The organism is Pandoraea sp. PE-S2R-1 (assembly GCF_002179865.1).
Lineage (GTDB): Bacteria > Pseudomonadota > Gammaproteobacteria > Burkholderiales > Burkholderiaceae > Pandoraea.
In genome coordinates this window covers 228,284-284,323 of sequence record NZ_NGUR01000017.1, presented here as the reverse complement: position 1 = coordinate 284,323, position 56,040 = coordinate 228,284, and the positions used below count along the sequence as shown (strand labels likewise).

Sequence of the window (56,040 nt, the reverse complement as noted above, 5' to 3'; positions counted from 1 at the left end):
CCCGTGCGTGAAGTGCAGGAAAAGGCGCGCGCCTACGCCGCCGAGCAGATCGAGCGTCAGAAGCCCAACTTCAAGCGTCTGGGCGTGCTGGGCGACTGGGACAACCCGTACAAGACCATGAACTTCACGAACGAAGCCGATGAGCTTCGTGCGCTCGCGAAGATCATGGAGAACGGCTACGTCTACCGGGGTCTGAAGCCGGTGAACTGGTGCTTCGACTGCGGCTCGGCACTGGCCGAAGCGGAAGTCGAGTACAAGGACAAGACCGATCTGGCCATCGACGTCGGCTTCGCCTTCGCCGAACCGGAGAAGGTCGCCAAGGCGTTCGGTCTGGCCAAGCTGCCGACGGACACGGGCTACATCGTCATCTGGACGACCACGCCGTGGACCATCCCGTCGAACCAGGCGCTGAACGTGCACCCGGAAGTCGAGTACGCACTGGTGTCGACCGAGCGCGGCCTGCTGATCCTCGCCACCGACCGTGTCGAAGACTGCCTGAAGACCTACGGCCTGCATGGCGAAATCATCGCGAAGACGAAGGGTGAAGCCCTTTCGCTGATCCGTTTCCGTCACCCGCTGGCAACGGCCGACGCCGGCTACGAACGCACCTCGCCGATCTACCTCGGCGACTACGTGACGACCGACACGGGTACCGGCATCGTGCACTCGGCCCCGGCCTACGGTGTGGAAGACTTTTTGTCGTGCAAGGCGCACGACATGCCCGATTCGGAAATCCGCATGCCGGTGCTCGGCGACGGCCGCTATCAGGACAGCCTGCCGCTGTTTGGCGGTCAGTCGATCTGGGACGCGAACCCGCACATCGTCGACGCGCTGCGCGAAGCCGGCACCCTGTTCCACTCGTTCAAGTACACGCACAGCTACATGCACTGCTGGCGCCACAAGACGCCGATCATCTACCGCGCGACGAACCAATGGTTCGCCGGCATGGATGTAACGCCGGTCGAAGGCGCGCCGGGTGACGGCAAGACGCTGCGCGAGATCGCGCTCGCCGGTATCGAAGCGACCGAGTTCTTCCCGGCGTGGGGCAAGCAGCGCCTGCACAACATGATCGCGCACCGCCCGGACTGGACGCTCTCGCGCCAGCGCCAATGGGGTGTGCCGATGGCCTTCTTCGTGCACAAGGAAACCGGCGCGCTGCATCCGCGCACGCCCGAGTTGCTCGAAGCCATCGCCAAGCGCGTGGAAATCGAAGGCATCGAAGCCTGGCAGACGCTCGACCCGGTGGAACTGCTGGGCGATGAAGCCAAGGATTACGTGAAGAACCGCGACACGCTCGACGTGTGGTTCGACTCGGGCACGACGCACTGGCACGTGCTGCGCGGCTCGCACGCGCATGAACTGGGCTTCCCGGCTGATCTGTATCTGGAAGGCTCGGACCAGCACCGTGGCTGGTTCCATTCGTCGCTGCTGACCGCCTCGATGCTCGACGGCCGCCCGCCGTACAAGGCGCTGCTCACGCACGGCTTCACCGTCGACGGTCAGGGCCGCAAGATGTCGAAGTCGATCGGCAACACGATCCTGCCGCAGGACGTCGCCGACAAGCTGGGCGCGGAAATCATCCGCCTGTGGGTGGCGTCGACCGATTACTCGGGCGAGCTGTCGATCTCGGACGAAATTCTCAAGCGCGTGACCGAAGGGTATCGCCGCATTCGCAACACGCTGCGCTTCCTGCTCGCGAATCTGGCCGACTACGACCACGCGAAGCATGCGATGCCGGCCGATCAGTGGCTGGAGATCGACCGCTACGCCGTCGCGCTCGCGAATTCGCTGCAAACCGAAGTGCTCGGCCACTACGACCGCTATGAATTTCACCCGGTCGTGTCCAAGCTCCAGACGTTCTGCTCGGAAGACCTCGGCGGCTTCTACCTCGACATCCTGAAGGACCGCCTCTATACGAGCGCCCCGGATGCCCCGGCCCGCCGTGCCGCGCAAAACGCGCTGTATCACATCACGCACGGCCTGCTCAAGCAGATGGCCCCGTTCCTGTCGTTCACGGCGGAAGAAGCGTGGCAGGTGTTCCAGCCGGGCAACGACACGATCTTCACTGAAACGTATTACCAGTATCCGGAAGTGGCCGAGAGCACCCGACTGCTCGAAAAGTGGTTCCTGCTGCGCAACGTGCGCGGCGACGTCACGAAGGCACTCGAAGAAGCCCGCGCCGCCGAGCAGATCGGTTCGTCGTTGCAGGCCGAAGTGGAAGTGCGCGTGGCGGGCCGCAAGTTCGACGTGCTGGCCAGCCTCGGCGACGATCTGCGCTTCGTGCTGATCACGTCGGCAGCCACCGTCAAACAAGTGGCCGGCGACGCCGATGAAGGCGTGGTCGTCACACCTTCGACGCATCAGAAGTGCGAGCGTTGCTGGCACTATCGTTTCGACGTGGGTTCGGACGCAGAACATCCGACCTTGTGCGGCCGCTGCGTGTCGAATCTGTTCGGCAGCGGCGAACACCGGAGCGCGGCATAATGGCTGGCAAAGCAGGCGCTCGTTCGGGCGCAAGACGTAACAACGGTAGCAATGGCAATGGCGGCGGTGCCCGCATCGGCACCACGCTGGGTCTGGCCCCGTGGCTCGGGATTGCGGTCATCGCGATTCTGCTCGATCAGGTCACCAAGCTCACCATTCTGAAGACGTTCCAGTACGGCGAATTCCACCCGCTGACCTCGTTCTTCAATCTGGTGCTGGTGTACAACAAGGGCGCAGCGTTCAGCTTTCTGGCCGCTGCGGGCGGGTGGCAACGCTGGTTCTTCACGTTGCTCGGCGTGGTCGCGGCGGTGGTCATCATGTGGCTGCTCAAGCGTCACAACGGCCAGAAGATGTTCTGCCTGTCGCTCTCGCTGATTCTGGGCGGCGCGCTCGGGAACGTGATCGACCGTGTGATCTATGGCCATGTGATCGACTTTCTCGACTTTCACGTCGGTGGCTGGCATTGGCCGGCGTTCAACGTGGCCGACTCGGCCATTTGTGTGGGCGCCGTGCTGCTGGTGATCGACGAGTTGCGACGCGTGCGGCGCGGCAAGTAGCCACGCCACAGCAGCATCTGCGGCACGGTTCGCGGGGGGGTAGCGTAAAACAGCATCACACCCCGTCGAACCGATGCCACCACCGTCGCGGCGCCCAGGAGGCGCCGCGCGGCACTTTGGAGGAGGCATTTTCAAATGGAACTTGCGGGCAAGACCATCGTCCTCGGACTCACCGGCGGCATCGCCTGCTACAAGTCTGCCGAACTCACGCGACTGTTCATCAAGGCAGGCGCGACCGTGCAGGTCGTCATGACCGACGCCGCCACGCAGTTCATCACCCCGCTCACGATGCAGGCGCTCTCCGGGCGGCCGGTGTTTACCAGCCAGTGGGATAACCGCGTCGACAACAACATGGCGCACATCGACCTCTCACGCGAGGCCGACGCCATTCTCATCGCCCCCGCCTCCACCGACTTTCTCGCCAAGCTCGCGCACGGCATGGCCGACGATCTGCTCTCCACGCTGTGCGTGGCACGCGACTGTCCGCTGCTGGTAGCGCCCGCGATGAACCGGCAGATGTGGGGCAACCCGGCGACGCAACGCAACGCGGCGACCCTGCGCGGCGACGGGGTGACAATTCTCGGCCCCGACAGCGGCGATCAGGCGTGCGGCGAAGTCGGCGATGGCCGCATGCTCGAGCCGGAAGACATCTTTGAAGCCGTCGTCGGCTTCTTTAGCCCCAAACGGCTGGCAGGCCGGCGCGTGCTGATTACTGCCGGACCGACCTTCGAGCCGATCGACCCGGTGCGCGGCCTGACCAATCTGTCGAGCGGCAAAATGGGGTTCGCCATCGCACGGGCCGCGGCGCAAGCCGGTGCCGATGTGCATCTGGTGGCAGGCCCAACCGCACTCGCGACGCCGTACGGCGTGACGCGCAGCAACGTGCAGACGGCGCAGCAGATGTACGACCGCGTGCTCGCCGACGCGTCGCATAGCGACATCTTCATCGCCGTGGCGGCCGTGGCCGACTGGCGTGTGCGCGAGGTTGCGCACGACAAGATCAAGAAGACGGGCGATGCCGACGTGCCCACGCTCGAATTCGTGCAGAACCCGGACATTCTCGCGGCCGTGGCACAACTGCCCAAACCGCCGTATTGCGTTGGGTTCGCGGCCGAATCGGGTGATCTGGAAAAGCATGGTGCCGAGAAGCGCCGTCGCAAACAGGTGCCGCTGCTCGTGGGCAACCTGGGCCCGGCCACGTTCGGACAGGACGACAACGAAGTCATCCTCTTCGACGACGCCGGTCAGAAGCGCCTGCCGCGCGCCGACAAGCAATCGCTGGCCCGCAGCCTGATCGTCGAGATCGCCGCACGACTGCCTTCGCGCGCGCCCGGCTGAGCGCCCGCACGCGCCTGAGTACCTGAGCATGCCCCTACTGGCCTCGCGGCTGTCATCGTCGTTGTCCGGCGACGGTGACACACTGGCAACTCGCCACGGTTGCCCCGCGATGTTGGCCACGTTTCTATCGCATTTTTCGCTTTAATCGCATCACTGCCCCCATCGACTCCCGGGGGCCGCACACGATAACAATCAAAATGACGCAACCCGCTCCAACGTCGCGGCCAGTCGTCAGTGTCTACGGGACACTGAGCATGCTGGCCGCCATCATGTTCTTCGGCTTCATGACCATCGGCATGCCGCTGCCCGTGCTGCCGGTGTATGTCCACGAAACACTCGGCTACGGCTCGTTCGTCGTCGGCGTGACTATCGGTATCCAGTCGGTCGTGACGCTGCTGCTGCGCTCGTACGCCGGACGCACCGTCGACACCCGTGGCCCGCGCCGTGCCGTGCTGACGGGGTTGTGCGGCTGTGCCGCCGCCGGGGTGTTGTATTTGATCGCCTCAATGATCCCGAATCCCACGCTCGCGCTGGGCGTGTTGTTTGCCGGACGCGTCGTGCTCGGCTTCGGCGAAAGTCTGCTGCTCACCGGCGGCATGTCGTGGGGCATCGGCCTGCTTGGCGCGGCCCACGCCAGCAAGGCCATCTCATGGCAAGGCGTGTCGATGTACACGGCGATTGCCGTGGGGGCACCGTTCGGCGCCTATCTGCTCGAATCGGCCGGGTTCACCGTCGTGGCGCTGGTCAGCATTGTCGTGCCTGCGATCTCCTTCACCATTGCGCTGCGCCTGCCCGCTGCCGCGCCGGTCGGCGGCACCCGTTTGCCGTTCCTGCGGGTGGTTGGCCTCGTGTGGCGTCCGGGGCTGGCGATGACGCTCGGCAGCATCGGCTACGCCGTGATCGCGGCCTTCATCACGCTGTATTACGCCAGCCACGGCTGGACCGGTGCCGCCTACGCGCTCACGCTGTACAGCGGCTGCTTCATCGGCATGCGCGTTCTGTTTGCCCATGCGGTCGACCGCTTCGGTGGACGCCGCGTCGCAATGTGCTCGCTCGTGTTCAGCGCCCTCGGCCAGTTTCTGCTGTGGGGTGCCGTCCATCCGAACATGGCGCTGATCGGCGCCGGGTTGACCGGTCTCGGCTTCTCGCTGGTGTTTCCGGCGCTCGGCGTGGAAGCGCTGCGTTCGGTGCCGCCGCAAAATCGGGGCGCAGCACTGGCAGCCTATTCGGCCTTCTTCGATCTGGCGTTGGGTCTGATTGGACCGATGGCCGGGCTGGTCGCGAATTATTTCGGTTATGCCTCGATCTTTTTCTGCGGCGCGCTCGGCGGCATCGTCGCCATTCTGATGATCGCGCGCTTGCCCCACGCCAACGCGGACCACGCGCCGGTGGGTCCGGCTGGCGGCGGTCATTGAGCTGTTCGGAGAATTGTCGAGTTGCCGGTGCGTGCGAGCCTGCGGGAATTCCTGAACGCTCGCGACAGCACCAGATGATGCAAGGAGCATCGATTCCATGACGCAAACCCGCAATCGCATCAAACTCTCGGTGCTCGATCAGACACCGGTGATTCACGGCCATAGCGCCGCAGATGCCATCGCCGCCACGGTCGAGTTGGCCCAAGCCGCCGACGATCTCGGCTACACGCGCTACTGGTGCGCGGAACACCACGGCCTGCGTGGCGTGGCCAACCCTGCCCCCGAAGTCATGATCGCGCGGCTGGCCAGCGTGACCAAACGTCTGCGCGTCGGGTCCGGCGGCGTGATGCTGCCGTATTACAGCCCGTTCAAGCTTGCTGAGCAATTTCTGATGCTCGAAGCGCTGTTTCCGAATCGCATCGACCTCGGCGTCGGGCGAGCACCCGGTGGCGACATGCGCACCGCACGCGCCGTCGCCAAAGGGCCCTACGATGCAGGCGAGCACTTTCCGCAGCAAGTGGAGGAACTGGCCCGTCTCTTCGACGGCACCCTGCCCGACGATCACCCGTATCGCGGCGTGCTGCTGCAACCGGCCGTCGAAACGCGTCCGGAGCTATGGGTGCTGGGGTCGAGTGAATTCGGTGGATTGCTCGCCGCACAACTCGGGTTGCGCTACTGCTTTGCGCACTTCATCAATGCGCACTACGGCCATCGCGTGACCGAGGCGTATCGTGAGCGCTTTACGCCGGGACAGCTCGACAAGCCCTACTGCTCGGTGGCGCTCTTCGTGATCTGCGCGGATACCGATGCCGAAGCCGAAGCCCTTGAAGCGGGTGTCGACCTGCGCCGCGTGCAGATGGCTTACGGCATGAACGAGCCGATTCCGAGCCTTGAGCAAGGCGCGGATGCCAAGCCGCAATATCGTGACCGCGAGTTGTCGGTGATCGCGCGCGAGAAGCCCCGTAGTATCATCGGCACCCCGGAACGCGTGACCGCTCGCGTGCTCGAGTTGCAGGAGCAGTTCGACGCCGACGAGATCATCGTGCTGACGGTGGCCGGCAGTTACCGCGCCCGTCTGCGCTCGCATGAATTGCTGGCGCAAGCGTTCTCGCTATCGGCATCCGACGGTGCCTCCGACTGATTTTTTTCTGAATTACGCCAAGCCTACGCCATGAAACTCGACGTCAAGATCCTCGACGAACGCCTTCGCTCGCAGCTCCCCGCCTACGCCACGCCGGGTAGCGCCGGGCTCGATCTGCGCGCGTGCCTCGACGCACCGCTCACCATCGCCCCGGGCCAGACCGTGCTCGTGCCGACGGGTCTGGCGATCCATCTGGCCGATTCGGGCTATGCCGCGCTGATTCTGCCGCGCTCGGGCCTCGGCCATAAGCACGGCATCGTGCTCGGCAATCTGGTCGGGCTGATCGACTCGGATTATCAGGGCCAGTTGATGGTCTCGACGTGGAACCGCGGCAACGAGCCGTTCGTGCTGAACCCGTTCGAGCGTCTGGCGCAACTGGTGATCGTGCCGGTCGTGCAGGCCGAGTTCAACCTCGTGGACGAATTCCCCGAGAGCGATCGCGGTGCCGGTGGCTTCGGCAGCACGGGCAAGCATTAAGTATGTGACGCCACACCGCGTGGTTTGCGGCTGACGCGCCCATGAAAAAACGCCGCATATCGCGGCGTTTTTTCTTTCCAGCAGGTTCGTCGGCGCATCGCTGACCGGCTTGCTCGGCTTACTCGGCTTACTCGACTTCGGCAGCTTCCGGTTCCGAGCGGGCGTTGCCGTCCTCGGGGAACGACAGTTGCACCTGATCGTGCTCGTCGAGATCGACGGTCACACGGCCGCCGGTCGTCAGACGCCCGAAGAGCAATTCGTCGGCCAGTGCACGACGAATCGTGTCCTGAATCAGACGCTGCATCGGTCGGGCACCCATCAACGGATCGAAACCCTTCTTCGACAGATACGTGCGCAGTTTGTCGGTGAAGACAACTTCGACCTTCTTCTCGTGCAGCTGATCTTCCAGCTGGATGAGGAACTTGTCGACCACGCGCAGGATGATCTGCTCGTCGAGCGGCTTGAAGCTGATGATCGAGTCCAGACGGTTACGGAACTCCGGCGTGAACATCCGCTTGATGTCGGCCATTTCATCACCGGCCTGACGCTCGTTCGTGAAGCCGATGCTGGCGCGATTGATCGTCTCGGCACCCGCGTTCGTCGTCATGATGATGATGACGTTGCGGAAATCGGCCTTGCGCCCGTTGTTGTCCGTCAGCGTGCCGTGGTCCATCACCTGAAGCAGCACGTTGAAGATGTCCGGATGCGCCTTTTCGATTTCGTCGAGCAGCAGCACGCAATGCGGCTTCTTCGTAATCGCTTCGGTGAGCAGGCCGCCCTGATCGAAGCCCACGTAGCCCGGCGGCGCGCCGATCAAACGGCTGACCGCGTGGCGCTCCATGTACTCAGACATGTCGAAGCGAATCAGTTCGATACCGAGCGTGAAGGCCAGTTGCTTGGCGACTTCGGTCTTGCCGACCCCGGTCGGTCCCGAGAACAGGAACGCACCGATCGGCTTGTCCGTCTTGCCCAGCCCGGCGCGCGACATCTTGATGGCGGCCGCCAGCGCGTCGATGGCCGGGTCTTGCCCGAACACCACGCTCTTCAGGTCGCGATCCAGCGTCTGAAGCTTGCCGCGATCATCGGCGGACACGCTTTGCGGCGGGATGCGCGCGATCTTCGAGACGATCTCTTCGATCTCGCCCTTGCCGATGGTCTTCTTCTGTTTCGACTTTGGCAGGATGCGTTGCGCGGCACCTGCTTCGTCGATCACATCGATCGCCTTGTCCGGCAGATGACGGTCGGTGATGAACTTGGCCGACAACTCGGCGGCCGCCGACAGGGCACTCGACGAGTACTTCACGCCGTGGTGCTCTTCGAAGCGCGACTTGAGGCCGCGCAGGATCTGCACGGTTTGCTCGACGGTCGGCTCGTTCACATCGATCTTTTGGAAGCGGCGTGAAAGCGCTGCATCCTTCTCGAAAATGCCGCGATATTCGGTGAACGTGGTCGCGCCGATGCACTTCAACTGCCCCGACGACAGCGCCGGCTTGAGCAGGTTCGAGGCATCGAGCGTGCCGCCCGAGGCGGCACCTGCGCCAATCAGCGTGTGAATTTCGTCGATGAACAGAATCGCACCCGGGCGCTCTTTGAGTTCCTTGAGCACGGCCTTCAGGCGTTGCTCGAAGTCACCGCGATACTTCGTGCCGGCGAGCAGCGCGCCCATATCCAGCGAGAAGACCGTAGCGTCTTGCAGAATCTCGGGCACTTCGCCACGCGTGACGCGCCAGGCGAGGCCTTCGGCAATCGCCGTCTTGCCCACGCCGGCTTCACCCACGAGCAGCGGATTGTTCTTGCGGCGGCGGCACAGCACCTGCACCACGCGCTCGACTTCCGACTCGCGGCCGATCAGCGGATCGATCTTGCCGTCGCGTGCGAGCTGGTTGAGGTTCTGCGTGTACTGCGCCAGCGGACTTTCCTTGGCGCTCGCGCCCTCTTCACCCTCGGTGCTGCCTTCACCGGCCTTGGCCGACTCGCCCGCAGCACCAGTCTTGGTGATGCCGTGCGAGATGAAGTTGACGACATCCAGACGCGTCACGCCCTGCTGTTGCAGGTAGTAGACGGCATGGGAGTCTTTTTCACCGAAGATGGCCACCAGCACATTGGCACCGGTCACTTCCTTCTTACCGTTGGAAGTGGACTGGACGTGCATGATGGCGCGTTGAATCACGCGCTGGAAACCGAGCGTGGGCTGAGTGTCGACCTCGTCGCTGCCCGGCACCGTGGGCGTATTGTCCGCGATGAAGTTGCGCAGGTTCTGGCGCAAATCGTCTAGATTTGCGGCGCAGGCGCGCAGCACCTCGGCAGCGGTCGGGTTATCCAAGAGGGCGAGCAACAGGTGCTCGACCGTGATGAATTCATGTCTGGCCTGGCGCGCTTCCATAAACGCCATGTGCAGGCTGACTTCCAATTCCTGGGCAATCATGCTTCCTCCATCACGCACTGCAGCGGGTGCCCGGACTGCCTTGCATGGCTAACAACTTGCTCAACTTTGGTCGCCGCGACGTCGCGCGTGAAGACCCCACAAACTCCCCTGCCCTCTCGGTGGACCTTGAGCATGATCTGCGTTGCAGATTCCCGGTCCTTATTGAAATATTCCTGAATGACCATCACCACGAACTCCATCGGGGTGAAATCGTCGTTCAACAGTACCACCTTGTACATCGAAGGCGGCTTGAGCTGTTGCTCTTGCCGCTCCTGTACGGTGTCGTCATGCGTTGTCGGTAAGGTTGCCATACGTGGATTCTAAACAACTCCGGGGCGCAGGAAGCAATCGAAGCTCCTATTGCCGCCTGCCGCCGGTGTCCACCGGAATGCCAACACTCGCCAAATCGCCGCGTGCGTTGTCCAGCAAGGCGCCGCAGCCCCGACCACCGGGGGTGCCACACCCATATGAGTCAGCTTAACCCAAATTTCAAGGGCGTGTCGCGGCACTGCTTATGCCCTCCTAGATATAAGGGTAAAACCTGATCGAACTCATCTTCTATCGGCGAAAAAGGGCTTGACACTATTGGTAGTTAGCGAAAACAATCAACTTGGCGCTTTTCCTCTATAAGCGTTTTAAAAGAAAAGATGCCTGGGTGAGCCTAAGAAGCCGCCGCGACTAGTCGGCGGGTTTTTCAGATGTGCTCGTTGTTGCGGTGATATGTAGTAGTCGTAATTGTTTAGGGGAAGTTTGTATGGCAACCGGTACGGTCAAATGGTTTAACGATGCCAAGGGTTTTGGTTTCATCACGCCGGATGAAGGTGGCGAAGATCTGTTCGCTCACTTCTCGGCGATCCAGATGAACGGCTTCAAGACCCTGAAGGAAGGTCAGAAGGTGGTCTTCGAGGTGGTGCAAGGCCCCAAGGGCAAGCAGGCTTCGAACATTCAGGCACCGTCCTGATACGCTGAGCTTCAATGCATCGGAAACCCGGCTTCGGCCGGGTTTTTTATTGCGCCGCACAAAAGACTGCACCACCTTGAATCTTTTGGATCCGTTTTTGAATACAAACCGGAACGCAACTTTCCACTCAGCATTCTGCGCACGGCACAATTTATCTGCGTTTAATCGCTTATAAAACCCGCCACATAGCAATATTCCACTCAGTTATTAAAATAACGCCCATCGATCCTGAGTTGCGGAAATCAATTACGCAATTAGCTGAAAAGGCTAAGTATTCCTACGCAGGCGACTGTCTGACAACGACGGCGATATGCCACAGATAAGCGCCGGAAATAAATAGCTTTTTTAACGAATACGGGCGGACGAAAACGGCCTCAAACGCGAGGATGCCGTTTCATCGAAATGAGTCATATGTGTCATTCAATAAAACAATGAATCATATGCGCCAGCGCGCTGCGACTGGGCCACTGCCACTCCCCGCAGGACGTGAGCGCACGAAATCTTGTCGCGCAAACGCGACGGGCCGCCTTGCCGGCAGCCCGTTTGGACGATTTCCCCTAGACCGGTAACACCGGTCATCGGTCCGTCTATCCCAGAGACCCTTCGCCGGGTCGTCTTGTCGTCAAGTCGTCAGCCCAGGTCGACGTAGACCTTGCCGGCTTCGATCCGAATGGGATAAGTCTTCACCCCCTCGGTGAGCGGCGCGCACATGGCCGCACCGGTGCGCACGTCGAATTTGCCCTGATGCAGCGGGCATTCGATCTCGTGCCCCTCCAGAAACCCGTCGCACAAGCGCGCGTTCCCGTGAGTGCACACGTTATCGGTCGCGAACACCTCCCCGTCCACCCCGTACAGGGCAATGTCGCGCCCGCCCACCGCCAGGCCAACGACGTCGTCTTCGGGAATGGCGTCGCGTGGAGCCGCCTCGATCCAGTTACCGCTCATGGTGTCCTCGCTTCAGATCGGGTAGATCAGCGAGTTGGGAATCATCTCGCTGTCGAAAATGCACAACCGGGACGCGAATTTCCACCCGTCGCCGGTTCGTTTGACGATGTCCAGATAACGGCCGACCGACAGAATATCGGTGAGCTGATCCGGCTTGGTCCGAAAAACCGCGTAGTTCGATTCCACGTGCAGCGTGGTCTCATCGAGCGCCTTGATGCTCGGCAAGCCGATCACGTGACGCTGGTAGTACGGGTCATGAAAGAGCGTGTCGCGGATGCCGTAGATGCGGTCTTGCAGCATTCCTCGGCTCTCGAACGAGAGCGTCGCGAGGGGCAGTCCCATGTCGTAGTTCTCGCGTGGCTGCACGCGATAAATGCAGTCGTCGAGAAAGAACCCCGGCCACGCATCCCAATGCTGCGCATCGAGCGCCGCCGCATAGGCCGCATTGAGTTCGACAACGGCTTGAAACGTCACAAAGTCGACCATCTTCTCGTGTCTCCTCAAACGCCCATCACGCGGCGCCAATACGCGTACATGCCGCGAATCAGCGTCTCGGTCACCATGTGGTCGGTGTTCTCCACGCCCGTGCCGCCCAGTTCCGCGAGCACGCGGTGCCACGGCTTCTGCTCGAACCCTTCCTGCGAGCATTCGATCGCCTCGCCATCGTCGGCCGACACGAACCCTGCCGGCCCGAATAGGTTGGCCTGTCGCAAACGGCGCTGCGTCATCTCGTCGGTATCGTCTTCGAAGCCAAAGTGCGTCCACACGAAGTCGAACGAATCGTGGCCGCGCGGCTGGATGTGACGCGTAGAAACCGAGTTGACCTGCTGCTGAAGAATGACGCTGGGAAAGAGCGTCATGAGCACTGCCGTCGGCCCCTTCCACCAGTCTTCCTGCACGATGTCGAGAAAGCGCGTGTCGTTGAGCGACATCGTCTCCTTGAAGCTCGACACGCCCGAGGTCACCTCCCCGCCACCGCCCTGACCGCGCGTGGAGATCATCGCGGCGTGACGGCCGTGCGCGTCCATGACCAGACGTGACTTGTTGTCCGCACGCCAGAGCCCGAAGGTGACGAACCAGGTATGCAGCAGCCCCGGGTGATACGGGTCCTTGATGTTCTCCTGCATCAGCTTCCAGTTACCCGGAATGCGTTGCTTGTTGTAGCCGAGCAGCTTGAGCTTGCGCCCATCGAACAGGCGATCGAAGTACGCACCGATCTCGGGGCCGAGGAAGTCGTCGAGCGACTCGATGTCGTGATCGAACGACGCGAAGATCACACCGCCGCGTGTCGCCACCTTGAGCTTGGTGAGGCCGTGGTCTTCCGGCTTGAAGTCTTTCGGCATACCGCCGTTGACCTTGCCATCCTGCTTGACGCCGCGACGGAACGGCACGCCCTGAAGGTTGCCCTTGAGGTCGTAGTTCCACTGGTGATAGGGGCAGTGAAAATCGGTCCGATTGCCACGCTTCTCACGGCAGAATTTCATGCCACGATGCGCGCAGACGTTCTCGACCACATTGATGTCGCCGCTCGCATCACGCGTGACAATCACCGAGCGCTCGCCGATGACCGTTCGCTTGAAGTCACCGGGATTCGGCACTTCCGCTTCCAGCCCGACATAGTTCCAGTGGCCGCGATAGAAGCACTGTTCAAGCTCGCGCCGATACAGATCGGTATCCGTATAGACCCGAAACGGGATACGACTCGTGCCCTCGGCGGGCCAGATATCTGACGTGTCGTACGTGTCGTACGTGCCTGACACTTCAGACGCTGAAGATGCGGCCAACGGCTCTGACATTCCTGTCGACGCCGGATCGTGTCCGGTCTGCGGTGTTGTACTCACGGTTGTCTCCTTTGGGGAATTCACGAAGCGCGTGACGTCGGACGGCAACGACGCTGCGTCCCGATGCGTTGCAAAAAATCAAGCCGCCCGGGCATAGAAGGCGTCGGCGTAGATATGGCTGGCATCCATCCCGCGCCCGCGCAACAACGCCGTCGCAGCGTCGACCATCGGCGGCGCACCGCACAGGTACGCTCGCCACCCCGCCAAGGCCCCGGCGCCGGCAAAGTCGGCAGCAATGGCATCCGTCACGTGACCGAGTCGCGAGAGCGGGCTGCCGTCCTCGGCGGAGACAACGGGGGCGGCTGGGGTGGCGGCTGTAGCTTGGGCGCCAGACGCGGCCGATATGCCGACAGCCGATGCGCCACTCGTCGTCACGACGTGCAAGCGCAGGCTGCCGTCATGGCGCGCGGCCAGTTCACGCAACCACGCGAGGCCGTACACATCGGATGGCGAGCGCGCGCCCACGTAGATTTCGATGGGATTGGTCATGCCACGGGCAATCGCTCCGCGCACGATCGAAAGCACCGGGGCGAGTCCGGTGCCACCCGCCACGCACAGCATCGGGCCGTCATGGCGCGTGCGCAGATAAGACGTACCGAGCGGCCCCGACACACGCACGGCGTCGCCGACCTTCAGTTGCTCCGCGACGTATCCGGTAACCGCGCCACCCGGCACGCGCCGGATGTGAAATTCGAGCGTCCCGTCGGCATCGATCCCCGCCATCGAATACGGCCGGATGTGTTCCGGTGTGAATTGCAGCGTTGCGTATTGCCCCGGCGAAAAACTCAGGGGCTTGGCTGGCTTGAGTACCAGACGCTGGATGTCATGGGTGAGCGGCTCAATGGCGAGCACGGTCGCCTTGAGAATCTTTGCGGGGTGAACGACAACTTCGTCGATCTCCGGCAACTCGATCTCGCAGTCGCCGTGCACCGTTGCCTGACAAGCCAGCACGTAGCGGCCATCGGCGCTCGTGTCGTCATCGGTCCCGACGTTGTGCCGATACTCGTAGCCCCCGGTCTCTTGCACGTTGCCGGACACGACTTTGCAGCGGCACGTGCCGCAGCGCCCCGAGAGGCAGCTATACGAAATGGGGATCTGACGATCGGTGAGGGCTTTGAGCAGGTTGTCGCCGGGCACGGCGGCAAAACGCTCGCCGAGCGGTTGCACGCTGACTTCCATGGGGATTTGTCTCCGTTCTTTCGATACCCGCGGGCACCGTTTGTGGCGTTGTTACGCCGTTTGAACGAAGGATCGCGCACAGGGCGATATAAACCAATAGAATCTCGCTTATATCCTCCATAGATTTCAGTGATAACACTGGCAAGACGCTCCACATCGATACTTGCGCGGCATCGCCTCGCCGTCGTTATCGCCGTCGTTATCGCCGTCGTTATCGCGACTCGCCCCGACTGCCCGCCATGGACCTGCACACTGTCGATCTGAACCTGCTGGTGGTGTTCCAGCATCTTTACAACGCACGGCGCGTATCGCGGGTGGCGCAAGCCCTCGGCGTTACGCAGCCTGCTGTCAGCAATGCCCTCGCGCGCCTGCGCAAGTTGTTCAACGACGAGCTGTTTATCCGCACTTCGCGGGGCATGCTGCCGACGCCAATGGCCACCGAACTGGCCGAACCCGTGGCCGCAGCGCTCGACGCGCTGCACGGCGTGTTCAATCGTCAAGTGGCGTTCGACCCCGCGACAAGCCAGAAGGCGTTTCAGATTGCGATGACGGACATCGGTGAAGTGCACTTTCTGCCGCGCCTGATGCACGCACTCGGCGAGCAGGCCCCGGGCATTACGGTCAGCACCGTGCGCAATACGGCAATCAACTTGCAGGAGGAGATGGCGGCCGGACAGGTCGATCTGGCCGTCGGGCACCTGCCCGACCTGACCTCCGGCTTCTTTCAGCGACGACTCTTTCGACAGAAGTACGTCTGCATGTTCCGCCCCGGACACCCCCTCGATCGGCCCGATGACAGCAACACCAGCGCACTCTCACGCGACGATTTCGAGCTCGCCGAGCAGGTGGTTGTGGTGGCTGCCGGCACGGGCCACGGCCAAGTCGACGAGTTCATGGCGCGCGCGCACGTGCATCGCAACATTCGCCTGCGGGTGCCGCACTTCGTCGCATTGGCAGACATCCTGCACGCGACCGATCTCGTCGCGACGGTCACCGAGAAGTTTGCCCAGCGCAGCGCGCAGCACTTCGGCTTGCGCTATGTCTCGCACCCCATTGACGTGCCTGACATTCAGATCAATCTGTTCTGGCACGCGCGCTTTCATCAGGAACCAGCCAGTCAATGGATGCGTAACTTGCTGTTCGCGTTGTTTTCGGAATGAGGCACGCGGCGAGCGCGAGGACGGTGCGAGGACGCGGATAGAGACGAGGTAGATGTGAGGCAGAGGCGGCGCGACGCTCAACGCCCGTGCCACGTCTCCCAAAGGCCGCGCCAGAAGGCGTTGGCGTTGCGCCGCGCCCGCCACCGCAAGTTCGGCAGCGAGACCGCGAGCCACTGCGTGGCGTCGTCGATACGCCGCTCGGTGAATCGATTCGGCGCGTTGAACAGATCGAGATACGCCTGCCGGTAGTACTCGACCATCGCGCTTTCCTGATAGTAGGTCTCCATCCAGCGACGTGACGCCGCACCGATCTGCGTACGCAGCGACGCGTTCGTCAGCAACTCGACGAGCGGTGCCTCGGCAGCTTCGAGCGGCACGTCGACCCATGGCAATTCAAACGCACCAGTCAGGCGGCGAAGTTGCGACTGCACACGGTTGTCGAGATGACCTAGCGTGGGCTTGCCCTGCGAGAGCGCTTCAAGCCCGGAGAGATGGTAGTTGCCCGTCACGCACTCATCGAGCGCGACGGCAGCGCTTTGTTTCAGGCGCAGGCACTCGTCATGCGGCGTACCGGTAATCAGGCGAATTTCGCATAACCCGCGACGTTCAAGCCGATGTAAAAGACGGAGCGTTTGCGGCGCGCCTTTGGTCTCCCAGCGCTTGCGCCAGCCCGACGAACGTCCGCTCGGTGAAAAGACCACCACAGGGCGGCCCGCGTCGCTCGCTCTCTCCGGTTGGGGCATGTAACGCGGATCGTTGAGCGGCACGATGTTGGGCACCACGCGCGCGAATGGATAAAAGCGCTCGGGGCCTTGCGCGATGACCAGTTGCGGGATCGGATCATTTACGATTCGCTCGCGCATCGCCTTGTCATCGCGTGCCCACAACTCGGGCGCCGAATGGAACTGGCGTATCAGCTTCTTATTGGTGAAAAGCTGCGGGAAGTCGGCGCCGAAGGTCTTCTCCATCGGAAAAATCTGATGGATATGAATGACGTCGGCGGCAGCGATGACATCAAGTGCCATATCGCGCTGGCGTTTCCAGTCGATATCGACGGCGAACGTGCGTGTCTGATACGCGGCCGCGTCAAAGACGACGTGCCGCGCTTCGATATCGGTCAACCGGTTGAGCGCCGAGACGATGTTGCCCGGACTGCCCGCCACCGGCGTGTGCGAGATGTGGACGACCTTCATGAAGGCAGTCTAATCGCCACCCTCGCGCCGGGGTTTACATTGCGAAGGGTGTCTGCTTACCGCCGGTTACGACCGTAATACTTCGGCGAGACCGCTGAGGCCACTCCGCCGTTGAGTAGCTGGCTAGTTGCGTAGCCAGCTACCGCACTCTACGTACCGACTTGCCGCGCCAAATTACGCGTTGAAACCACCGTCGATCGTCAGGCTGGCCCCGGTCACGAAGCCTGCCTCATCGCTAGCGACGTAGGCAACCATGGCAGCGATTTCCGACGGTTCGGCGTGGCGCTTGAGGGCCATCAGGTCGTGCATCACACCGGCAAAATCGCCGGTCGCCGGATTCATGTCGGTCGCGGTCGGCCCCGGCTGCACGTTGTTGACGGTGATGCCGCGCGGGCCGAGGTCACGTGCCATCCCCTTGACCAGGCCGACGAGCGCCGCCTTGCTCATCGCATACGCTGCGCCGCCGGCGAACGGCATGCGGTCGGCATTGCACGAACCGATGTTGATGATGCGCCCGCCGTCGCCCATATGGGCGAGTGCCGCCTGCGACGCCACAAATACCGAGCGCACGTTGACGTCGAGGATCCGGTCGAAGTCTTCGAGCGCCATGTCTGCGACGTTGGCCATGGTGAAAACGCCAGCATTGTTCACGAGAATATCGATCTTGCCGAATTCCCGGGCGGCGTCGTCGACGGCCTTGCCCAGCGCCGCCGCATCGGCAGCATCGGCCTGCAAGGCCAGCGCGCGCCCGCCAGCGGCACGAATGCCTGCCGCGATGGCTTCGGCTTCTGCTTTCGAGCCCTTGTAGGTGAAGGCGACCGCAGCGCCATCGTCCGCCAGCCGCTGCACGATGGCCGCACCGATACCCCGCGAGCCACCCGTCACAAACGCTGCCTTGCCTTGAAATTTCGTTGCCATGATGCCACTCCGTTGTTTGGAAAAGTGAAGCCAGTATGGTCGGCGGATTACCTGCCAACTAGTCCATAATTCCGATCATCACTTTCAACCCAATGGAACAGGTGACCTATGGAAGCCCTGAACCTGCTCGAATCCTTCGTCCTCAGCGCGCGTACCGGCAGCTTCTCTGCGGCGGCGCGGCGACTCGGCATCACGCCTGCGGCGGTGAGCAAGAATGTCGCGCGACTGGAAGCGCAGATCGGCTTGCGGTTGTTTCACCGCAGCACGCGCAGTCTCACGCTAAGTGCGGGTGGCGAATCGTTCCTGCGGGAGATCGACGGGCCCTTTGCGGCACTCACCGACGCTGTGGCACGCGCCGCCGAGAGCGAAAGCGCGCCATCGGGCGTGCTCAAGGTGAGCGTGGCGCACGCGTTCGGGCGGCAGTATCTGGTCCCCATGCTCGGCGAGTTTCTTGCGCGCTACCCGGAGATCGTGCCCGACTGGCGCTTCGATAACCGCAGCGTGGATGTCGTAAGTGAAGGCTTCGACGCCGCCGTCGGCGGGGGCATCGAGTTGACACCCGGGGTCATCGCGCGGCGTCTGGCGCCGACCTATACCGTAATTTGCGCGTCGCCGGCGTATATGGCGGATCGGGCGATGCCGAAGCATCCCTCCGAACTGGCGTCGTTCGACGGTGTGATGCGCCGCTCCGGAATGTCGGGACGACTGCGCGCGTGGGAGTTGCGCAATGCACGCGGCGAGCGGGTCAATGTGGAAGCGCGCACGCGCATGATCTTCGATGACCCCGAGGCGATCGCGCATGCCGTCGCCCTCGGCTACGGCATTGCGCTGCTGCCAATGCCCCACGCCGCGCCGCTGCTCGACACCGGCCGGCTGATACGGCTGCTGCCCGGCTGGTGCGAGGAATATGGCGGCCTGTTCGTCTATTACTCGAACAAGAAGCAGTTGCCGTTGCGCACGCGGGTGTTTGTCGACTACGTGGTGCAAGCGTTCGAGGCGCAGAAACTCGCGGCTTACTTCGATGGGCGGTGAGCGGTGAGCGGTGGGCGGTGCAAGCGAACGGTAGATAGGCGGTCACACACGCCGTGCTCGGGGCGCGGCCGTTATCGGTGCGAAAGAATGTTGACGAGCCTGCCGAACGGATCGCGCACATAGAAGCGGCGCACGCCCCAGAGCTCGTCCACCGGGCCGTATTCGATGGCAATGCCCGCAGCCTGCATGCGAGTGAACGCTTCGTCGACATCATCGACTTCGATCGACACGTCGGGCACCGGCGTACCCGCACCGCCCTCGGTCGCGACACTCATCTGCACGGTCATCTTCGCGGCGTTGCCGTACGTCGCGATCCAGCCGTGATCCATCAGAAGTTCGAGTCCGAGCAATTCGCCGTAGAAGTGCTGCGCGGCCTGCATCGCCTCGTGCGTCGGCACGGCGATGTTTGCAACGATGCGATTGACCTTCATCTGCTGGCTCCCTTTCTGGTTTGTTGTTTCCGGTGGCCCCGGGTTATCCCGATGGGGCGAACGCGTGGCCGTGAAAGCGGCACTTGATCGATCCGCTCCGGTTCCTTGCCTTACGTGCTCGCGTGCACTGTAATTGAATTGTCGTGCCGACGTCATGCCGGGAATATGAGAACGTTCCCAGTCGGCCGCCTGGGGGGTGGGAGATCCGAATATGGATACCGCCAACACCGCACGCGCCGCATCCCGGTGCAGCGCCCGCATGCCCTTCGCGTCTGACACCGAGCGCCCCCGTCCTGAGTATCGCCTCCCGCTACTTGCCGAAACATGCCGTCGCAACCTTTGGCGTGCCGGGCGCGTTGCGCTTTTCGTCGTCGGCTGGCTGGGGATTGGTACAGCCTTCGGTCAGGCCGCTTATCCGCCAGCGTCGATTGAGATTACGGTTCCCATCGGCGAAAAAGTCGCGATATGGGTACAGCCCAACTACAGCGCGCTGTGCCGCTCGCTCGGACAACCCACCTTCCAGCTCGACTCCGTTCCCGCGCTCGGTGAAGTGTCGGCCGAGTGGACCGACTACACCGTGCCCGCGGGACAACGCTGCGAGACGATGCGCTTTCCCGGCATGATCGTCTGGTATCAGGCGGGGAAAGTCGCAGGCACCGACGTCGTGACATGGACGGTAGGTTTTCCGCGCGAGTTCACGAGTCGCATTCCGTCGACCGGCGATCATCGCGTCACGACGACCGTGGTCGTTCAATAGCGACGTCACTGAATTTCAGCGCTTAGGGATTTTTCGGATTTGCTGCTACGCGGCAGGTAAACGCTTGCGCTCGACGTATGGCGACGAAATAGAATTTGTCATGCCCCCTCTCCTTTCGTCGCTGTCGAATATCAGTCGCAGGCTTTCATGATCAAGATTTCCCCTCAGACACGAGCAAAGCTTCGCGGCGTCGCGAGCTACACCGTCATTGGTATCTCGTTGACCGGTGTCACCGTTGGCAACATGCAGCTCCCTTTTTTCCCGTTTGATCCACGCTACATCGGCGCCGTAATCGGCGCCTCGGTGTCCGCAATCTGGCTCTTTTGCCGAAGGTAATGTCTGGCGATGCCGAACTTCATATTTGACGGGAACTGGGTCGAGTACGGCGCGTTCTTTCACGGTGTAATTTATGTGGCATGGCGAATTTGGCGAACACGTCGCTCGCCGGAAATCGCGGCCCCGGTTCGGGCCGAAGAGTTTGCATTTGGCGTCGGACTCTTCCCGCAGTACTTGCTGCTGCTATCCGTCATGTCGTCGACGATTGTCGAAGGCCTCGCGCAATCCAGCCAACTGAGCCTGTGTGTAGCGGGGAGTTATGCGCTTGCCGCGATGTGGCAGGAACGCAAGAGCGGTTATTTGCTCGCGCGTTAGCGCGATGGAATCTTCGGCGTCCCATCACACGCATCGCATTACGTCACGATGAAAAAACCCCGGCAAGCGTAGCTCAACCGGGGTTCTGATTACCTTCGCGTGAAACGCAGCGGCAGTTGCAGGTCGTCGCAACTGCCGCCTGATTGCCGCCGTCGATCGTTGCCTTACATGTTCTCGATCATGACCGCGCCGAAGCCCGAACAGGACACCTGCGTCGCACCTTCCATCAACCGGGCGAAATCGTACGTAACCTTCTTCGAGAGAATCGACTTCTCCATCGACGCGATGATCAGGTCTGCCGCTTCGGTCCATCCCATATGACGCAGCATCATTTCTGCCGAGAGAATCTCGGAGCCCGGGTTCACGTAGTCCTTGCCCGCGTACTTCGGTGCCGTGCCGTGCGTGGCTTCGAACATCGCGACCGAGTCCGACAAGTTCGCGCCCGGCGCAATGCCGATGCCGCCCACTTGCGCTGCCAGGGCATCCGAGACGTAGTCACCGTTCAGATTGAGCGTTGCAATCACATCGTATTCGGCGGGACGCAACAGAATCTGCTGGAGGAAAGCATCCGCGATCGAGTCCTTGATCACGATGTCTTTACCCGTCTTCGGGTTCTTCACCTTGCACCACGGGCCACCGTCGATCTCCGTCGCGCCGAACTCTTTCTTCGCGAGACCATACCCCCAGTCACGGAACGCCCCCTCGGTGAACTTCATGATGTTGCCCTTGTGCACGAGCGTCACCGAGTCGCGGTTGTTGTCGATCGCATATTGAATCGCTTTGCGTACCAGACGCTCCGTCCCTTCGCGCGACACCGGCTTCACACCGATACCCGAGGTCTGCGGAAAACGGATTTTGCTCACACCCATTTCGTTTTGCAGGAACGCGATCAACTTCTTCGCGCCTTCGGACTCGGCTTCCCACTCGATGCCTGCGTAGATGTCTTCGGAGTTCTCACGGAAGATCACCATGTCGATCTTCTCGGGCTGGCGCACCGGCGACGGCACGCCCTTGAAGTACTGCACGGGGCGAAGACACACGTAGAGATCAAGCTGCTGGCGCAACGCCACGTTCAGCGAACGAATGCCGCCACCGACCGGCGTCGTGAGCGGGCCCTTGATCGAAACAACGTAGTCCTTGACCACTTCGAGCGTCTCGTCAGGCAGCCACACATCGGGTCCATAGACACGTGTCGACTTTTCACCCGCGTAGATTTCCATCCAGCTGATCTTGCGCTTGCCGCCATACGCTTTCTCAACCGCGGCATCGACGACCTTGAGCATCACCGGTGTGATGTCCACCCCGGTGCCGTCGCCTTCGATGTACGGGATGATCGGCGTGTCCGGAACGTTCAGAGAGAAGTCCTTGTTCACGGTGATCTTCTCGCCGGCGGGGACCTTGATGTGCTGATACGACATGGTGGGGCTCCAATTGGATAGATCGGATATCGCACGAGAGGCGGCGGTATCGCCATCGGGTTTACCGCCCTATTGTAGTCACAGCGCTCATCGCTGCGTACAGCAAGCCCTAAGTCTTATATAAGACATAAGACTGATTTTTCCGATTATGCATTAACATGTCAGGCCTGAACAGAGGTTGCCGCCCGGCGATGAAGTCCGCGAATTCTGCGAATCACTGCGAAATTCTGTGAAATGCCGGGCGACGTGTAATGTCGCACTTCCTCATGTCGGCAATCTCCGATTTTCTTCCCTCGGTATGACACTTCTCGCACTCAACAAGCCCTTCGGCACGATTTGCCAGTTCTCGCCGCACCCCACGCGCCCGACGCTGGCCGAATGCGTGCAACGCCCGAACGTCTATCCGGCCGGACGACTCGACGCCGACAGCGAAGGCCTGCTGCTGCTGACTGACGACGGACGCCTGCAAGCGCGCATCGCCGAGCCCGAGCGCAAGTTGCCCAAGACTTACTGGGCTCAGGTCGAAGGCGCTTACGACGAAGCCGCCGTCGCCCGGCTGCGCGCCGGGCTCGATCTTGGCGACTTCATCACGTTGCCGTGCGAAGCCCGCGAAATTCCCGAGCCCGAATCGCTGTGGCCCCGCGATCCGCCGATTCGCTATCGCGCGAGCATTCCAACGCACTGGCTCGAGATCCGGCTCGTCGAAGGCAAAAATCGTCAGGTGCGGCGCATGACCGCAGCCGTCGGCAAGCCGACATTGCGACTCGTGCGTGTGGCCATCGGCCCCGTCGACGTCTTTGCGTTGAACCTCGCCCCTGGGCAGTGGTGCGAACTGCCGCAACAAATACTTACACTTTCCGGTCAACGAAGCGGTCGCTCGACTCGTTGAGGGAACAGGTGCGCAACATACGCACCACTAATTGAAACGAGGAAACCAAGTCATGAACAAACTGCTGCTCGCCCTGACCGCCGGCATGATCGTGTCCGGCGCCGCGATGGCCCAACAATCGGCGCCGGCGACGGCACCTGTCGCGCCGGCGGCGCCCGCAGCAGCAGCACCCGCTCCGGCGGCGGCAGCTGCCGACAAGGCTGCGCCGACGAAGAAGGCATCGCACAAGAAGCATCATCACAAGAAGTCGGCCAAGAAGGGTCCGGCGACCCAGCCGCCGACTGGTAACAAGCCGTAATACTTCACTTCGTAAAAATCCGCGAGTGAGTTGTCAACCGATGTCCTGAATGGACGTTATTAGAGGTGACTCACTTCGCGGGTCAACGAGTTCACTACCCAAACATCGAGCTTCAACGAGGAATCTCATGAAAAAACTGATCGCTGCCCTGGTCGCTGGCCTGTTCGCAACTGGCGTGTTCGCTCAAGCTGCTGCTCCGGCCGCTCCGGCTGCTGACGCTGCTCCGGCCGCCGCCGCAAAGCCGGCTGCCAAGAAGAAGTCGACGCACAAGAAGTCGGCTCACAAGAAGTCGGCGAAGAAGGCTTCGGCTGCTGAAGCGCCGGCCGCCGCCAGCAAGTAAGTACCGCGTCGCGCAGCTTCTTTGCGCAACTGACGGTAATAAGCAGGTTGCTCACGCAACCTGCTTTTTTTTCGTCCGGCGGCTACAATGACCCGCCATTCGTCTGACGTTTTCAGACCTTCCCAGGAGTCGTTCGTGATCCGGATTTCACGTCAACTGGCCTCGCTCGCTGCCAGCACCACGTTCGCTGCCGCCGCTGCCGTCATGGCACTCGCCCCCGCTACCGCCGCCGCGCAACGGATCAAGCAGCCGGGCGATTTCCCAACCGTTCAGCTCTCCGCCGGCATGTTCCTCATCAAGGCCGAAGTCGCCGCCACCGAAGCGGATCGTGAGCAGGGCCTGATGTATCGCCAGAAGATGGCACCGAACGCCGGCATGCTGTTCGTGTTCGAGAATCGCGCCATGAACTGTTTCTGGATGCGAAACACGGATCTGCCGCTGTCGATCGCCTTTCTCAAGGACGACGGCACGATCGTGAACGTTGAAGATATGGCGCCGCAAACGGATGACAACCACTGCCCGCGTGAACCGATCCGCTACGCGCTCGAGATGAATCAGGGCTGGTTCAAGACCAAAAACCTGGGGCCGGGTGCGAAGATCTCGGGCCTGCCGAAGTAAACGCGCCGATCGGTTGACCCGCACAACGCGGGTCACACCTCGACACCTATCGATGCCGGGGCGCCCGGGCGCCTCCAATGTCCAGGTGATGGCGCGCTAACGCGCGCCGCTTGAAATCGCCAGCGCGGGCATCAGCGCCCGCTCAAGAAATCGGTCGAGGAGCCACGGATCGAAATGGCGCCCGCGCTCGCCGAGCATCGCCTTCACGATCTGCGCCGGTGTGAGCGCTGCCCGATACGGCCGGTGACTCGCCAGCGCGTCGAAGACGTCGACCAACGCGACGATGCGTCCGGCCAGCGGGATACGATTTCCCGACAATCCGAACGGATAACCGCCCCCGTCATATCGCTCATGGTGAGTGCGCGCGACGCTCGCGGCCAGATCGCAGGCAGCGCCGCCGATGGCATTGAGCATGTCGGCACCGAGTTGCGGATGCATCCGCATCACCCGAATCTCATCGGCCGTCAGCTTGCCCGGCTTCTCAAGAATCGAATTCGGAATACAAAGCTTACCGGTATCGTGGAGTGCAGCGGCCAAGGCGAGCGCCTGCGCTTCGATCGCCGGCATCTCCAACGCCTGAGCAAAACGCCACGCCAGCCGGCCGACGCGCCACATATGCGACGCCGTGCCGCCGCGCTTGTGTTCGGCTAAACGGAACAGCGTCCACGCCGCGGGTGGCAAACTGCGCATGAGATGCGCATCGGCCAGCCAGTAGCGTTGATGTGACGGGTGGGGTGGCGCGTCGTGCGTCGCACGTTGGGCAGCGCGAGCATGGGCACGATGCGAGGAAGAGCAGGCATCGCACGTTGGCGCAGGGTCTGGCATACGTCATCCGGTCGTTGGAAGTGGCTACTCTAACGACGCTTGCCCATCCGAATGTTGACGCTGATCAAACGACACCACCCTGCGGGCAAACCGGTGGCTGCTGAAAACAAAAAGCCCATCGCAAGCGATGGGCTTTTGCTTCACCGGCGAGGCGCCGCGCTCGGGTCAGGCGCGTGACGCCAGGGTTGACCTCGTTGCCGGTGAATTCCGGGTGTTCCGGGGTATTCGATTACGCGAAGTTCTTCGCTGCGAAGTCCCAGTTGACCAGACCCCAGAATGCCTCGACGAACTTCGGACGGGCATTGCGGTAGTCGATGTAGTACGCGTGTTCCCACACGTCGATGGTGATCAGCGGCTTGTCCGTGCCGGTGATCGGCGTGGCGGCGTTGCTGGTGTTCACGATGTCGACCGAACCGTCGGCCTTCTTCACGAGCCACGTCCAGCCCGAACCGAAGTTGCCCACGGCCGACTTCGAGAAGGTTTCCTTGAAGGCGTCGAACGAGCCGAACTTGGCTTCGATGGCCTTGGCCAGATCGCCCGTCGGTGCGCCGCTGCTCTTCGGCGACAGCGTGTTCCAGAAGAACGTGTGGTTCCACACTTGCGCTGCGTTGTTGAACACGCCGCCCGACGACTTCTTGATGATGTCTTCGAGGGACGCGTTTTCGAATTCGGTGCCCTTGATCAGGTTGTTCAAGTTCGTCACGTAGGCTTGGTGATGCTTGCCGTAGTGATACTCCATCGTTTCCTTGGAGATGGTCGGCGCCAGTGCATCGATGGCGTACGGCAGTTCAGGGAGCTTGTGTTCCATGGCGATTGTCCTTTGTGCTCTGAGGGGAACCCGATTTGCATTATCCGGAACCACCGATTCTAGGGCAGATGCGATAACCCCGCAAACCCGACGGTTACTCGTTTCACCGCACTTTGCGCTTCACGTGTGACGATTGTGTGCCAATCCCGGCTAATCGCCGCAGATTGTCTGCACTTCACCAACACTGGCGAGCCGGCACCGCTAAAAAGTATCGTCTAGCCTGACCTGGACATCACCAATGCCCACGTCCGCCGCACCATCGGCCAGATGCATCGTGACCTGCTGGCCCCGCTGGAGCTTGCACGGGTCGCGCACCGGCTGACCGCGGCCATCGAGCACGGCAGCATAGCCACGCTGCAACGTGCGGCGCGGATTGAGGAGTTCCAACTGGGCAGTGGCATCGACGAGCCGCTGTGTCGAGCGCTCGGTGCGGCGCGACATGGCCGTGTGCAGACGCTGCGAGAGCAATGCGAGCCGTTCATGTTGCGACGCGACATCGGGCACGGCGCGCGTAAAGCGCAGGCGCAGCATCTCGAATCGGCTGCGGCGCTGTGCCAGCGGGCGCTCCAGCGCATGACGCATCCGGTCGGACAGATGCGCGAGTGCGCCCTGTTGCCGGGCCAGACGCTCACGCGGCGACACCAGACCGCGCGACAGACTGTCGAGCTGCTGGGCGCGCTGCTCCAGCGTGCGCCACATGGCACGTGTCAGGCGTTGCCGCTCGCGGTCCACCTCGCGCAGACACTCGTCACGTGCTGCGCTGATCAACTCAGCCGCGGCCGTGGGAGTGGGTGCCCGCACGTCGGCCACGAAGTCGGCAATCGTGAAATCGGTCTCGTGGCCAACGCCCGACACCACCGGGAGCTCGCTGCGCGCAATCGCGTGCGCGAGCACTTCCTCGTTGAACGCCCAGAGATCTTCGATAGAGCCGCCGCCACGGCACAGCAAGATCGTGTCGACTTCTCGGCGCGCGTTAGCGGTATCAAGCGCTGCGGCCAGACGCGAGGCGGCATCCGCACCCTGCACCGGGGCCGGGTAAATCACCACAGAGACGTGCGGTGCCCGGCGGGCGAGCGTACTCAACACGTCGCGCAGCGCCGCCGCCTGCAACGAGGTCACCACGCCCACCCGGCGGGCGTAGCGCGGCAGCGGCCGCTTGCGATCGGCGTCGAAAAGCCCTGCCGCCGCAAGTTTCTCCTTGAGCCGCAAGAAGGCTTCATAGAGGTTGCCCTGCCCCGCGCGCCGGATCGCCTCGACGTTCAGTTGCACCTCGCCGCGCGGCACATACATCGAAAGCAGCGCCCGCACTTCCACGCGGTCGCCCTCTTTCGGTGAAAAATCAGCATGTTGCGCGCGACCACGGAACATCACGCAGCGCATCTGCGCCTGCGCGTCCTTGATCGAGAAATACCAGTGGCCACTCGCCGCGCGCGTGAAGTTCGAAATCTCGCCGCTCACCCAGGCGAGCGGGAAACTCCGCTCCAGGACCCCGGCGACGGCCTTGTTCAAATCCGAAACACTGAGCACGCGATCCGCACCACGATTGGGCCGGGCGTCGTCAAAAGAAAGGTTCATGCGATTCGGCAGGTCAAAAACTGTCCACAGGCCCGTTAATTTAAGGGTTTTCGCACCCCGCTGCCGCACTTTTCCTACATCGGGGCGGTAAAGCCTTGACTGACGGGGCTGTCCGGCGGGTGTCGCACCCGCGTCACATGGCATTTTCGTGACAGCCAGCAGGATATACGGGCGCCCGGGGACATGTGCACAAAGTTATCCACAGGCTGGCTTTGTGCGTTTGGGAATCGAGAGGTTGCGGAGGTGTTCATATCTGAAACCATTTGTTGCTCATTTTTTCATCACAAACCAAAAATCTCCTTGCCGTCAAAGACTTGCCAAAAATATCCCAAGGTTGTCCACATCCTTGTGCTCGTTAGATGTGGAAAACGGTGCTTGCCCATCCCCACCCTGCACGCTACAGTGCGGACTCGTTTGCCCATCCCCGCAACAAGCAAGAGGTCGTCTTTGTTCGCCGTCATCCAGGCCGCCGGTTGGCCCATCTGGCCACTTCTCATCGCATCCGTCATCGCCCTCGCCCTGATCGTCGAGCGCGCCCTGTCGTTGCGCCGTGCACGCGTGCTGCCCAGCGGCGTGCTCGAAAACGCCATTACGCTCGCGCGCCGCTCGCCCGCCAAACACGACGCCACGGAAGCGCTCGCGCGCGGCTCGCTGCTCGGCCGCGTGCTTGCCACCGGCGTGCGTTACGTTGCGCATAACCCGCAAGGCCCGCGCGACGGTGCTAAAGAGGCGCTCGAAGAAACCGGCCGTGCCGTGGCGCATGAGCTTGAGCGCTTTCTGCCCGCGCTCGGCACCATTGCCTCAGTGGCTCCGCTCATGGGGTTGTTTGGCACCGTGGTGGGGATGATCGAGATTTTCGGCTCGCAGGACGCCACAGGCACCGATCCGGCGCAACTCGCGCATGGCATTTCGGTGGCGCTGTACAACACCGGGTTCGGCCTGATGATCGCCATTCCCGCGATGATCTTCTACCGGTACTACCGCACGCGCGTCGATGCGTTCCTCGTAGAACTGGAAACGCAGGCCGTCCATTTCCTCGATGCCACGCTGCCGCGGCACTGATCGGCGAGGCGCACGATGAATTTCCGTCGAGGCCTCTCCACGCGCGACGAGCCGGAGATCAATCTGATCCCGCTCATCGACGTGCTGCTCGTCATCTTGATCTTCCTGATGATCACCACGACCTACACGCGTTACACCGCGCTCAAGGTCAACCTGCCCACCGCCGATGCCGAGAAGGCGGTCGTGCCGCCGCGTCAGATCGTGGTGTCAGTGGGTGCGGACGGTAGTTATGCCATCGACCGGCAGGCCCTCGGCCAACGCGACGTGGCAAGCCTGACCGCGGCGCTGCGGCAGGCCACAGGCACGCCGAGCGCCGGTGCGGAACCGCCGGTGATCATCATCAACGCCGACGCGAAGAGTACCCATCAGTCGGTCATCAACGTGATGGAAGCCGCGCGTGAAGCCGGTCTGTCGCGGCTGACGTTCGCCGCGCGCTCGAATACCGCTAACGGCAAGCCCGCCCGATGACGACCCCGGCCGACCGAGACGCTAACAGCACCAACGGCACCCACGGCACCCCGGGTAAAAACGGCACCGCCGGTGCCTCGGGGGCCCGCGCCCGTGCGTTGGTCCCTCGGTTGTCCGGCTCGCTCGTTCATTGGGTCAGCGCGCAATGGCAGCGGCGCGGTGTGATGGCGTGGCTGTTCTGGCCCTTGTCGTGGATCTTCGCCGGCGTGGCCGCATGGCGGCGCCTGAGTTTCCGGCGTGGCTGGAAAACATCAACACGCCTGCCGGTCCCGGTGATCGTGGTTGGCAATCTCACCGTCGGCGGCACCGGCAAGACGCCGACCGTCATCGCACTGGTCGCGGCACTGCGCCAACAGGGCTATCGCCCCGGCGTGCTCTCGCGTGGCTATGGGGCGCAGTTGTCGCGCCCGACCGAAGTCGTCGCAACGTCGCGCCCCGAAGACGTGGGTGACGAACCCCTGCTCATCGCAAAACGCACTAGCGTCCCCGTCTGGGTTTGGCCGGCGCGCGTCGAAGGCGGCCGTGCACTGCTTGCCGCACATCCCGAATGCGACGTCATCGTCTGCGACGACGGGCTGCAACATTACGCACTGGCGCGCGACGTCGAGATCGCTGTCTTCGACCACCGGTTGGGCGGCAACGGCTTTCTGCTGCCCGCCGGGCCGCTGCGCGAACCGCTCTCGCGCCGACGCGACGCAAACCTCATCAACGATCCGTTCGGCAAGACGCTGCCCGACTGGCCCAACACCTGGCGTCTCACGCTGGCATTGGGCGACGCGTGGTGCGTGAGCCAGCCGACGCTCTCGCGGCCGCTCGCCCACTTTGCGGGCGCTGGCGCCAGCAGCCCGGCGTCGGCTTCGGCCCCCGTCCCGGCATCCGCAACCCCGGCCCCGGCCCCGGCCTCGCGGCGGATTCTCGCCGCTGCGGGCATCGGTGCCCCCGAGCGATTTTTTGCAGCGCTGCGTGCGGCGGGTCTGACCATCGAGACGCTGCCGCTGCCCGATCATTACGATTTCGCGACCAATCCGTTCGACGGGGTCGCGGCCGATGCCATCCTGATTACCGAAAAGGATGCAGTAAAATGCCTCACCTGGTCCGACCCGCGTGTGTGGGCCGTACCCGCCGAGGCGGCGCTCGATGCGCGCCTGGTATCCCTGGTAGTGGAGAAATTGCGTGGACACCCGACTGTTTGAAATTCTCGTCTGCCCGTTGTGCAAGGGCCCCCTGGAGTACGACAAGAAAGCCCAGGAACTGATTTGCCACGCGGACAAGCTTGCGTACCCCATTCGTGACGGCATCCCCGTCATGCTGGCCGACGAAGCCCGTCAATCCGTCGAAGGCACGCCGGTGCCGCTGACCGACGACAAGTCCGGATCGTGAGCCAAGTGACCGATTTTGTTGCTGTCGTCCCGGCGCGTCTCGCGTCGACGCGCCTGCCCAACAAGCCGCTCGCCGACATTGGCGGCAAGCCGATGGTCGTGCGTGTGGCCGAGCGGGCACGTGAGTCAGGTGCCCGGCAGGTCGTCGTGGCGACCGATTCTCAAAGCGTTGTGGATGCAGTTGCCGCCCACGGGTTCGACGTCGTGCTCACGCGCGCCGATCATCCGACCGGCACCGACCGCCTCGCCGAAGTCGCGGTACAGCAGGGCTGGTCCGACGACACGATCGTCGTCAATGTGCAGGGCGACGAGCCGCTAATCGACCCGCGTCTCGTGCATGCCGTGGCGGGCCATCTCGCCGAACACCCGGAATGCGCGCTGTCGACGGCGGCACACCCGATTACGGACAACGCCGAGATTTTCTCGCCGAATGTCGTCAAGGTCGTGCTCGACGCCCATAGCCGTGCACTGTATTTCTCGCGCGCCCCGATTCCGTGGTCGCGCGATGCATGGAGCGCCGGCCTCGCGAATCTCGCTGCACTGCCGGCGGCAATGACACCGGTGTATCGGCATATCGGGCTGTACGCTTATCGTGCCAAATTCCTGCGCAGCTATCCGAGCCTGCCGCAGGCACCGTTGGAGACGGCGGAATCGCTCGAACAGTTGCGTGCGTTGTGGCACGGCGAGCGAATCGCGGTGCTCGTGACGGATGACGCGCCGCTGCCCGGTGTCGACACGTCCGAAGATCTCGAACGCGTGCGCGCCTTGCTTCGCGACTGACCTTGTCACAGCGACGTCACACACGACCTCGTTCGTGACGTCGCGCATCACTCGTCTGGTTACTCGCCGCAGCACTGGTTTCATCGCTCGCCTCGGCGCCTGAAATCCTCAAGCCATCCCCGTTCGAACCACACGGCGATCGTCCCGGAATTCGCACAGGCATGCCGCCAGCGAGCCCGCAAAACGCCGACGGGCGGGCACGTCGTGGCATAATCGCTTTTGATTCTCGCGAGCAGACCTCCGGTCGCGCGCGCCGCGCTGCTGCCAAGCGCGCCGCCAGCGCGCCATGTTGCGTGTCGTATTGCGTGCCGGTCAACGCCCCGCACGCCCACGCAAACCCCGGAGACGAGACTGCCTGCCGCACGCACAGCATTCACAAATCACAAACTTTCAGGAGTCATCGATGCGTCTGATTTTGTTGGGGGCACCCGGGGCCGGTAAGGGCACCCAAGCCACTTTCATCAAAGAAAAATTCGGCATCCCGCAAATCTCGACCGGCGACATGCTGCGCGCCGCGATCAAGGAAGGCACCCAGCTCGGTCTGGAAGCCAAGCGCTTCATGGACGCAGGTGATCTGGTGCCGGACGGCGTCATCATCGGCATGGTCCGCGAACGCCTGACCGCCGACGATTGCAAGAACGGCTACCTCTTCGACGGCTTCCCGCGCACCATCGCACAAGCCGAAGCCATGAAGGAAGCCGGCGTCGCCATCGACTTCGTGCTCGAGATCGATGTGCCGTTCGATGAAATCATCACGCGCATGAGCGGCCGTCGTACGCACCCGGCATCGGGCCGTACGTACCACGTCAAGTTCAACCCGCCCAAGGTCGAAGGTCAGGACGATGTGACCGGCGAGCCGCTGGTGCAGCGCGACGACGACAAGGAAGAAACGGTCAAGAAGCGTCTGGCCGTGTACGAATCGCAGACCAAGCCGCTGGTGGCCTATTATTCGGATTGGGCGAAGCATGGCAGCCCGGGCGCCATCGTCGACGCACCGCAGTATCGCAAGATCTCGGGCCAAGGCAGCGTGGACGAAATCCGCGCACGCGTGTTCGATGCACTGAAGTAAGCGTCACCATCGCACCCGCGACCATGCGCCGACCCTCACCTATCCCGGTTGACGTTCGGCGCAGATGACGCAACAGAAAAAGGCGGCCAGTGCAGACTGGGCCGCCTTTTTTGTCTCAGGAGGATGACGCATGGAAATTCAGGGCAATGTGTTTCTGATCACCGGTGGCGCCTCGGGGCTCGGCGCGGCCGCCGCGCGCTGGCTCGCCGGACTGGGTGCGAAGGTCGCGCTCGCCGACGTCAACATTGACGAGGGCGAAGCGCTGGCCGAAAAGCTCGGCGGCAAATTCATCAAGTGCGACGTCACGCGCGAGGACGACGGCAAAGCAGCCGTAGCCGCCGCGCAGACGCTGGGTACCTTACGCGGCCTGGTCAATTGCGCGGGGATCGCCATCGGCAGCAAGACTGTCGGGCGCGACGGCCCGCACCCGCTCGATACGTTCTCACGCGTCATCCAGATCAACCTGATCGGCACGTTCAACATGATCCGCCTGGCCGCCACGGCGATGAGCCAGACGGAACCCAATGGCGAAGGCGAGCGCGGCGTCATCGTCAACACGGCATCGGTGGCCGCTTACGACGGTCAGATGGGACAGGCGGCCTACGCCGCGTCGAAAGGCGGTGTCGCGAGTCTGACGCTGCCGGTGGCACGCGATTTGTCTCGCAGCGGCATTCGCGTCATGACCATCGCACCGGGTATCTTCGAGACGCCGATGATGCTGGCCATGCCCGCAGAAGTGCAGGCCTCGCTCGGCCAGATGGTGCCGTTTCCGCCACGCTTGGGCAAGCCGTCGGAATACGCGATGCTCGTCGAACAGATCGTGCGTAACCCGATGCTCAACGGCGAAGTCATTCGGCTGGATGGCGCGATCCGTATGCAGCCCAAGTAGGCTCGCGAGCGCAGCCCAAGGACACCCAAAGGCACCCAGAGACACTTTGCCGCATCGCAGCAATTTGCCGTGCCGAGTATGACTACAATGAAACTCAGGCCGCACTCTGCGGCCGACTCCGACGCCGGTACGTCGCCGGCCCCGCGTGTTCCCCCCGTCCCCCGAGGCAGGAGGCTGGCATGAAATCACTGGCGCAACAGATGTCGTTCTACCAGCGCTATCACCGCAGTCCCAAGAATCGTCTGACCCATTTCTTCGGCGTTCCCATGATCATCCTCGCGGTGATGCAGGCGTTTTCGTGGATCCCACTCGGCCCCAGTGGCCTGAACGCCACGCATGTGATCGTGCTGATCCTGCTGATGTACTACTTCCTGCTCGATGTGCCACTCGCGCTGGCCATGACCGCATTCTTCGCCGTCATGCTCGCGGTGACCCAGCACCTCGGCCGCCTGCCTTGGCCATGGGCGCTGACCGCGTTCGGTGTGTTGTTCATCGGCGGCTGGATCATCCAGTTGATCGGACACCATTTCGAGGGACGCAAACCCGCCCTGCTCGACAACCTCTTCCAGATTTTCATCGCGCCGATGTTCCTGATGGCCGAAGTGTTTTTCTACTTCGGCTACAAGCCGGGCCTGCGACGCCGAGTGGAGGAGTTGGCGGCGCAATCCGCGTGAAACAAAAACGCCAGCCTCATCGGCTGGCGTTTTTCGTTTTGCGGCATGAGCGCCGGAATCCGCTGTTACCCGTGACTGCCCGGCCGACGGCTCAGGTCGTCGAGCACCTGCCGGATGGCGTCGGCATCTTCGGCCTCGGGTCGCTTGCTCAGATAAAGTTCAAGATCATCTTGCGCCGGGCGTATGAGTTTGAGCCTCGCGTAGGCCAACCCACGGTCACGCTTCTCGATCGGCTGGTCGGGCAACAGGAGAACCATGCGCTCCTGAATGGCCAGCAACCGCTCCCACCGCTCGTTCTGCGTGTAAATCGCCCGCAGATTACGGAGCATGCGCGCAAGGATTTCCCGCGGCGTTGCCGGCTCGAGAAACGGATGCAATAGCGCCCAGAGCGCCAGTTCCTGAATCGGTTCGGCGCTCTCGTCGCGATAGTGCTTCAGATACGGCTCGACCATTTCCAGCAGTCGCTGCGGTGAGAGCGAATTGCCGGAGAGCGGATCGATGACCACGTCGCCGGCGGGCACCGCCAGTCTCAACAGAAAATGCCCGGGGAAGGACAGCCCGCGCAGCGGCAGTCCGATCTGATGCCCGATCTCCATACACAACACCGCCAGCGAAATCGGAATACCGCGCCGGCGGTCCAGCACGATATGCAGATGGCTGTTGTCGGGATCGTAGTAATCGTTCTGATTGGCCGAGAAGCCGAGTTCGCGGAAGAAGAAGTGATCGAGCAGTTGCAGCTTCTGCAATGGCCCGGCGTCCGTCGGCAAGCGTCTGGACAGGCGAGCGGCGAACGCGTCGATCTGCGTGAGCGTGTCCTGCACGTCGAGATCGGGGTAGACGTCCTGCGCAATGGAAATGGCCGCTTCGGTCAGCGGCAAGCCATCGTCAGACGCCACCAGTGCAGCAAAGTACTCGAGAAAGCGATTCGCCATGCGGCACCCGTAGGTCCTGCCGCGTCAATTCGTGCGACGGCGGAAGAACGAGAAATTGAAACCCATGAGGAATAATGCGCCGAAATACACCACGGCGCATAGCACCAGACTCGCGCCCAGCAGCGCAATACGTGCGAGCGGCCGCGCCCCGAGGGCGACCCAGTCGAAGCTCTGCGTGAACCACAGCAACACCCCGGCCAAAATCAGACACGCCGCCAGCAATTGCACGAAGAAGAGCCGCCAGCCGGGTGCCGGACGGTAAATACCCCGCTTGTAGAGCCCCACGAAAAGCAGCGCTGCGTTCATGCAAGCGCCCACGCCAATCGAGAGCGACAGGCCCGCATGCGCAAACCAGCGCACGAACAGCAAGTTCGACAGCTGTGTGGCAATCAATACCACTATGGCAATCTTTACCGGCGTCTTGATGTCCTGTTTGGCATAGAAGCCGGGCGCCAGAATTTTGATCAGAATCAGGCCAACCAGCCCTACGCCGTAGGCGGTCAGGGCATGGGCCGTCATCACGACGTCGTTGGCGTCGAATCGACCATATTGATAGAGCGTGGCGGTCAGCGGTTCCGCGTAGACGAAGAGCCCCACGGCGCTTGGCGTAGCCAGCAAGAACGTCAGGCGCAGCCCCCAGTCGAGCAGCGCCGAATATTCGGCGCCGTCGCCATCGGCATTGGCACGCGAGAGGCTCGGCAGCAGAATCGTGCCCAGCGCCACGCCCAGCAAGGCGGTCGGAAACTCCATCAGGCGGTCGGCGTAGGCCAGCCACGACACGCTGCCCTGCGCGAGCCGCGACGCAATATTCGTATTGATGATCAGGCTCACCTGCGCGACCGACACCGCCAGTGTGGCCGGCACCATTTTCGCGAGCACCCGCTTCACGCCGGGGTTGCGCAGGGCGGCCACGATATTGATGGTGATGCGCGGCACCATGCCGATGCGGGCGAGCGCGGGTAACTGGATAAGCAGTTGCAGCACGCCGCCGACGATGACGGCGTAAGCCAGTGCGTAGACGGGGGTTTCAAGGTGTGGCGCGACCCACAACGACGCGACGATCGAGCTGACGTTGAGCAGAACGGGCGCGAAGGCGGGCACCGAGAACTGACGCCACGTATTGAGCACCCCGGCGGCGAGCGTCGTGATCGAGATCAGGGTGATGTACGGGAACATGACGCGCGTCATGAAGACGGCGGCGTCGAACGTGCCGTTTTCGCGCGAAAGCCCGGTCGCGACCGCATAAACCACGCCGGACGCCCCGAGAACGCCTGCGACGGTGATCGAGAGCAGTACCCAGAACAGTACCGTGGTGACCGAATCGACCAGTGTTTTGGTCTCGTCGGCACTTCGCTGCGACTTGAATTCGGCCAGAATTGGCACGAATGCCTGCGAAAACGCCCCTTCTGCGGACAGACGGCGAAGCAGATTGGGGATACGGAACGCCACGTTATAGGCGTCGGTCATTGGACCGGCCCCGAACATGCGCGCAATGAGAATTTCACGGACCAGACCGGTGATGCGCGAAAGCATCGTAAAACCGCTGACCGTAGCGAGAGCTTTTAGCAAATTCATGTTGCGGGTATTATACGCACAGCATTGCAGCAAAGACGTTGCAATTTCCGTTGGCCTTCGGCTATAATCGACGGTTTCGAAGTCAATGGATTGCTTCCTGGCCACCGTGTCTCCCAGGGAGCCGAGCCAAACTGCATAGAAAGCCGCATCAGGCGGAGCAATTCAAGGAATTCACCGAACATGGCAAATACTGCACAAGCACGCAAGCGCGCGCGTCAAACCGTTAAGATCAACGCTCACAACTCGGCGCTGCGTTCGCGTCTGCGTACGGCTGTGAAGGCTGTCCGCAAGGCTATCGCCAAGGGCGACCAAGCCGCTGCCAAGGAAGTGCTGCGCACTTCGGCAAAGACGATCGACATCATTGCTGACAAGAAGATCGTTCACAAGAACACCGCTGCTCGTCAAAAGAGCCGCCTGTCGGCCGCCATCAAGGCGATGTCGGCTGCTGCCTAAGACAGCGAGTCGATAGACGACGCTGCAAAGCACTACAAGTTGCTTGCCGGTTCTGACTTCGGTCGGAACACTAAAAAGCCCGCTTCATGCGGGCTTTTTTCTATTCTGCGACGGAAAACTTAGATCGCTGAACAATCAGCGCATCAAAACGCGTAGACGCGCCCCTTCGGCCGTCACTCCCCACACAGCCAGCATGCACGCCGCGACTTTCCAGACTGCTATGTTCATCGATAGACCTCTGCGGTAAAAATGCGCGTCACAGCGACGCAGAAAATCAGCAAGACGGGTAAGACAAAGTGAGCCGGAGAGACAAATCGGAAGCGGCGGGAAGGCTGAGAGGCGGGAGAGGCGGGAAAGGCGGGAAAGGCAGACGACGGTGAGTCAGGGCCAAAGGCCCGGCACTCACGTCAGGCCGAATACATCGGCCCAGGGGGTACTGAAGAGTCTTACTTTACGTCGGGAACGAAGCAGGCTTCGGTCAGTTGCAGATCGTTGTCGCGGGCGAAATTCATGACGAAATCGAACGCCATCGGCTCGATTTCGCGAAGTCGCTCGTCAACGACGACGCATTTGACGTCACCCACCATAATCGGGCGCACATAGGGGGAGTACTGCATGTATGCGTTCGGGCCGGTACCCCGGCCACAGAACGACACGGCGCCGCACAGACGTTCCGCCCAGTCACTCGGCCGGAACTTCTTGCCATCCCGGGTCAGACCCTGGATGAAATACTCGCGCGCGGAAACCTGGTCGGTCATATCGCTCAATCACCTCAAAAAAACACCTGACCAGCCATACGCGGGTAGCGTTGCTGACAGAGACAGTATTATATCTTATATAAGACTCAAACCCGTCTCCCCACCGTTGCCGCAGATGTTTTTTTCGGTCTTGCCAGCCCTTCCGGGCTGTGCCGCAGCGGTGTCGATCATACGCTTTTCGTGTGACGACAAAACGATTTGGTAGACTAGGGGTCTGCTCCTCCAAGTGGGGGAGCGGGCCTTAAGGCTTGTTCGTCGCGCCGACAGCGGGCGAGTTCCCGCCGGGTCTCCCGATCTCGTGTTTGCCTTCGTGATCCCCCGATTCTCGGCCTCCTGCAGAACATCCACATGACCACCGCTAAACCCATCAAGCATTACCTTCAATTTTCGGATCTGGCACTCGACGAGTACGACTACGTGCTCGAACGCACCCGCATCCTCAAGAAAAAATTCAAGAACTACGAGACCTACCATCCGCTGCACGACCGCACGCTGGCGATGATTTTCGAGAAAAGCTCGACCCGCACGCGACTGTCGTTTGAAGCCGGTATTCACCAATTGGGTGGGCACGCCGTGTTCTTGAATACGCGTGATACGCAACTTGGCCGCGGCGAGCCGATCGAAGACGCCGCCCAAGTCATCTCGCGCATGACCGACATCATCATGATCCGCACGTTCGGTCAGGAGATCATCGAGCGCTTCGCACAGCATTCGCGCGTACCGGTGATTAACGGCCTGACCAACGAGTACCACCCGTGTCAGGTGCTGGCGGACATCTTCACGTACTACGAGCATCGCGGCCCGATCAAGGGCAAGACCGTGACGTGGATCGGCGACGCCAACAACATGTCGTACACGTGGATTCAGGCGGCCGAAATCTTCGGCTTCCAGGTCAACATCTCGACCCCGCCGGGCTACCGCCTCGACCAAGCCATGGTGGCCGAATCGAGCCGTCCGTTCGTACGCGAATTCGACGACCCGCGCGAAGCCTGCGAAGGGGCCGACCTCGTGTCGACCGACGTGTGGACCAGCATGGGTTATGAGGCCGAGAACGAAGCCCGTAAGGCAGCGTTTGCTCAATGGTGCGTGAACGCGGACCTGATGAAGCAAGCCAAGGCCGACGCCCTGTTTATGCACTGCCTGCCCGCCCACCGCGGCGAAGAAGTGTCGGCCGACGTGATCGACGGCCCGCAAAGCGTCGTCTGGGATGAAGCCGAGAACCGTCTGCACGTGCAGAAGGCGCTCATGGAGTACCTGATGCTCGGTCGCGTCTGATCCAGAGCGCACCGCCGGTCAGCGCGACGCGCCAAAGGCTCCTCGCCTTCCGCTATCATCGCTAACGCGCCGCAGCGCTTGCCGCTCGGCGCGTTTTTCGATGTTTTTGGGCATTTATTGACGATATGGCAGCGATTTTCTGCCTTTCTTCATAGCCACACGATCTGAAGCGCACTACCCGTCAGAACATTTCGCAATTTGCACCACCTCGGTGCGAATTTGTTGTGCACTGCACAAATGTCAGCCGGGTCGACGCTCGAAACGTGCTAGCATGAATTCACCCCTGCCCGCCTGATGTGTTGGTTAGCGCCGACGCCGGGCAGCAGGACTTCCGACTTCCGAATCAAACCGCATCCGGTCATGACGCAAAACGCAACGCAGTTCGACAACGTTTCCGTAATCAAGCGCGCTAATACTTATTTCGACGGCAAGTGCGTCTCGCACACCGTGCTGTTCCCGGACGGCACGCGCAAGACGCTTGGCGTGATTTTCCCCGCCACGCTGGCGTTCGGCACCGATGCCCCGGAAATCATGGAAGTGACAGGCGGCCGTTGCCGCATTCGTCTGGCCGGTCAGACCGAGTGGCAGGAATATGCCGCCGGTGAGCAGTTCTCCGTGCCGGGCAACAGCAAGTTCGATATCGAGGTCGTCGAGACGCTCGATTACGTTTGCCACTACGGCTAATCGCCGGCCAGCATCGCAACCGCACGGATTGATTCGCGCGGTTGCCCTCTAGGCCGGTTCAGCGCGGCCCGGCGCCGCTACACACTATGTCGCGTCTGCCCCCCGAATTTGCCGACGATTCTGGCGACAATCCTGCCGACGATGCTGCCGGCAACCCTCCCTCCACAGCCCCTTCGGGCCACGCCAGTCTGTCCGACACCGCCACCGCGCATGCGAATGGCACCGCTTCGGATCTCGAACCCAGCGACGTCCCGCTGCTGCCGCCCGACGGTCTGACCGCCCCCGCGAAATCCGGCAAGACAGCCAAGACCGCTGAACCCGTCAAAGCCCGCACCCGCTCGCGCAAGCGCGACGCGGCAGAATCCCCAGACACCCCCGACACGCTCGACGCCAAAGGCACCGAAGCCAGCACGCCCAAAGGCACCAAGGCGAGCGCCACGCGTCCGTCACGCAGCCGTCGCGGCAGTGCCAAACGTAAAGGCATCGATCTCGGCCTGCAAGGCGGGGGCGCGCACGGCGCTTATACGTGGGGCGTACTCGACAAATTGCTCGAAGACGGACGTCTCGAGTTCGAGGGCATCAGCGGCGCATCCGCCGGCACCATGAACGCGCTGGTACTGGCGCATGGCCTGCTGGACCGGCCGGGCGTCGACCCACGCGAAAAAGCCCGTGAATCGCTGCACAGCTTCTGGCTAGGGGTATCGCAGGCCGGCTCATCGGCCACGGCGTGGGCGCAAACCGTCTTCAGTTGGCTCAACGGCCGCCCGACCGAATACCCGGTGTGGCACGACTGGATGCAGAGCATGCAGCAGTGGATGATGCCGTTTGCGCAGCCCACGGCCGAAATCAACCCGCTGCGCACGGTGCTCGAAGCGCAGGTCGACTTCGAGCGTCTGCGCGAGAGCACGGCCACGCGCCTGTTCGTTTCGGCGACGAATATCCGCACGGGCAACATCCGCATCTTCCGCACGCATGAAATCACGCTAGATGTCGCGATGGCATCGGCCTGCCTGCCGTGGCTCTTCAAACCGGTGAAGATCGATGACGACTTTTACTGGGACGGCGGCTATCTCGGCAACCCGCCGCTCTACCCGTTCTATTACGAAACGCTCACGAGCGACATTCTGATCGTGCACATCAACCCGATCGAGCGCAAAGAGAAGCCTGTGCTACCGGGACAGATCATGAACCGCGTGAACGAGATCACCTTCAATGCGTCGTTGCAGCGCGAATTCCGTGCGATTTCGTTCGTGCACAAGTTGCTCGACGAAGGTTGGCTCAAGCCGGAATTCCGCAAGCGTCTGAAGTACCCGTTGATTCACTCGATTCGTGCCGACAAGGAGCTGTACGACTTGTCGTCGTCGACCAAATTCGTGACCGACTGGCACTTTCTGACGACACTGCGCGATCGCGGACGCGAGGCGGCCGCCCGTTGGCTCGACGAGCATTTCAACGACGTGGGGGTGCGCTCTACGGTGGACTTGCGACGCGACTATCTCCAGCGGCTGCCGGACGCCACGTCGATCAAAGCATGAGCGGTTCGGGTTCGAGCGTGATGCCGAAGCGCGCGTGCACGCTGGCCTGCACGGCCTTCGCGAGCGCGACGATATCGGCCCCGCTCGCGCCGCCGCGATTGACCAGCACGAGCGCCTGCCGCTCGTGTACTGCCGCCGCCGGCGCGGTATCGAGCGACTTGCCGCGCCAACCGCACTGATCGATCAACCAGCCGGCGGCGACCTTCCACGTGCCGTCGGGCTGTGCATAGCCGACGATCTCCGCAAAGCGCTCGCGCAGCGAGGCAAACGTCTGCGCATCGACCACCGGATTCTTGAAGAAACTGCCCGCGTTGCCGAGTTCCAGCGGATCGGGCAGCTTGCGGCGGCGAATATCGGCCACCGCTTCGAATATCTGCACCGCGCTGGGGGCCTCGACACCCGCATCTGCGAACGTGCGCGACACGTCCGCATAGCCGGTCACCGCCTGCCACGGGCGCGGCAGGCGCAGCGTCACCGACACGATGATGTAGCGTCCGGGTTCGCGTTTGAACAACGAGTCGCGATAGCCGAAAGCACACGCCTCGCGATCCAGCGTGACGAATTCACCGGTCGACGTGTCGAGCGCGCGCAACGAGGCGAAACGCTCGGCGAGTTCGAGCCCGTAAGCACCAATGTTCTGGATAGGCGCGGCGCCGAGCGTGCCGGGAATCAGCGCGAGGTTTTCGAGCCCCGGGCACCCTTGCGCAAGCGTCCAGCCGACAAAGTCGTGCCAGACCTCGCCCGCGCCGCCACGCACATAGCTCGCATCGGCATCGTCGGCCAGCCGTTCACGGGCGCGAATCGCCATCTTCAGCACCACGCCGTCGAAGTCGCGGGTCAGCACGACATTGCTGCCGCCGCCGAGCACCAGACGCGGCAAGCCCGCCAGTTCAGGCATGGCGAGGGCGGCCACCAGCGCCGCTTCGCTGTCGATCGTGACGAAGTAGCGGGCTGCGGCAGGCAGACCGAAGGTATTGAATTCGCGCAGGCTGACGTCGCGTTGCAACTGGAGCATGAAGAGTGGTGATGTGATTCAGCGGCCGGGCGGCCCCGCAAATGATTGCGGGATGGATGCAGAACGGACGCCTGAATTACAATGTCGGGCGAAAGAATTTTGCGCATTATACCGGCCATGCCGCGCAGTACCGCTGATTGCCCGGATTGTGCGGATTGTCCGGATTGCCGGGACTGGCCGCCCCACGGCGCAGGCGCCTCAATGGCGCCGCACGCGGGGCCAGCCGTCCCTTTCACGAACCCTTTGTATTTCAGGAGAGCCAGATGCCATCGTTTGACGTGGTTAGCGAAGCCAACATGGTAGAGGTCAAGAACGCCATCGAGCAGGCCAACAAGGAAATCTCGACGCGTTTCGACTTCAAGGGGTCGGACTCGCGTGTCGAGCACAAGGAGCAGGAGATCACCCTGTTCGCCGACGACAACTTCAAGCTCGAACAGGTCACGCAGGTGCTCATCGCCAAGATGGCCAAGCGTAACGTCGACGTGCGCTTTCTCGACTACGGCAAGGTCGAGAAGGTCAGCGGCGACAGAGTCAAGCAGGTCGTCAAGGTGAAGAAGGGCGTGGAAGGCGATCTGGCCAAGAAGATCGTGCGCCTGATCAAGGACAGCAAGATGAAGGTGCAGGCGAGCATTCAGGGCGACAGCGTGCGCATCGCCGGTGCCAAGCGCGACGATCTGCAAAGCGCCATGGCGCTGCTGCGCAAGGACGTGACCGACACCCCGCTCGACTTCAACAACTTCCGCGACTGAGCGTTGTTGTTTCAGCCAATAAAAAACCCGCAGTGCTCGCTGCGGGTTTTTTTTATTGCCATTGATGTTGTTGTTACTTCTTCTTGCTGCCGATACGGCTTTCCTTGCCCGCGATGAGCTTGGCGATATTCGCGCGATGGCGATAGATCAGCAGAATCGCCATGACGACGACGGCGGGTGCATACGGCCCCAAGCCGAACATGAACACGTAGTACAGCGGCGCGAACACGGCCGCGACCAGCGCCGCCAGCGACGAATACCGGAAGAAAACGGCAATGATGAGCCACGTGGCGGCCACGGCCAGCCCGAGAATCGGGTCGATCGCGAACAGCACGCCAGCAGCAGTTGCCACGCCCTTGCCGCCCTTGAAGCTCAGGAACACCGGGTAGAGGTGGCCAATGAACACGGCCAGCGCGACCGCCGCCAGACCGAAGTCGCCGACGCCCCAGGCGTCGGCAAAACGCTCGGCGAGGTACACGGCGAGCCAGCCCTTGAGCGCGTCGCCGAGCAGCGTGAGCACGGCGGCCTTCTTGTTGCCCGAGCGCAGCACGTTGGTCGCGCCCGGGTTGCCTGAGCCGTAACTACGCGGGTCGGCGAGACCCATCGTGCGGCTGACGATCACCGCAAACGGCACCGAGCCGATCAGGTACGCGAGGACGATAAAAACCAGAGTGGCCATGAACTTCTAGCGTGAGGAAGATTTGTAATGGGCGCCATTCTACTTGAGACGCCCTGCCGCCCCATTCTGGCAAACACGGGGTTGCGCGAAGTCCCGGCGCGTCGGTGGCCGACGGTGGCTGGCGCTCAGTCGTCCGCCAGCGCGCACGACACCGGTTTGGCTGCCAGCGTGTTGAGCAGCACCTGCGGGGCAATGCCGATGAGATAACCGCGCCGCCCGCCGTTGATGTAGATCTGCGGCAAGTCGAGCGCCGATGCCTCCACGTACACCACCATCGCGCGCTTCGTGCCGAACGGCGACGTGCCGCCCACCATATAGCCCGAATGCCGCTGCGCCACGTCGGGCTTGCAGGGGTCGACCCGCTTGGCGCCGATCTGGCGCGCGAGATTCTTCGTCGAGACAGTGCGGTCGCCGTGCATCAGCACGATCAACGGGCGCGCCTTTTCGTCTTCCATGACGAGGGTCTTGATGACCGCGTGCTCGTCCACGCCCAACTGACGCGCAGACTCACCGGTGCCGCCGTGCTCGACGTACTCGTAGACGTGTTCGGTAAAGGCCACTTTCTTTTGCTTCAGAAACTGCGTGGCCGGCGTTTCCGAGACGTGTTTGGTCTTGCTCATGGGCGCCTATTGTAATGAAACGCCCCTGCTGTGTCGCCGTCATGCGCGGGCATTACAATGCGGCCATGGCCGCTACCCCCGACACCTCGCAACAGGATGCGCTGGCCGCCCAATGGCTGGCAAACCTGCCGCCGCGCATCGACGCCCTGCCCGCCCGCATTGCGGCGCAAACGCCTGCACGCATTGCCCTCATCGACGACTTCCGCCGGCTGACCTATGGTGAACTGACGCACGCCGTCGCCACGTGTGCCGCGCATCTGCGCGACCACGGTGTGCGCGGTGGCGATCGCGTGATGATCGTCGGCGAGAACGGCATTGCCTACGTCGTGCTGCTGCTCGCCGTGGCGGCGCTCGATGCCTGGCCGCTGCTCTGCAACGCGCGGTTGTCGGCTACCGAACTGGCCGTCATTCGCGATCACGCGCGCCCGCGCTGCGCAATCTTCACCATCGACGCCTCCCCCGATGCGGCCGCTCATGCGCGCAGCCAAGGCGCGGCCATCGTCTGGACCGATCTCGCACTGGGGGCGCTGGCCGCCACCGACGCCGACCCGCAAAGCGCGGCCGAACCGGTGCAGACCGACCCGGCAGCGCAGTGCGGCGCGCTCATCTACACCACGGGCACGACGGGTACGCCGAAAGGCGTGCGTCTCTCGCATCGCAATCTGTTGTTTATCGCGGCGATTTCAAGCACGTTGCGGCGCGTCGGTGCCGACGACGTGGCCTACGCCGTGCTGCCCATCTCGCATGTCTACGGTCTGACGTCGGTGTGTCTGGGCACGTTGTATGCCGGCGGCACCCTGCGGCTGGCGGCGCGCTTTACCCCTGAAGCGGTGCTCGACTCACTGGCCCACGACGGCCTGACGATATTGCAGGGTGTGCCCGCCATGCACGCACGCCTGATAGCTCATGTGGCTAGTCAGGGCACCCCGCTCGTGGCCCCGCGCCTGCGCTTCGTGTACTCGGGCGGCTCGCCTCTCGATGCCGCACTCAAGGCGCGTGTCGAAGCGTTCTATGGCCTGCCGATTCATAACGGTTACGGGTTGACGGAGAGCAGCCCGACGGTGTCGCAGACACTGCTCGACGCCCCACGCGACGACTGTGCCGTCGGGCCCGCGATTCCCGGGGTCTCCGTGCGCATCGTCAGCCGGGAAGGACACGATTTACCCGACGACGAAGTCGGCGAACTCTGGGTGCGCGGCCCGAACGTCATGCTTGGCTACTACCGCGCACCGGAACTCACGGCCGCCGCCATTACCCCGGACGGCTGGCTTCGCACGGGCGATCTGGCACGACGCGAAGCCGACGGCGCGCTCTTTCTCGCGGGACGTGCGAAGGAGCTGATCATCCACTCCGGTTTCAACGTGTACCCGATCGAAGTGGAACAAGCGCTCGCCAGTCACGCCGATGTCCTGCAAGCGGCCGTGCTGGGACGTGAGGAAGATGGCAACGAGCAGGTGATCGCGTTCGTGGAAGCGCGCCCGGGACACGTCATCGATGTGGCGGCGCTCGCCGCATGGGCTGCCGAGCGGCTGGCACCGTACAAACGCCCGGCAGAGATTCGCGTGCTCGATGCCCTGCCCGCCGCGTCGACCGGCAAGGTGCTCAAACACAAGCTCAAGGCGCTGCTGTAGGCGGCGCTGGCCAAATGAATTCGCTTACCCGCGCGGATGATGTTGCGCGTGCAGCGACTTCAATCGCTCGCGCGCCACGTGCGTGTAGATCTGCGTGGTGGAGATATCCGCGTGCCCGAGCAGCAATTGCACCACGCGCAGATCAGCACCGTGGTTGATCAGATGCGTGGCGAACGCGTGCCGCAGCGTGTGCGGCGAGAGCGGTGCGTGAATATCCGCAAGCTGGGCGTAGCGCTTGATCAGATACCAGAAGGCCTGCCGCGTCATGCCATCGCCGCGCTGGGTGACGAACAACGTGTCGCAGGCACGGCCCGCGAGCAGCACGCCGCGGCTCTCCGCCAGATAACGTGTCAGCCACCCGCTGGCCTCGTCGCCGAACGGCACCAGCCGCTCCTTCGCCCCTTTGCCGAAAATGCGCAGCACACCCTCGTTAAGACCCACTTCAATGGTCTTGAGCGCGACCAGCTCCGACACCCGCAAGCCACTCGCGTACATCAGTTCCAACATCGCACGGTCGCGCAAGCCGAGCGGCTGCGTCAGATCCGGGGCACCCAGCAGCGCTTCGACCTGCGCTTCGGATAACGTCGACGGCAAGCGCTGTGCGCGTTTCGCCGAGGCAATGCGCAGGCACGGGTCCACATGCACGATGTGCTCGCGCAGCGCCCAGTGATAGAAACGCTTGAACACCGACAACCGGCGATTCACGCTACTGGCCAGACTCTCGCGACGCCAGGCGAGATACGCCGACAGCGCCGCCTCGTCGACGCCATCGAGCGCCATGTCGTGCTTGGCTGAGAGCCATTCGGCGAACAGCCGCATATCGCGCCGGTAAGCGTCGAGCGTATTGCGCGAGAGCCCGTCTTCGAGCCAGATCGTGTCGCAGAACTGGTCGATGAGCGTGGCGCTGCGCACATAGGCGGCCCCCTGCGCGTCGAATTCGAGCGCTTCGTCCGCGTGCATGCCGGCGTCGGCCGTCTCGTCCAGATCGCCGATGACCGCCTGCTCGAACGGCTCGTCATCATCGAAATCGACGGCAGGGTCGACCACAGCCGCCGGTGTCTTTTTAGCGCGCGTCGTCAAAGCGTCGCTCCTTCCTGAGCCAGTGCCCATTGCACATGTTCGCGCACCAGCGCAGAGGGGTGATCCATGCGCGCCGTGAGTGCATCGCGCAGCGGCTTGCACGCGCTCTCGTTCGCATTCTCACTCTGCGCCCCCGGTGCACTGACCTCACGCAGCGCATTCCCCAGACCGACCGCCAGATTGCGCAGCCATCGCTCGTGGCCGATGCGGCGAATCGGGCTGCCTTGCAGCCGCGCGAGGAACTCGTCTTCGGTCCACGCGAACAATTCCACCAACGACGCACGATCGAGACCGTTGCGCGGATCGAAATCGGGCAACGGCGAAGGCTGCGCAAACTTGTTCCACGGACAGAAAAGCTGACAATCGTCGCAGCCGTAGATGCGATTGCCCATCTTGGCGCGCAACGGTTCGGGAATCGCCCCCTTATGTTCGATCGTCAGATACGACACGCACAGCCGCGCATCCACACGATAGGCCTCGGTGATCGCCCCGGTCGGACACACATCGCGGCATCGCTGGCACTGGCCGCAGTGCTCGCCGCGCGAGGCGCCCACCTCTGCCTCGACAGGCAACGGCACATCCACGAAAATTTCGCCGAGAAAGAACAACGATCCCGCGTCGCGCGAGAGCAGCAGAGTGTGCTTGCCGCGCCAGCCGAGACCGGCCTTCTGCGCGAGTTCCACTTCCAGCACCGGTGCCGAATCGGTGAACACGCGATACCCGAACGGCCCGATCGCCTGCGAAACCCGGTCGGCAAGTTGCTGCAAGCGGTTGCGCATCACCTTGTGATAGTCACGGCCGCGTGCATAGATCGACACCACCGCCTCGCCCGGCATGTGCTGACGCGCCGCTTCGTGCGCGCGCCATGTGGCCATGTCGGTGTCTTGGGGAAGATAATTCATGCGCGCGCTGATCACGCGCACCGTGCCGGGCACGAGTTCGGCGGGGCGGGCCCGCTTCATGCCGTGCGCGGCCATGTAGTCCATATCGCCGTGACAGCCGTCGTCGAGCCATTGCTGCAAACCCGGTTCGGCGTGCGAGAGATCGGTGTCCGTGATGCCGACTTCGCCGAAGCCGAGTTCATGCGCCCACGTGCGAATTTGACCCGCGAGCGTCGACAGTTGCGCTGCACTGAGCGAAACAATCGCCGTATTGTCGCGCGAGGGCGACACTTCGGGCCCATCCGGCAGTGCCGATGGCTCGACTTGTGCGGCGGGAGCGGGGAAAATCACGGAAGCTTTCATCGACTCTATTTTACGCAATGCCCGAACACACAGCGTCCGCGCCACTGGGCGAGCGCATTTTTGCGCTTCCCGACGAAGCTGCCACCGAAGCCTTCGCAGCGGCACTCGCGCACGCCATCGTCTCGCGCATGGCCCACACCGACGCCGCCCATGCGGGCCTGCACGTGCAGCTCTCGGGCGATCTCGGTGCCGGCAAGACCACGCTGGTGCGTGCGGTACTGCGCGCGCTGGGCCACCACGGCCGCGTCAAAAGCCCGACGTATGCGCTGTGTGAACCGTACAACATCGACACGCCGCAGGGTGTATTGCCGGTCTATCATTTCGACCTGTACCGCTTTGCCGATCCGGCCGAATGGCACGACACGGGCTTTCGCGAGCATTTTGCCGGCGACGCCCTGTGTCTGGTCGAATGGCCCGAGAAGGCCGGCGGTCTGCTGGGCACCCCCGATTTACGCCTTTGGCTGGAACCAGTTGGCGATGGCCGACGTCTCACGACGAGCGCCTACACGCCGGCCGGTCTGGCTTGCCTGAACTCATGCTGATCAAACGCTTCGCCCGTACCGACGACGCCTCCTCGCCCAATGCCGGCCGCCGCCGCGCATTGCGCGCCGGCGCATCGACGCTGATCCTCGCCCTCACCGGCCCCCGTTTCGCTTTTGCCAACGCCATCGTCGCGGTGCGCGTGTGGCCTGCGAAAGACTACACACGCGTGACGCTCGAGACCGACAACCCGGTCAAGTTCCAGCAGCAGTTGATGGAGAGTCCGAACCGCTTCGTCATCGATCTCGATGAAGTGGATCTGAGCCCGACGCTGCGCGATCTCGTCGCCAAGATTCAGCCGAACGACCCGCAAATCGCACAAGTGCGCGTGGGGCAGTTCAAGCCCGGCGTGGTGCGCATGGTCTTCGACCTGAAGGCCGGCGTGAAACCGCAGTCGTTCACGCTGCCGCCGGTCGCGGGCTACAAGTACCGCACGGTGTTCGATCTGTATCCGGCGGTGGAACCCGATCCGCTCATGGAGTTGCTCGCGAAGTCCGGCCGCAAGGCCGAAGCGCTCGCGCAGCAGGGTCCGGCGCCGTCCTCGGGCGGCACGCCGAGCAGCGAAGAGAGCGAGGCGTTCTTCCAGCAATATGCCCAGCGCGATGCGGGCAATGCCGCCCCGTCACGCCCGCCCACGCCGTCCTCGTCGACGCGCCCGCCCCGCCCGGCCCCGGAGAAGACCCCGCCGCTCGCGCAGCGTAACGACGACGATGACGACGGTCTGTCCATCGCACCGCCGCCCTCGCGCGGCCCGAAAACGGCCCGGCTGCTCACCATCGCCCTCGACCCCGGCCACGGCGGAGAAGACCCGGGCGCCATCGGCAGCAAGGGCTCGTACGAGAAGCATGTGGTGTTGCAGATCGCCAAGCGCCTGCGCGACAAGATCGATGCGCAGCCCAATATGCGCGCGATGATGACCCGCGATGCCGACTTCTTCGTGCCGCTCGGCGTGCGCGTGCAGAAGGCCCGCCGCGTGGATGCCGACCTGTTCATGTCGATTCACGCCGACGCGTTCACCTCACCCGCGGCCAACGGCTCGTCGGTGTTTGCGCTGTCCGAGCGTGGTGCCACCAGTGCCACGGCGCGCCTGCTCGAAAAGACTCAGAACGCGTCCGACCTGATCGGCGGCGTGAACATCAAGACCAACGACCGCACGGTGGCGCACGCGTTGCTCGACATGTCGACCACGGCGCAGATTCGCGACAGCAAGGTGTTTGGCGATGCCCTGCTCAAGCAGATTGGCGGCCTGAACCGCTTGCACAGCGGCCGCGTCGAACAAGCGTCGTTTGCCGTACTCAAAGCCCCGGACATCCCCTCGGTGCTGGTCGAGACCGCCTTCATCAGCAATCCCGATGAAGAACAGCGGCTCAACGACCCGGCGTATCAGGAGAAGCTGGCCAACGCGCTGCTCACCGGCATCAAGGCGTATTTCGCGAAGAACCCGCCGCTGGCGAAGAACCGCACGGCCTGATATCGACGGTTGCCGGTCTCCGGTCTCCTGCCTCCGAAGACCGGCATGGCAAACAAAAATGGCGCGCCCAATCGGACGCGCCATTTTCTTGTCTGAAGCTTCTCTGAACCTTGGCGGGCGAGGACTATCGCCCCGCCACCGCGCCATCAGGCGATCACTCGCCTTGGCTTTGCGGCACGCGGCGACGGCCGCGCGTGAACATCTTCCACAGTGCGCCCAGTGCGATCGGCACCACGGCCGCGCTGATGCCCACCAGCACGATCACGTTCAGGTATTGCTTGACGATCGGCAGGTTGCCGAACACGTAGCCACCGCCCACGAGCAGCACCACCCAGATCGCCGCGCCCAGCACGTTATAGAGCTGGAAGCGTGCCCACGGCATGGCCGACACGCCTGCCACGAACGGGGCGAACGTGCGCACTACCGGCACGAAACGCGCCATCACGATGGTCTTGCCGCCGTGGTGTTCGTAGAAATCGTGCGTCTTGCGCAGCGCGTCGCGATCGAGAAAACGCCAGTTCTTCTCGTACACGCGCGGCCCGATCTTCGAGCCGATCCAGTAATTAAGCGTATTGCCGGTAATCGCTGCAATAAAGAGCAGCACGCCGAGCAACCACGGGTCCATGGCACCCGTCGCGGCAAACGCGCCGCCGATGAACAGCAGGGAATCGCCCGGCAGGAACGGGAACAGCACCAGCCCGGTCTCGACAAACACGATCAGGAACAGGAACAGATAGACCCAGTTTCCGTACTGATCGATAAACACACCCAAATGCTTATCGATGTGGAGCACCATCTCCAACAACTGCACCAAAGTATCCAAGACGATTCCTCAAGATAAAGGACGCCGGCCCGTCCCCACGGGCATACGACGAATCGCATCATACCAGCGCATTCATCGGGCGTCGTTAAGTGCCGGCGGCGGGAAAAATCGCCCGTTCACCGGCTGTCGGTTCCCTTCAGCCACACCGGGCCCTGCCCCGACCTTCCTATGACTGCACTATATAGGGCTTTTATTAGCGTCAAGTTAGGTATTGCAGGCTGAAACACAGACCGATCTATGTCTTTGAGGGCAACCTTTATAATGGTTCCCATGTCTGCCACCCCGACCTCAAATTCCGCTGCCGAGCGCCTCGCCGGTGCCCCCGACGACACCGCCAACGGTGCCGCCGACGCTGATCATGCGGAGCGCCCGGCGCGCCTGCCCGGCCCCATTCCGGCTGCCTTGGCGCCCACGCGGGCCATCCGCGTCCTCCCGGACCAGTTGATCAGCCAGATTGCCGCCGGCGAAGTGGTCGAACGGCCGGCCTCGGTGGTCAAGGAACTGCTCGAAAACGCCCTCGACGCCGGTGCCCGCGCGCTCCAGATCAAGCTCGAAGAAGGCGGTGTGCGCCGCATCGCGATTACCGACGATGGCGGCGGCATGTCCTCCGAGCAACTGCCGCTGGCACTGACGCGTCACGCCACCAGCAAGATTCGCACGCTCGACGAGCTGGAATCGGTGCTCACCCTCGGGTTTCGCGGTGAAGCGCTGGCGTCCATCGCCTCGGTGGCCCAGCTCACGCTGTCGAGCCGTCAGATCGACGCTCCCCATGCCACGGCTATCGACGGTAACACCGGCGCGCTGACGCCCGCCGCCGGGCCGGTCGGCACCACGGTCGATGTGCGCGACCTGTACTTCAACACCCCCGCGCGCCGTAAATTCCTCAAGACCGAGCAGACCGAATTCGGCCACTGCATGGATGTCATCCGTCGCAGTGCGCTCGCGCGCCCCGATGTCGGCTTCTCGATCCTGCATAACAACCGTGCGGTCGAGCACTGGAATGTGTCTGACGCCGCCACGCGGGTCTCGCGTGTGCTCGGCAACGACTTCGCCGACGCTCACCTCGCATTGGATGAAGGCGCGGCCGAGCTGCGCCTGTCCGGTTTCGTGGGGCTGCCCACGGCCAGCCGTGGCCGCGCCGATCAGCAGTATTTCTTCGTGAACGGCCGCTTTGTGCGCGACAAGCTGCTCACACACGCCGTGCGCGCCGCCTATGAAGATGTGCTGCATGGTGACCGCTATCCGGCCTACGTGCTGTATTTCGAACTTCCGCCGCAACTGGTCGACGTGAACGTGCACCCGTCGAAGATCGAAGTGCGTTTTCGCGATGCGCGCAGCGTGCACCAGTTCGTCTTCCACGCCGTGCAGCGTGCGCTCGCACGCGCCGCCGGCAGTGGCGGCGCAACCCACGCCGCGCATGTCACCGAAGGCGGTGGCCTCGCGGCAGGGAATGGCAACAACGGCGCAGGCTTCGGCTTCATGGGCGCACGCCCTGCCGCCGGTTTCGGCACGCCGGGAGGCAGCAACTGGAACCCGCGCGCGCAGCAAGGCACGCTGCCGGTCGCGCAGCCGCTCTCGGTCTACGACAACCTGTTCGGACGCGCCGCGCCGCCCGCACCCCGCCCGTATGGCCAACCGGGCGTCACCGATGCTCCGGCTTCGGCATACGGCTCGCTTGGCGCCCTCAGCACGGCAACGGATGCGACTGGCGCATCAATGACCGACGGCATGACGGCAGGCGCCACGCCTGACGCCATGCAGCTCGAACAGCCGCTCGGCTTCGCCCTCGGCCAACTGCACGGCATCTACATCCTCGCGCAGAACGCCTACGGGCTGGTGCTGGTCGACATGCATGCCGCGCACGAACGCATTCTTTATGAACAGTTCAAGCACGCGCTGATCGAGCGCGTCGTGCCGGTGCAGCCGTTGCTCATCCCGGTGACATTCTTCGCCGACCCGGTCGAAATCGGCACGACCGAAGAGCATCAGGAAACCTTGAAAGCCCTCGGTTTCGATCTCGCCGCGATGTCGCCGACGACGCTCGCGGTACGCGCCATTCCCGCGTTGCTCGACGGGGCCGACGCACAAGCGCTGGCCCGCGCCGTCCTCGCCGATCTGCGTCAGTACGGCGGCTCGCGTGTGCTCACCGAACGTCAGCACGAGTTGCTCGGCACGCTGGCCTGCCACAGTGCCGTGCGTGCCAACCGGCGTCTGACGCATGAGGAAATGAACGCGCTGCTGCGCCAGATGGAAGCGACCGAGCGCGCCGACCAATGCAATCACGGCCGTCCCACGTGGTATCAGCTCACGCTGGGCGACCTCGACAAACTGTTCATGCGCGGCCGTTGAGTTGCAGCACAAAGCACGACAAGGTATCCGGAAGTCCATGAATCACCCGCCCCCGATCATCTGCCTGCTGGGCCCGACGGCCTCCGGCAAGACCGCTACCGCGCTCGCGCTCGCACAAGACACACCGATCGAAATCATCAGCGTCGACTCTGCCCTCGTCTATCGCGAGATGGACATCGGTACGGCCAAACCCAGCGCCGCCGAACTCGCCGCCGTGCCGCATCATCTGATCGACATCATCGATCCGCGCGACGCCTACTCGGCAGCCCAGTTTCGCAACGACACACTGCGTCTGGTCGACGAGATCACCGCGCGCGGTCGCCGGCCGTTGCTCGTGGGCGGCACCATGCTCTACTACAAGGCGCTCACGCAAGGCTTGTCGCCGTTGCCGTCCGCCGATGCCGACGTGCGTGCCCGCCTCGATGAGGAAGCCGCACGCGATGGCTGGCCGGCGATGCATGCGCGATTGGCCGCCGTCGATCCGGTCACTGCCGCGCGACTCGCGCCGAACGATTCGCAGCGTGTTCAGCGCGCACTCGAAATTTTCGAGCTGTCGGGCAAGCCGATGTCGCAATGGCTCGCCGAACAGGCGCAGGCCCCTGCCGAAGCATCGCCACACACGTTCATTCCCGTCGCGCTGGAACCGAGCGATCGCGCGGTGTTGCACACGCGCATTGCCGAGCGTTTTCGCGTGATGCTCGCTGCCGGTTTCATCGAAGAAGTGGAGCGTCTGCGCGCGCGCGGCGATCTCGATCCCGGCCTGCCGTCGATGCGTTGCGTGGGCTACCGTCAGGTGTGGGAATACCTCGACGGCGAAACCGATTACGACACCATGCGCGACAAGGGCATCTTCGCGACGCGCCAGTTGTGCAAGCGTCAGCTCACATGGCTGCGCTCGATGCCCGAGCGGCATATCGTCGACTGCACCGCCAGCGATGCACCGCAACGCGCGCTCGCCACCGTGCGCCAACTCTGGCAGGACTGACTCAGGACGGAGTCAAGACCGAGTCAGGACAGACCTGCCCGCGTTCCGCCATGCCGCTGTGCGGAACTCATTCTGAATACCTCTCCCGCCTCCGTTGAAACCCTGACAGCTTTCCGGTTTGCATGTCGATTTTGATATGCTAATTTGCATATCAACGTTTCGATCAATTCAAAATTGCATCGAATCCACGATACCGGGAAGGGTGCCAATGACGCAGACTTCGATGGAACAGAGTGGGGTGCCGGGCGCGCTGCAAGGGGGTGCGCCAAGCGACACGCTACGGTTACCGGCAGGCAAGCCGCGCGGCATTTCAGCCGGCAAATGGGCCGTGCGCGCCGGTGTCACGCTGATCTACCTGTTCATGCTCAGCCCGCTGATTTTCGTGATCTGGCTGAGCTTCTTCAAAGACGCGATCATCACCTTCCCGCCCAGCGGCTACACGCTGTCGTGGTACGCCAACGCGTGGCGCAATGCCGCGTTCGCCAACGGCTTCCTCCTGTCTCTGCAACTTGCTGCGTGCGCAGCCATCGGCGGTGTCATTCTCGGCGTGGCCGCTTCACTCGCACTCGCCCGTTATCGCTTTCCCGGACGCCGCACGCTCGGCAACGTCTTGCTGCTGCCGCTGGTCGTGCCCGGCATCGTTGCCGGCATCGCGACCTATCTGTTCTATCTGCGCGCCGAAAACATCTTCGATGTAGATATCGTCGGCACCTTCACCGGACTGGTCGTCGCGCACATCTGCCTCACTATTCCGTGGACGATGCGTCTCGTCGGCGCGAGCCTCGCGCAGATCGACGGCACCATCGAAGAAGCGGCGCGCAACCTCGGCGCAGGCCCGTGGCGCACGCTCTGGCGCGTCACGCTGCCGATGTTGCGGCCGGCCATCGTCGCCGCCGTGTTGTTCAGCTTCATCGTGTCGTTCGAGAACCTCGAACTCACGCTGCCGCTCGTCGGCCCGGGCAAGACCACGCTGCCCATCGCGATCATGCAGTACCTCGAATTCAACCTCGACCCGACGATTGCGGCGGTCTCTGCCGCGCAGATCGTGTTGCTCGGCATCGTCATGCTGATCACCGATCGCTTCGTCAAACTCAGCCAGGTGATCTGACATGGCCAACGTCTGTCTGCGCGGTCTGCGCAAGCAATACGGCAACTCGGCGGCAGTGGCCGACTTCTCGCTCGACATTGCCGAAGGCGAACTCGTGGCCTTCCTCGGCCCGAGCGGCTGCGGCAAGACCACGACGCTGCGCATGGTCGCGGGGTTTGTGGAGCCGACCGACGGCGAAATCTGGATCGGCGGCAAAGAGGTGTCGCGCTTGCCGCCGCACCGGCGCAACACGGGCATGGTGTTTCAACGCTATGCGCTCTTCCCGCACATGACCGTCGCGGAAAACGTCGCATTCGGGCTGGAGATGCGCCGCGTCTCGAGCGCCGATCGCGCGACCCGCGTGCGTGAAGCGCTCGACATGGTGCGGCTGACCCAACTGGCCGACCGCTACCCGCGTCAGCTTTCGGGCGGACAGCAGCAACGCGTGGCCATTGCTCGCGCGCTTGCCATCCGGCCCGACGTCTTCCTGCTCGACGAACCGCTCTCGAACCTCGACGCCAAGCTGCGCACCGAAGTGCGCGAAGAGATTCGCGCGTT

58 protein-coding genes (2 of these 58 only partly in view) are annotated in these 56,040 nt (G+C 62.8%); 36 read left to right on the top strand and 22 right to left on the bottom strand.

Annotation, left to right across the window (positions count from 1 at the left end; genetic code table 11):
- The 6 genes from ileS to dut form a co-directional block, all read left to right on the top strand.
- Nucleotides 1-2,484, top strand: partial view of an isoleucine--tRNA ligase gene (gene ileS, locus CDV44_RS25295; protein ID WP_087691390.1) — the 3' portion only. The gene continues 354 nt to the left of window position 1, outside the view; 2,484 of the gene's 2,838 nt are visible here — the last part of the coding sequence; the start codon falls outside the window, past its left edge; the stop codon is at nt 2,482-2,484.
- Complete coding sequence (lspA, locus tag CDV44_RS25290) at nt 2,484-3,041, top strand: signal peptidase II (RefSeq protein ID WP_170936100.1); 558 nt, start codon at nt 2,484-2,486, stop codon at nt 3,039-3,041. Before ileS ends, lspA begins: the two co-directional genes overlap by 1 nt.
- 135 nt (nt 3,042-3,176) lie before the next feature.
- Complete coding sequence (gene coaBC / locus CDV44_RS25285; RefSeq protein WP_087691389.1) at nt 3,177-4,379, top strand: bifunctional phosphopantothenoylcysteine decarboxylase/phosphopantothenate--cysteine ligase CoaBC; 1,203 nt, start codon at nt 3,177-3,179, stop codon at nt 4,377-4,379.
- A gap of 197 nt (nt 4,380-4,576) precedes the next feature.
- The gene (locus CDV44_RS25280; protein WP_087691388.1) at nt 4,577-5,794 is read left to right on the top strand and encodes an MFS transporter; all 1,218 of its coding nucleotides are present in this window, start codon (nt 4,577-4,579) and stop codon (nt 5,792-5,794) included.
- 97 nt (nt 5,795-5,891) lie between these two features.
- Entirely contained in the window at nt 5,892-6,935 is a 1,044-nt protein-coding gene (locus tag CDV44_RS25275) for an LLM class flavin-dependent oxidoreductase (protein ID WP_087691387.1), read from the top strand.
- A 30-nt stretch (nt 6,936-6,965) separates the two neighbouring features.
- The gene (gene dut, locus CDV44_RS25270; RefSeq protein WP_039367384.1) at nt 6,966-7,412 is read left to right on the top strand and encodes a dUTP diphosphatase; all 447 of its coding nucleotides are present in this window, start codon (nt 6,966-6,968) and stop codon (nt 7,410-7,412) included.
- A gap of 127 nt (nt 7,413-7,539) precedes the next feature.
- Here the strand turns inward: dut and clpA are convergent, their stop codons facing one another.
- Together clpA and clpS are read right to left on the bottom strand one after the other, a co-directional pair.
- Nucleotides 7,540-9,837: an ATP-dependent Clp protease ATP-binding subunit ClpA gene (clpA, locus tag CDV44_RS25265; protein ID WP_087691386.1), complete on the bottom strand. Its 2,298-nt coding sequence runs from the start codon at nt 9,835-9,837 to the stop codon at nt 7,540-7,542.
- Nucleotides 9,834-10,148, bottom strand: a complete 315-nt coding sequence (clpS, locus tag CDV44_RS25260) for an ATP-dependent Clp protease adapter ClpS (protein WP_010807118.1) — start codon at nt 10,146-10,148, stop codon at nt 9,834-9,836. Before clpS ends, clpA begins: the two co-directional genes overlap by 4 nt.
- 443 nt (nt 10,149-10,591) lie before the next feature.
- Here clpS and CDV44_RS25255 point away from each other — a divergent pair, with 443 nt between their 5' ends.
- Nucleotides 10,592-10,798: a cold-shock protein gene (locus CDV44_RS25255; RefSeq protein WP_058375799.1), complete on the top strand. Its 207-nt coding sequence runs from the start codon at nt 10,592-10,594 to the stop codon at nt 10,796-10,798.
- Between the two features lie 630 nt (nt 10,799-11,428).
- Here the strand turns inward: CDV44_RS25255 and CDV44_RS25250 are convergent.
- The 4 genes from CDV44_RS25250 to CDV44_RS25235 all read right to left on the bottom strand — a co-directional run bounded on the left by CDV44_RS25250 (nt 11,429) and on the right by CDV44_RS25235 (nt 14,763).
- Nucleotides 11,429-11,743 carry a non-heme iron oxygenase ferredoxin subunit gene (locus CDV44_RS25250; protein ID WP_087691385.1) on the bottom strand — a complete coding sequence of 105 codons (315 nt, stop codon included), beginning with the start codon at nt 11,741-11,743 and terminating at the stop codon, nt 11,429-11,431.
- A 12-nt stretch (nt 11,744-11,755) separates the two neighbouring features.
- On the bottom strand, nt 11,756-12,229 hold the full coding sequence (locus CDV44_RS25245; protein ID WP_087691384.1) for an aromatic-ring-hydroxylating dioxygenase subunit beta: 474 nt from the start codon (nt 12,227-12,229) through the stop codon (nt 11,756-11,758).
- A gap of 14 nt (nt 12,230-12,243) precedes the next feature.
- Nucleotides 12,244-13,584 (bottom strand): aromatic ring-hydroxylating dioxygenase subunit alpha, encoded by a 1,341-nt coding sequence (locus CDV44_RS25240; RefSeq protein WP_249277710.1) that lies wholly within the window; start codon nt 13,582-13,584, stop codon nt 12,244-12,246.
- 78 nt (nt 13,585-13,662) lie between these two features.
- On the bottom strand, nt 13,663-14,763 hold the full coding sequence (locus CDV44_RS25235) for a 2Fe-2S iron-sulfur cluster-binding protein (protein ID WP_087691382.1): 1,101 nt from the start codon (nt 14,761-14,763) through the stop codon (nt 13,663-13,665).
- A gap of 239 nt (nt 14,764-15,002) precedes the next feature.
- On the opposite strand from CDV44_RS25235, the gene CDV44_RS25230 reads away from it, so the two are divergent.
- Nucleotides 15,003-15,923, top strand: a complete 921-nt coding sequence (locus tag CDV44_RS25230; protein WP_087691381.1) for a LysR family transcriptional regulator — start codon at nt 15,003-15,005, stop codon at nt 15,921-15,923.
- A 77-nt stretch (nt 15,924-16,000) separates the two neighbouring features.
- Here CDV44_RS25230 and CDV44_RS25225 read toward each other — a convergent pair whose 3' ends face one another.
- Both CDV44_RS25225 and CDV44_RS25220 read right to left on the bottom strand, forming a co-directional pair.
- Entirely contained in the window at nt 16,001-17,116 is a 1,116-nt protein-coding gene (locus CDV44_RS25225) for a hypothetical protein (protein WP_087691380.1), read from the bottom strand.
- A gap of 174 nt (nt 17,117-17,290) precedes the next feature.
- Nucleotides 17,291-18,034, bottom strand: a complete 744-nt coding sequence (locus CDV44_RS25220) for an SDR family oxidoreductase (protein ID WP_087691379.1) — start codon at nt 18,032-18,034, stop codon at nt 17,291-17,293.
- A 108-nt stretch (nt 18,035-18,142) separates the two neighbouring features.
- On the opposite strand from CDV44_RS25220, the gene CDV44_RS25215 reads away from it, so the two are divergent.
- Nucleotides 18,143-19,066, top strand: coding sequence for a LysR family transcriptional regulator (locus tag CDV44_RS25215; protein ID WP_087691378.1), 924 nt, complete (start codon nt 18,143-18,145; stop codon nt 19,064-19,066).
- Nucleotides 19,067-19,137: 71 nt separating this feature from the next.
- Here CDV44_RS25215 and CDV44_RS25210 read toward each other — a convergent pair whose 3' ends face one another.
- Entirely contained in the window at nt 19,138-19,497 is a 360-nt protein-coding gene (locus tag CDV44_RS25210) for a VOC family protein (protein WP_087691377.1), read from the bottom strand.
- A 211-nt stretch (nt 19,498-19,708) separates the two neighbouring features.
- Between CDV44_RS25210 and CDV44_RS25205 the strand changes: the two genes are divergently transcribed.
- From CDV44_RS25205 to CDV44_RS25195, 3 genes are all read left to right on the top strand, one after another.
- Nucleotides 19,709-20,254 carry a hypothetical protein gene (locus CDV44_RS25205; protein ID WP_087691376.1) on the top strand — a complete coding sequence of 182 codons (546 nt, stop codon included), beginning with the start codon at nt 19,709-19,711 and terminating at the stop codon, nt 20,252-20,254.
- 147 nt (nt 20,255-20,401) lie between these two features.
- On the top strand, nt 20,402-20,590 hold the full coding sequence (locus CDV44_RS25200) for a hypothetical protein (protein ID WP_087691375.1): 189 nt from the start codon (nt 20,402-20,404) through the stop codon (nt 20,588-20,590).
- A gap of 75 nt (nt 20,591-20,665) precedes the next feature.
- The gene (locus CDV44_RS25195) at nt 20,666-20,905 is read left to right on the top strand and encodes a hypothetical protein (RefSeq protein WP_141118808.1); all 240 of its coding nucleotides are present in this window, start codon (nt 20,666-20,668) and stop codon (nt 20,903-20,905) included.
- Nucleotides 20,906-21,069: 164 nt separating this feature from the next.
- Here CDV44_RS25195 and icd read toward each other — a convergent pair whose 3' ends face one another.
- Nucleotides 21,070-22,323 (bottom strand): NADP-dependent isocitrate dehydrogenase, encoded by a 1,254-nt coding sequence (gene icd / locus CDV44_RS25190; RefSeq protein ID WP_087691373.1) that lies wholly within the window; start codon nt 22,321-22,323, stop codon nt 21,070-21,072.
- A gap of 298 nt (nt 22,324-22,621) precedes the next feature.
- On the opposite strand from icd, the gene CDV44_RS25185 reads away from it, so the two are divergent.
- The 4 genes from CDV44_RS25185 (at nt 22,622) to CDV44_RS25170 (ending at nt 24,468) form a co-directional block, all read left to right on the top strand.
- Entirely contained in the window at nt 22,622-23,212 is a 591-nt protein-coding gene (locus CDV44_RS25185; RefSeq protein ID WP_087691372.1) for a pseudouridine synthase, read from the top strand.
- A 52-nt stretch (nt 23,213-23,264) separates the two neighbouring features.
- The gene (locus CDV44_RS25180; RefSeq protein ID WP_087691371.1) at nt 23,265-23,510 is read left to right on the top strand and encodes a hypothetical protein; all 246 of its coding nucleotides are present in this window, start codon (nt 23,265-23,267) and stop codon (nt 23,508-23,510) included.
- A 127-nt stretch (nt 23,511-23,637) separates the two neighbouring features.
- On the top strand, nt 23,638-23,850 hold the full coding sequence (locus CDV44_RS25175; RefSeq protein WP_087691370.1) for a hypothetical protein: 213 nt from the start codon (nt 23,638-23,640) through the stop codon (nt 23,848-23,850).
- Between the two features lie 87 nt (nt 23,851-23,937).
- The gene (locus CDV44_RS25170) at nt 23,938-24,468 is read left to right on the top strand and encodes a DUF192 domain-containing protein (RefSeq protein WP_371328814.1); all 531 of its coding nucleotides are present in this window, start codon (nt 23,938-23,940) and stop codon (nt 24,466-24,468) included.
- 96 nt (nt 24,469-24,564) lie between these two features.
- Here CDV44_RS25170 and CDV44_RS25165 read toward each other — a convergent pair whose 3' ends face one another.
- From CDV44_RS25165 to xseA, 3 genes are all read right to left on the bottom strand, one after another.
- Nucleotides 24,565-25,158 (bottom strand): HD-GYP domain-containing protein, encoded by a 594-nt coding sequence (locus CDV44_RS25165; protein ID WP_170936099.1) that lies wholly within the window; start codon nt 25,156-25,158, stop codon nt 24,565-24,567.
- Nucleotides 25,159-25,522: 364 nt separating this feature from the next.
- Nucleotides 25,523-26,101 (bottom strand): superoxide dismutase, encoded by a 579-nt coding sequence (locus CDV44_RS25160; RefSeq protein WP_058375818.1) that lies wholly within the window; start codon nt 26,099-26,101, stop codon nt 25,523-25,525.
- 201 nt (nt 26,102-26,302) lie between these two features.
- Entirely contained in the window at nt 26,303-27,676 is a 1,374-nt protein-coding gene (xseA, locus tag CDV44_RS25155) for an exodeoxyribonuclease VII large subunit (RefSeq protein WP_087691368.1), read from the bottom strand.
- 447 nt (nt 27,677-28,123) lie between these two features.
- On the opposite strand from xseA, the gene CDV44_RS25145 reads away from it, so the two are divergent.
- The 8 genes from CDV44_RS25145 to CDV44_RS25110 all read left to right on the top strand — a co-directional run bounded on the left by CDV44_RS25145 (nt 28,124) and on the right by CDV44_RS25110 (nt 33,997).
- The gene (locus CDV44_RS25145) at nt 28,124-28,738 is read left to right on the top strand and encodes a MotA/TolQ/ExbB proton channel family protein (RefSeq protein WP_058375820.1); all 615 of its coding nucleotides are present in this window, start codon (nt 28,124-28,126) and stop codon (nt 28,736-28,738) included.
- A 15-nt stretch (nt 28,739-28,753) separates the two neighbouring features.
- Nucleotides 28,754-29,206: a biopolymer transporter ExbD gene (locus tag CDV44_RS25140; protein WP_087691366.1), complete on the top strand. Its 453-nt coding sequence runs from the start codon at nt 28,754-28,756 to the stop codon at nt 29,204-29,206.
- A 164-nt stretch (nt 29,207-29,370) separates the two neighbouring features.
- Nucleotides 29,371-30,399: a tetraacyldisaccharide 4'-kinase gene (gene lpxK, locus CDV44_RS25135; RefSeq protein WP_249277733.1), complete on the top strand. Its 1,029-nt coding sequence runs from the start codon at nt 29,371-29,373 to the stop codon at nt 30,397-30,399.
- Complete coding sequence (locus CDV44_RS25130) at nt 30,380-30,586, top strand: Trm112 family protein (protein WP_087691364.1); 207 nt, start codon at nt 30,380-30,382, stop codon at nt 30,584-30,586. Before lpxK ends, CDV44_RS25130 begins: the two co-directional genes overlap by 20 nt.
- A complete protein-coding gene (gene kdsB, locus CDV44_RS25125; protein ID WP_087691363.1) occupies nt 30,583-31,365 on the top strand; it encodes a 3-deoxy-manno-octulosonate cytidylyltransferase in 783 nt (260 codons plus the stop codon). Before CDV44_RS25130 ends, kdsB begins: the two co-directional genes overlap by 4 nt.
- 403 nt (nt 31,366-31,768) lie before the next feature.
- Complete coding sequence (adk, locus tag CDV44_RS25120) at nt 31,769-32,434, top strand: adenylate kinase (protein ID WP_058375824.1); 666 nt, start codon at nt 31,769-31,771, stop codon at nt 32,432-32,434.
- A gap of 130 nt (nt 32,435-32,564) precedes the next feature.
- Nucleotides 32,565-33,323, top strand: a complete 759-nt coding sequence (locus tag CDV44_RS25115) for a 3-hydroxyacyl-CoA dehydrogenase (RefSeq protein WP_087691362.1) — start codon at nt 32,565-32,567, stop codon at nt 33,321-33,323.
- A 179-nt stretch (nt 33,324-33,502) separates the two neighbouring features.
- Entirely contained in the window at nt 33,503-33,997 is a 495-nt protein-coding gene (locus CDV44_RS25110) for a DUF962 domain-containing protein (RefSeq protein ID WP_087691361.1), read from the top strand.
- Between the two features lie 65 nt (nt 33,998-34,062).
- Here CDV44_RS25110 and CDV44_RS25105 read toward each other — a convergent pair whose 3' ends face one another.
- The gene (locus tag CDV44_RS25105; RefSeq protein WP_087691360.1) at nt 34,063-34,929 is read right to left on the bottom strand and encodes a SirB1 family protein; all 867 of its coding nucleotides are present in this window, start codon (nt 34,927-34,929) and stop codon (nt 34,063-34,065) included.
- A 24-nt stretch (nt 34,930-34,953) separates the two neighbouring features.
- A complete protein-coding gene (murJ, locus tag CDV44_RS25100) occupies nt 34,954-36,504 on the bottom strand; it encodes a murein biosynthesis integral membrane protein MurJ (RefSeq protein ID WP_087691531.1) in 1,551 nt (516 codons plus the stop codon).
- 180 nt (nt 36,505-36,684) lie between these two features.
- On the opposite strand from murJ, the gene rpsT reads away from it, so the two are divergent.
- Nucleotides 36,685-36,957 (top strand): 30S ribosomal protein S20, encoded by a 273-nt coding sequence (rpsT, locus tag CDV44_RS25095; RefSeq protein ID WP_058375828.1) that lies wholly within the window; start codon nt 36,685-36,687, stop codon nt 36,955-36,957.
- Nucleotides 36,958-37,403: 446 nt separating this feature from the next.
- On the opposite strand, the gene CDV44_RS25090 is transcribed toward rpsT, so the two are convergent.
- The gene (locus tag CDV44_RS25090; RefSeq protein ID WP_058375830.1) at nt 37,404-37,715 is read right to left on the bottom strand and encodes a DUF3579 domain-containing protein; all 312 of its coding nucleotides are present in this window, start codon (nt 37,713-37,715) and stop codon (nt 37,404-37,406) included.
- Nucleotides 37,716-38,063: 348 nt separating this feature from the next.
- On the opposite strand from CDV44_RS25090, the gene argF reads away from it, so the two are divergent.
- The 3 genes from argF to CDV44_RS25075 all read left to right on the top strand — a co-directional run bounded on the left by argF (nt 38,064) and on the right by CDV44_RS25075 (nt 41,209).
- Nucleotides 38,064-38,990: an ornithine carbamoyltransferase gene (gene argF, locus CDV44_RS25085; RefSeq protein WP_058375831.1), complete on the top strand. Its 927-nt coding sequence runs from the start codon at nt 38,064-38,066 to the stop codon at nt 38,988-38,990.
- Between the two features lie 360 nt (nt 38,991-39,350).
- Entirely contained in the window at nt 39,351-39,674 is a 324-nt protein-coding gene (locus tag CDV44_RS25080) for a pyrimidine/purine nucleoside phosphorylase (RefSeq protein ID WP_058375832.1), read from the top strand.
- Between the two features lie 86 nt (nt 39,675-39,760).
- Nucleotides 39,761-41,209 (top strand): patatin-like phospholipase family protein, encoded by a 1,449-nt coding sequence (locus CDV44_RS25075; RefSeq protein WP_141118807.1) that lies wholly within the window; start codon nt 39,761-39,763, stop codon nt 41,207-41,209.
- On the opposite strand, the gene murB is transcribed toward CDV44_RS25075, so the two are convergent.
- The gene (gene murB, locus CDV44_RS25070) at nt 41,199-42,224 is read right to left on the bottom strand and encodes a UDP-N-acetylmuramate dehydrogenase (protein ID WP_087691359.1); all 1,026 of its coding nucleotides are present in this window, start codon (nt 42,222-42,224) and stop codon (nt 41,199-41,201) included. The two genes, CDV44_RS25075 and murB, sit on opposite strands and share 11 nt — an antisense overlap.
- Nucleotides 42,225-42,487: 263 nt before the next feature.
- On the opposite strand from murB, the gene CDV44_RS25065 reads away from it, so the two are divergent.
- Nucleotides 42,488-42,973, top strand: coding sequence for a YajQ family cyclic di-GMP-binding protein (locus CDV44_RS25065; protein ID WP_058375834.1), 486 nt, complete (start codon nt 42,488-42,490; stop codon nt 42,971-42,973).
- A gap of 73 nt (nt 42,974-43,046) precedes the next feature.
- Here CDV44_RS25065 and plsY read toward each other — a convergent pair whose 3' ends face one another.
- Entirely contained in the window at nt 43,047-43,652 is a 606-nt protein-coding gene (gene plsY / locus CDV44_RS25060; protein WP_087691358.1) for a glycerol-3-phosphate 1-O-acyltransferase PlsY, read from the bottom strand.
- Nucleotides 43,653-43,777: 125 nt separating this feature from the next.
- A complete protein-coding gene (gene ybaK, locus CDV44_RS25055; RefSeq protein ID WP_087691357.1) occupies nt 43,778-44,272 on the bottom strand; it encodes a Cys-tRNA(Pro) deacylase in 495 nt (164 codons plus the stop codon).
- A 65-nt stretch (nt 44,273-44,337) separates the two neighbouring features.
- On the opposite strand from ybaK, the gene CDV44_RS25050 reads away from it, so the two are divergent.
- Nucleotides 44,338-45,903 carry a class I adenylate-forming enzyme family protein gene (locus CDV44_RS25050; protein WP_087691529.1) on the top strand — a complete coding sequence of 522 codons (1,566 nt, stop codon included), beginning with the start codon at nt 44,338-44,340 and terminating at the stop codon, nt 45,901-45,903.
- A 24-nt stretch (nt 45,904-45,927) separates the two neighbouring features.
- On the opposite strand, the gene xerD is transcribed toward CDV44_RS25050, so the two are convergent.
- Both xerD and queG read right to left on the bottom strand, forming a co-directional pair.
- A complete protein-coding gene (gene xerD, locus CDV44_RS25045) occupies nt 45,928-46,863 on the bottom strand; it encodes a site-specific tyrosine recombinase XerD (protein ID WP_087691528.1) in 936 nt (311 codons plus the stop codon).
- 116 nt (nt 46,864-46,979) lie between these two features.
- The gene (queG, locus tag CDV44_RS25040; RefSeq protein WP_087691356.1) at nt 46,980-48,227 is read right to left on the bottom strand and encodes a tRNA epoxyqueuosine(34) reductase QueG; all 1,248 of its coding nucleotides are present in this window, start codon (nt 48,225-48,227) and stop codon (nt 46,980-46,982) included.
- Nucleotides 48,228-48,244: 17 nt separating this feature from the next.
- On the opposite strand from queG, the gene tsaE reads away from it, so the two are divergent.
- Both tsaE and CDV44_RS25030 read left to right on the top strand, forming a co-directional pair.
- Nucleotides 48,245-48,769, top strand: coding sequence for a tRNA (adenosine(37)-N6)-threonylcarbamoyltransferase complex ATPase subunit type 1 TsaE (gene tsaE, locus CDV44_RS25035; protein WP_087691355.1), 525 nt, complete (start codon nt 48,245-48,247; stop codon nt 48,767-48,769).
- Complete coding sequence (locus CDV44_RS25030; protein WP_087691354.1) at nt 48,751-50,238, top strand: N-acetylmuramoyl-L-alanine amidase; 1,488 nt, start codon at nt 48,751-48,753, stop codon at nt 50,236-50,238. The genes tsaE and CDV44_RS25030 overlap by 19 nt, the downstream gene beginning before the upstream one ends.
- A gap of 154 nt (nt 50,239-50,392) precedes the next feature.
- Here the strand turns inward: CDV44_RS25030 and CDV44_RS25025 are convergent, their stop codons facing one another.
- Entirely contained in the window at nt 50,393-51,061 is a 669-nt protein-coding gene (locus tag CDV44_RS25025) for a VTT domain-containing protein (protein ID WP_058375839.1), read from the bottom strand.
- A 270-nt stretch (nt 51,062-51,331) separates the two neighbouring features.
- On the opposite strand from CDV44_RS25025, the gene mutL reads away from it, so the two are divergent.
- The 4 genes from mutL to CDV44_RS25005 form a co-directional block, all read left to right on the top strand.
- On the top strand, nt 51,332-53,410 hold the full coding sequence (gene mutL / locus CDV44_RS25020) for a DNA mismatch repair endonuclease MutL (RefSeq protein ID WP_249277708.1): 2,079 nt from the start codon (nt 51,332-51,334) through the stop codon (nt 53,408-53,410).
- Nucleotides 53,411-53,447: 37 nt separating this feature from the next.
- Entirely contained in the window at nt 53,448-54,395 is a 948-nt protein-coding gene (gene miaA, locus CDV44_RS25015; RefSeq protein ID WP_087691353.1) for a tRNA (adenosine(37)-N6)-dimethylallyltransferase MiaA, read from the top strand.
- A gap of 208 nt (nt 54,396-54,603) precedes the next feature.
- Nucleotides 54,604-55,503, top strand: a complete 900-nt coding sequence (locus CDV44_RS25010) for an ABC transporter permease (RefSeq protein WP_087691352.1) — start codon at nt 54,604-54,606, stop codon at nt 55,501-55,503.
- Nucleotide 55,504: 1 nt separating this feature from the next.
- A protein-coding gene (locus CDV44_RS25005; protein ID WP_087691351.1) for an ABC transporter ATP-binding protein crosses the window boundary here: on the top strand, nt 55,505-56,040 show its 5' portion. It continues 517 nt past the right edge of the window; 536 of the gene's 1,053 nt are visible here — the first part of the coding sequence; it begins with the start codon at nt 55,505-55,507; the stop codon falls past the right edge of the window.

Coding starts and splice junctions, on each gene's coding strand:
- CDV44_RS25220 (WP_087691379.1), bottom strand. CDS start 18,034: ATGGCAACGAAATTTCAAGGCAAGGCAGCGTTTGTGACGGGTGGCTCG.
- CDV44_RS25110 (WP_087691361.1), top strand. CDS start 33,503: ATGAAATCACTGGCGCAACAGATGTCGTTCTACCAGCGCTATCACCGC.
- lpxK (WP_249277733.1), top strand. CDS start 29,371: ATGGCGTGGCTGTTCTGGCCCTTGTCGTGGATCTTCGCCGGCGTGGCC.
- CDV44_RS25210 (WP_087691377.1), bottom strand. CDS start 19,497: ATGAAGGTCAATCGCATCGTTGCAAACATCGCCGTGCCGACGCACGAG.
- icd (WP_087691373.1), bottom strand. CDS start 22,323: ATGTCGTATCAGCACATCAAGGTCCCCGCCGGCGAGAAGATCACCGTG.
- CDV44_RS25090 (WP_058375830.1), bottom strand. CDS start 37,715: ATGACCGACCAGGTTTCCGCGCGCGAGTATTTCATCCAGGGTCTGACC.
- clpA (WP_087691386.1), bottom strand. CDS start 9,837: ATGATTGCCCAGGAATTGGAAGTCAGCCTGCACATGGCGTTTATGGAA.
- murJ (WP_087691531.1), bottom strand. CDS start 36,504: ATGAATTTGCTAAAAGCTCTCGCTACGGTCAGCGGTTTTACGATGCTT.
- CDV44_RS25275 (WP_087691387.1), top strand. CDS start 5,892: ATGACGCAAACCCGCAATCGCATCAAACTCTCGGTGCTCGATCAGACA.
- CDV44_RS25280 (WP_087691388.1), top strand. CDS start 4,577: ATGACGCAACCCGCTCCAACGTCGCGGCCAGTCGTCAGTGTCTACGGG.
- CDV44_RS25180 (WP_087691371.1), top strand. CDS start 23,265: ATGAACAAACTGCTGCTCGCCCTGACCGCCGGCATGATCGTGTCCGGC.
- CDV44_RS25170 (WP_371328814.1), top strand. CDS start 23,938: ATGACCCGCCATTCGTCTGACGTTTTCAGACCTTCCCAGGAGTCGTTC.
- plsY (WP_087691358.1), bottom strand. CDS start 43,652: ATGGCCACTCTGGTTTTTATCGTCCTCGCGTACCTGATCGGCTCGGTG.
- rpsT (WP_058375828.1), top strand. CDS start 36,685: ATGGCAAATACTGCACAAGCACGCAAGCGCGCGCGTCAAACCGTTAAG.
- CDV44_RS25205 (WP_087691376.1), top strand. CDS start 19,709: ATGGATACCGCCAACACCGCACGCGCCGCATCCCGGTGCAGCGCCCGC.
- CDV44_RS25175 (WP_087691370.1), top strand. CDS start 23,638: ATGAAAAAACTGATCGCTGCCCTGGTCGCTGGCCTGTTCGCAACTGGC.
- miaA (WP_087691353.1), top strand. CDS start 53,448: ATGAATCACCCGCCCCCGATCATCTGCCTGCTGGGCCCGACGGCCTCC.
- xerD (WP_087691528.1), bottom strand. CDS start 46,863: ATGCACGCGGACGAAGCGCTCGAATTCGACGCGCAGGGGGCCGCCTAT.
- mutL (WP_249277708.1), top strand. CDS start 51,332: ATGTCTGCCACCCCGACCTCAAATTCCGCTGCCGAGCGCCTCGCCGGT.
- CDV44_RS25080 (WP_058375832.1), top strand. CDS start 39,351: ATGACGCAAAACGCAACGCAGTTCGACAACGTTTCCGTAATCAAGCGC.
- CDV44_RS25225 (WP_087691380.1), bottom strand. CDS start 17,116: ATGAAGGTCGTCCACATCTCGCACACGCCGGTGGCGGGCAGTCCGGGC.
- CDV44_RS25140 (WP_087691366.1), top strand. CDS start 28,754: ATGAATTTCCGTCGAGGCCTCTCCACGCGCGACGAGCCGGAGATCAAT.
- coaBC (WP_087691389.1), top strand. CDS start 3,177: ATGGAACTTGCGGGCAAGACCATCGTCCTCGGACTCACCGGCGGCATC.
- CDV44_RS25255 (WP_058375799.1), top strand. CDS start 10,592: ATGGCAACCGGTACGGTCAAATGGTTTAACGATGCCAAGGGTTTTGGT.
- CDV44_RS25165 (WP_170936099.1), bottom strand. CDS start 25,158: ATGCGCAGTTTGCCACCCGCGGCGTGGACGCTGTTCCGTTTAGCCGAA.
- CDV44_RS25050 (WP_087691529.1), top strand. CDS start 44,338: ATGGCCGCTACCCCCGACACCTCGCAACAGGATGCGCTGGCCGCCCAA.
- CDV44_RS25065 (WP_058375834.1), top strand. CDS start 42,488: ATGCCATCGTTTGACGTGGTTAGCGAAGCCAACATGGTAGAGGTCAAG.
- argF (WP_058375831.1), top strand. CDS start 38,064: ATGACCACCGCTAAACCCATCAAGCATTACCTTCAATTTTCGGATCTG.
- CDV44_RS25215 (WP_087691378.1), top strand. CDS start 18,143: ATGGAAGCCCTGAACCTGCTCGAATCCTTCGTCCTCAGCGCGCGTACC.
- CDV44_RS25250 (WP_087691385.1), bottom strand. CDS start 11,743: ATGAGCGGTAACTGGATCGAGGCGGCTCCACGCGACGCCATTCCCGAA.
- clpS (WP_010807118.1), bottom strand. CDS start 10,148: ATGGCAACCTTACCGACAACGCATGACGACACCGTACAGGAGCGGCAA.
- xseA (WP_087691368.1), bottom strand. CDS start 27,676: ATGAACCTTTCTTTTGACGACGCCCGGCCCAATCGTGGTGCGGATCGC.
- CDV44_RS25115 (WP_087691362.1), top strand. CDS start 32,565: ATGGAAATTCAGGGCAATGTGTTTCTGATCACCGGTGGCGCCTCGGGG.
- queG (WP_087691356.1), bottom strand. CDS start 48,227: ATGAAAGCTTCCGTGATTTTCCCCGCTCCCGCCGCACAAGTCGAGCCA.
- CDV44_RS25075 (WP_141118807.1), top strand. CDS start 39,761: ATGTCGCGTCTGCCCCCCGAATTTGCCGACGATTCTGGCGACAATCCT.
- CDV44_RS25160 (WP_058375818.1), bottom strand. CDS start 26,101: ATGGAACACAAGCTCCCTGAACTGCCGTACGCCATCGATGCACTGGCG.
- CDV44_RS25010 (WP_087691352.1), top strand. CDS start 54,604: ATGACGCAGACTTCGATGGAACAGAGTGGGGTGCCGGGCGCGCTGCAA.
- CDV44_RS25235 (WP_087691382.1), bottom strand. CDS start 14,763: ATGGAAGTCAGCGTGCAACCGCTCGGCGAGCGTTTTGCCGCCGTGCCC.
- CDV44_RS25230 (WP_087691381.1), top strand. CDS start 15,003: ATGGACCTGCACACTGTCGATCTGAACCTGCTGGTGGTGTTCCAGCAT.
- tsaE (WP_087691355.1), top strand. CDS start 48,245: ATGCCCGAACACACAGCGTCCGCGCCACTGGGCGAGCGCATTTTTGCG.
- adk (WP_058375824.1), top strand. CDS start 31,769: ATGCGTCTGATTTTGTTGGGGGCACCCGGGGCCGGTAAGGGCACCCAA.
- murB (WP_087691359.1), bottom strand. CDS start 42,224: ATGCTCCAGTTGCAACGCGACGTCAGCCTGCGCGAATTCAATACCTTC.
- ybaK (WP_087691357.1), bottom strand. CDS start 44,272: ATGAGCAAGACCAAACACGTCTCGGAAACGCCGGCCACGCAGTTTCTG.
- CDV44_RS25200 (WP_087691375.1), top strand. CDS start 20,402: ATGATCAAGATTTCCCCTCAGACACGAGCAAAGCTTCGCGGCGTCGCG.
- dut (WP_039367384.1), top strand. CDS start 6,966: ATGAAACTCGACGTCAAGATCCTCGACGAACGCCTTCGCTCGCAGCTC.
- CDV44_RS25185 (WP_087691372.1), top strand. CDS start 22,622: ATGACACTTCTCGCACTCAACAAGCCCTTCGGCACGATTTGCCAGTTC.
- lspA (WP_170936100.1), top strand. CDS start 2,484: ATGGCTGGCAAAGCAGGCGCTCGTTCGGGCGCAAGACGTAACAACGGT.
- CDV44_RS25245 (WP_087691384.1), bottom strand. CDS start 12,229: ATGGTCGACTTTGTGACGTTTCAAGCCGTTGTCGAACTCAATGCGGCC.
- CDV44_RS25105 (WP_087691360.1), bottom strand. CDS start 34,929: ATGGCGAATCGCTTTCTCGAGTACTTTGCTGCACTGGTGGCGTCTGAC.